The sequence below is a fragment of the Gilliamella sp. B2911 genome, from assembly GCF_026536965.1.
GTDB classification, from domain to species: domain Bacteria; phylum Pseudomonadota; class Gammaproteobacteria; order Enterobacterales; family Orbaceae; genus Gilliamella; species Gilliamella apicola_E.
On sequence record NZ_JAFNNA010000005.1, the window covers coordinates 115344 to 172717 of the forward strand.

Below are 57374 nucleotides of genomic sequence, written 5' to 3' on the forward strand. Positions count from 1 at the left end.
CATCTTCTGACTTAACGCGAGCAGAAGCAGGGACATAACCACGTCCTCGTTGTACACGAATACGCATACTAATTGAAGCATTGGCATCAGTAAGATGACAAATTACTAAATCAGGATTAACAATTTCAACATCACCATCGTGAGTGATATCTGATGCAGTTACCGCACCTACCCCTGATTTATTTAAAGTCAGCATAACATCATCTTTAGTATGTACACGTACTGCTAATTTTTTCAAATTAAGCAGAATATCAAGCACATCTTCTTGAACGCCTTCTTTAGTACTATACTCATGCAGAACACCGTCAATTTCAACTTCGGTCACTGCATATCCCGGCATAGATGATAATAAAATGCGGCGTAGTGCATTACCTAAAGTATGTCCAAAACCACGCTCAAGTGGCTCTAAAGTCACTTTTGCATGAGTTGGGCTGTATTGAACAACGTCAACTAGGTGAGGTTTTAAAAACTCTGTTACAGAACCCTGCATTATGTCCTCTCTTAAGTGCTAAACTTTACTTAGAGTAAAGTTCGACGATCAAATGTTCGTTGATGTCAGCAGATAAATCTGAACGTTCTGGTAAGCGTTTGAACACACCTTCCATTTTGCTAGCATCAACTTCTAACCATGTTGGTTTTTCACGTTGTTCAGCTAACTCTAAAGCGGCTTTAATACGTGCTTGTTTTTTAGATTTTTCACGAACACTAATCACATCTTCAGGTGAAACTTGATAAGATGCGATGTTAACAACGTGACCATTAACAAGAACAGCTTTATGACTAACTAATTGACGAGCTTCAGCACGAGTTGCACCGAATCCCATACGATAAACAACGTTATCTAAGCGACGTTCTAAAAGACCTAACAAGTTTTCACCTGTATTACCTTTAATACGTGCTGCATTTTTGTAGTAATTACGGAATTGACGTTCTAGAATTCCATAAATACGTCTAACTTTTTGTTTTTCGCGTAACTGAACACCATAATCTGATAAACGCGGTTTACGCGCACCATGTTGTCCAGGAGCTTGTTCTAACTTACATTTACTGTCAACCGCTCGGACGCCAGACTTAAGGAATAAATCTGTACCTTCACGACGACTTAATTTGAGCTTTGGTCCCAAATATCTTGCCATTTTTTTTCTCCAATAATCCTATAAACATTCAATGTTTAATAAAAAATTAAACACGACGTTTCTTTGGTGGACGACAACCGTTATGAGGAATCGGAGTAACATCAGTAATATTAGTGATGCGATAACCCGCTGCATTTAATGCACGAATTGTTGACTCACGACCAGGACCAGGTCCTTTTACCATAACTTCTAGATTCTTAATTCCGTAGTCTTTTACGGCTTCTGCACAACGCTCTGCTGCTACTTGAGCTGCGAACGGAGTTGACTTACGAGAGCCACGGAAACCAGAACCACCAGCGGTTGCCCAACCCAACGCATTACCTTGACGATCGGTAATTGTTACGATTGTATTGTTAAATGATGCATGAATATGAGCTATACCATCAGAAACTTGCTTTTTAACACGTTTACGTGTACGAACAGGTGTCTTTGCCATTTATTATCACCTCAATTATTTCTTGATTGGCTTACGCGGTCCCTTACGGGTACGAGCGTTAGTCTTAGTGCGTTGACCACGGACAGGAAGTCCACGACGATGACGCACACCACGATAACAACCAAGGTCTAATAAACGCTTGATACTCATAGTTACTTCACGACGTAAATCACCTTCAACAGTGAATTTAGCGACTTGTTCACGTAACTTTTCAATCTGATCTTCAGATAGTTCTCTGATCTTAACATGTTCAGGAATACCAGCTTCAGCACAAATTGTCTTAGCACGGGTATTACCGATACCATAAATTGCTTGTAATGCAATAACAGTATGTTGTTGATCAGGAATGTTAATGCCTGCTATACGGGCCACTATGCACTCCTTTATTGTTAATGTTCAGCAAATCCACCATACTGAAAAGCCCGTTTTCAGGATACTCAAACGGCGGATCTACAAAAAAATTTTAGGCTGGCTATTCTAGCCAGCTTTACTATACTTTGGCAAGTAAAATATGCAAAAGTTCAATTTCGCAGTTAAATAATATTAACCTTGACGTTGTTTGTGTTTACCTTCAATGCAAATAACACGAACGATGCCATTGCGTTTGATGATTTTACAATTTCTGCATAATTTCTTGACTGAAGCACGAACTTTCATGTTTTTCTCCGTAACTTCTGGCTAACTTATCGGCCGTAGCCTTTAAGGTTCGCTTTCTTTAACACTGACTCATAACGATTTGGCATCATTAAAGTCTGTACTTGTGCCATAAAATCCATGATTACAACAACTACAATTAATAAAGATGTTCCACCAAATTGAACTGGAACTTTCATCGCACTTGTCATAAACATTGGTACCAAACATACAAAAGTAATGTAGATAGCGCCAATTAGCGTTAAACGTGTCATTACTTTATCAATATACTTAGATGTTTGTTCACCTGGACGGATACCTGGAATAAATGCACCAGATTTTTTTAACTGATCTGCTGTTTCTCTCGGATTGAAAACCAATGCGGTATAGAAGAAACAGAAGAAAATAATCGCAGCTGCAAAAAAGATTATGTATAACGGTTGATCATGAGAGAAATATTGCCCAATAAGAACAAAGATATATCTCCATCCTTCACCATTTCCTTGGAACCAAGAAGCCATCATTGATGGTAACATAATAATTGTTGAAGCAAATATTGCTGGAATTACACCTGCCATATTAATTTTAAGAGGTAAATGCGTACTTTGTGCGGCATACACACGACGACCTTGTTGTCTTTGAGCGTAATTAACGACAATACGTCGTTGACCACGTTCAACAAAAACGACAAAGTAAGTCACACCAACCACTAATGCAGCGATTACTAATAATAAAATCGGATGCAAATCACCAGAACGAGCTTGTTCAATTGTTTCATATATCGCATGAGGAAGACTTGCCACAATACCAGCAAAGATAATGATAGAAATACCATTACCTACACCGCGCTCTGTGATCTGTTCACCCAACCACATAAGAAACATAGTGCCAGTAACTAAGCTAACCGATGCAATAAAATAGAAAGAAAATCCTGGATTAATCACAACTTGACTATAACCAGGAATATTCGGTAAACCAGTCGCAATACCGACTGCTTGTACAATCGCTAAAGCTAGTGTGCCATAACGAGTATATTGGCTAATTTTCTTACGACCTGATTCACCTTCTTTCTTCAATTCAGCTAATTTAGGATTAATTGATGTCAATAACTGCACAATGATTGATGCAGAAATATAAGGCATTATCCCTAAAGCAAATATTGAAGCACGGCTTAAAGCACCACCAGAGAACATATTGAACATACCAACAATACCATTAGATGATGCTTGTAGTAAGTCCGATAACGCTTTAGTATCAACACCAGGAACCGGAACGTAAGAACCAAGACGGAAAACAATAAGCGCTAAAAGCACAAATAATAAACGTCTTTTAAGCTCACTACTACCGCCTCGTGTGCTTTGAAAATCTAATCCTGGTTGCTTTGCCATCTTTCTAATTATTCCTCAATTTTTCCGCCAGCAGCTTCAATTGCAGCTTTAGCACCTTTAGTTACTCGAATACCACGAACTGTTACTGGTTTAGAAATTTCACCAGATAACATGATTTTTGCATATTCGATTTGTGAATTAATCACATTAGCAACTTTTAAGCTATTTAGGTCAACAATATCACCTTCAACTTTCATTAAATCTGAAAGACGAACTTGTGCTGTTACCATAGCTTTACGTGAGGTAAAACCAAATTTTGGTAAACGACGATATAAAGGCATTTGACCACCTTCAAAGCCACGACGAACGCCGCCACCTGAACGAGATTTTTGACCTTTGATACCACGAGTACCAGTTTTACCAAGCCCTGAACCGATTCCACGGCCTACGCGCTTAGGTGCATGCTTTGAACCTTCAGCAGGAGATAAAGTATTTAAACGCATTACTATTACTCCTCAACTTTAACCATGTAATAAACTTGGTTTACCATACCGCGAATTGCAGGTGTATCTTCACGTTCAACAGTATGACCAATACGACGTAATCCTAAACCAACTAACGTTGCTTTATGCTTCGGTAGACGACCAATAGAACTACGAGTTTGTGTAATTTTAATTGTCTTTGCCATGGCTAATTACCCCAAAATTTCTTCGACGGTTTTACCACGCTTAGCAGCAACCATTTCTGGAGATTTCATATTTTCTAAGCCATCAATCGTTGCACGAACCACGTTAATTGGGTTTGTAGAACCATATGCTTTAGCTAGAACGTTACGAACACCAGCAACTTCTAATACAGCACGCATCGCACCACCGGCGATAATACCAGTACCTTCTGATGCTGGTTGCATATAAACACGAGAACCTGTGTGAGCACCTTTAACTGGATGCTGTAAAGTATCGTTGTTTAACGCAACATTGATCATATTGCGACGTGCTTTTTCCATTGCTTTTTGGATTGCTGCTGGCACTTCACGTGCTTTACCATATCCAAAACCTACGCGGCCATTACCGTCACCAACAACAGTTAGTGCAGAAAAACTAAAAATACGACCACCTTTTACGGTTTTAGAGACTCGGTTAACTGCGATTAATTTTTCCTGCAGTTCACCAGCTTGTTTTTCGATGTTTGACATCTTTAACTCCTACCTTAGAACTGTAGGCCAGCTTCGCGAGCAGCATCTGCTAGCGCCTGAACTCGACCATGATATTGGAAACCTGAACGATCAAAAGAAACTTCTTTGATATCTTTCGCTAATGCACGCTCTGCAATTGCTTTACCAACTGCTGCTGCTGCATCTTTGTTTCCAGTGTATTTTAAACTTTCACTGATAGCTTTTTCTAATGTAGAAGCGGCTGCCAGTACTTCTGATCCGTTTGGTGCGATAATCTGCGCATAAATATGACGCGGAGTACGGTGAACTACTAAGCGAGTTGCAAGTAGTTCATGCATCTTACGACGCGCTTTAGTTGCACGACGGATACGAGCTGATTTCTTATCCATAGTGTTACCTTACTTTTTCTTAGCTTCTTTAGTACGCACAACTTCATCTGCGTAACGAACACCTTTACCTTTATAAGGTTCAGGACGACGATAAGCACGGATATCTGCTGCCACTTGTCCGATTAACTGTTTATCAGCACTTTTTAGTACGATTTCAGTTTGAGAAGGACACTCAGCTGTTACACCTTTAGGTAATTGATGTTCAATTGGATGTGAATATCCAAGAGATAAACCAATTGCATTACCTTTAACTTGTGCACGATAACCGACACCAACTAGCTGAAGTTTTTTAGTAAAACCTTCAGTAACACCAATTACCATTGCATTAATCAATGCACGAGCTGTACCTGCTTGAGCCCAAGCATCAGCAAAACCGTCACGAGGTGCAAATTTAATTTGACCTTCTTCTTGATTAATTACAACAGCATTATTTATTGTGCGAGATAACTCGCCATTTTTACCTTTAATCGTAATTACCTGACCATTGAGTTTTACCTCTACGCCAGCAGGAACAACGACAGGTGCTTTTGCAACACGAGACATTTTTTTCTCCCTTACGCTACGTAGCAGATAATTTCACCACCAAGACCAGCTTGGCGTGCTGCACGATCAGTCATAACACCTTTAGAAGTAGAAATAACTGCAATACCTAATCCAGCCATTACTTTTGGTAATTCATCTTTACGTTTATAAATACGTAAACCTGGACGGCTAACACGTTTAATACTTTCTACAACAGCCTTACCTTGGAAATATTTTAAAGTGATTTCCAATTCTGGTTTAGTGTCACCAACTACTTTATAGTCCCCGATATAACCTTCTTCTTTTAGCACATTGGCAATTGCCACTTTTAGCTTAGAGGAAGGCATGGTGACTGCAACTTTATTCGCAGCTTGACCGTTACGAATACGGGTCAACATATCTGCTATAGGATCTTGCATGCTCATCTATAACACTCCCCTGATTACCAACTTGCCTTTTTAAGACCAGGAATCTCACCACGCATGGCTGACTCACGAACCTTAATACGGCTTAAACCAAATTTACGAAGGACGCCATGAGGACGACCGGTTTGACGACAACGACGACGTTGACGTGATGGACTAGAATCACGAGGAAGCGTTTGCAATTTAAGCACTGCATTCCAACGATCTTCATCTGATGCATTAAGATCAGAGATAATCGCTTTTAATTCTTGACGCTTTGCAAAATATTTTTCTGCTAGCTTTACGCGTTTCTTATCGCGTTCAATCATTGATTGTTTAGCCATTATGCCCTACCTTACTTACGAAATGGGAAGTTAAAGGCAGATAATAAAGCTCGGCCTTCTTCATCAGATTGTGCAGTAGTTGTGATAGTAATATCTAAACCACGAACACGATCAACTTTATCATAATCGATTTCAGGGAAAACGATTTGTTCACGAACACCCATGCTATAGTTACCACGACCATCGAAAGATTTTGCGCTTAAGCCACGAAAATCTCGAGTACGAGGAAGAGCAATATAAACTAGACGTTCAAAAAATTCCCACATACGTTCGCCACGTAAAGTGACCTTACAACCAATAGGATACCCTTGACGGATTTTAAAACCAGCAACTGATTTGCGTGCTTTAGTGACAAGTGGTTTTTGACCACTGATTGCTGCTAAATCAGCAACCGCATTATCTAATAATTTCTTATCAGTAATTGCTTCACCCACACCCATATTCAAGGTGATCTTTTCGATCCGAGGGACTTGCATGACAGATTTGTAGCCAAACTGTTCTTGCAGTTTATTTACTACCTGTGCTTTGTAGTAATCATGCAGTTTCGCCATCGTACACTCCAAATTACTTAATTGATTAATTTATTAGTAGACTTATAAAAACGGACTTTTTTTCCATCTTCAAAACGAAAGCCTACGCGATCTGCTTTGCCTGTATCTTGGTTAAAAATTGCTACGTTAGAAACGTTAATTGGCGCTTCTTTCTCAACAATTCCACCTTCTTGATTTAATGCAGGTACTGGTTTTTGGTGTTTTTTCACCAAATTAATACCTTCAACAATCACTTTACCAGTAGACAAAACACTTTTTACTTTACCGCGTTTACCTTTATCTTTACCGGCTAACACGATAACTTCATCTTCTCGACGGATTTTAGCTGCCATTACCCGCTCCTTACAGTACTTCTGGTGCTAATGAAATGATCTTCATAAACTTCTCAGAACGAAGTTCACGAGTGACCGGTCCAAAAATACGCGTACCAATCGGTTGCTCACTGTTATTATTTAAAATAACACAAGCATTGCGATCGAAACGAATGACAGATCCATCAGGACGACGAACACCTTTTCTAGTGCGCACGACGACAGCTTTAAGTACATCACCTTTTTTCACTTTACCACGTGGAATTGCTTCTTTAATGGTAACTTTGATGATATCACCGACAGCTGCATAACGACGATGCGATCCACCGAGAACCTTGATACACATTACGCTACGTGCGCCAGAGTTATCAGCAACATCGAGCCTAGTCTGTTCTTGGATCATTTTAATGCTCCGTATAAATTAATTATTGTCTAATCTACCTTCATCCACCTCAACTACCATGGATAAGAATAGACAACCAAAAACCCACATATGTGAGGGCGCATAGTATAACACCACTCAAATAAAATGGATAGCATAAAATAAACGGCCGATGAGCCGTTTATTAAATTATGTACAGTTTTTAATCAAAAAAGATTAACTAACTGCTTTTTCAACGATTCGAACAAGAGTCCAAGATTTGGTTTTTGATAATGGACGACACTCTTTAATTTCAACAGTATCACCAATACCACACTCGTTGTTTTCATCATGTACATGCAATTTAGTCGTACGTTTAATGAACTTACCATATAACGGATGCTTCACTTTACGTTCAATAGCTACAGTAATAGATTTATCCATTTTGTCGCTAATAACACGACCTTGCTGAGTACGAATTTTTACTTCAGTAGTCATATTACGCACCCGCCTTCTCAGTTAATAACGTTTTAACTCGTGCAATATTACGACGCACTTGTTTTAACATATGAGTTTGTGTTAACTGACCCCCAGCTAATTGCATACGTAAGTTAAATTGCTCACGTAATAAATTAAGAAGTTCAGTATTTAACTCTTCAACGCTTTTTTCGCGTAGCTCTTTTGCTTTCATTTACATCACCGTCTTAATCACAAAGGTGGTTTTAATTGGCAGTTTTGCAGCTGCCAACGCAAATGCTTCACGAGCAACTTCTTCCGGTACACCGTCCATTTCATAAAGGACTTTACCTGGTTGAATCTGAGCAACCCAGTATTCAACGTTACCCTTACCTTTACCCATACGCACTTCAAGTGGTTTTTCAGTAATTGGTTTATCAGGGAAAACTCGAATCCAGATTTTACCTTGACGCTTAACTGCACGAGTCATTGCACGACGTGCCGCTTCGATCTGGCGCGCAGTCAAACGACCACGACCCACAGCCTTAAGACCGAATGTACCGAAACTAACGTCAGTACTTACAGCAAGACCACGATTGCGGCCCTTGTGCACTTTACGGAATTTTGTACGCTTTGGTTGTAACATCAGCGACGCTCCTTATTGTTTTCGGCCTTTGCGCTGCTTTTTCGGTTGAGCAGCAGGTTGTTTTTCTGCTTGTTCAACGGCAGCCATACCACCAAGGATCTCACCTTTGAAGATCCACACTTTAACACCAATAATACCATAGGTAGTTAATGCTTCAGATGTACCATAATCGATATCAGCACGTAGAGTATGTAGAGGCACACGACCTTCACGATACCATTCACTACGAGCGATTTCAGCGCCGCCTAAACGACCACTTACTTCAACTTTGATACCTTTAGCACCCGCTTTCATTGCGTTTTGAACCGCACGTTTCATAGCACGACGGAACATAACACGGCGTTCTAACTGAGAGGTAATACTGTCAGCAACTAATTTAGCGTCAAGTTCTGGTTTACGAACTTCAGCAATATTAATTTGTACTGCAACATCACGTTTCTCTCTTTTGTCTTTGTATTTATTGACAATAGAAGCTACGGCATTACGTAATTTTTCAACGTCCTCACCTTTTTTACCAATCACAATACCTGGACGAGCAGTGTGAATAGTAATGCGAACGTTAGTTTCTGCTGAACGGTCGATCACAATTTTAGAGATAGATGCTTGTGCTAATTCTTTATTTAAGAACTCACGCACTCTAAAATCACTTTCTAAATTATCAGCGAATGTCTTTGTACCCGAATACCATGTAGATGTCCAAGGCTTGACGATGCCTAGTCGGATACCATTTGGATTTACTTTTTGACCCATTGCTATTCTCCAGCCTAGCGATCAGAGACGATCACGGTGATGTGACTCGTACGCTTCAAAATTCGATCTGCACGACCTTTTGCACGAGGCATAATACGCTTCATGGTTGGGCCTTCGTCTACGAAAATTTTCGCGACTTTCAGATCATCAATATCAGCACCATCGTTATGCTCTGCATTAGCAATAGCAGACTCTAATACTTTTTTAACTAGTACAGCCGCTTTTTTATTGGTGTACGTTAAAATATCAAGTGCCTGAGACACTTTTTTACCGCGAACAAGATCTGCAACTAAGCGAACTTTTTGTGCAGAAGAACGAGCGTGGCGGTACTTTGCAATTGTTTCCATCTCTTTCTCCTACTTATTTCTTCTTAGCTTTCTTATCCGCAGCGTGGCCGCGATAAGTACGAGTCGGCGCGAATTCACCCAATTTATGACCAACCATTTCGTCGGAAACATAAACTGGAACGTGCTGACGACCATTATGGACAGCGATGGTCAAACCGATCATGTTAGGAAAGATCGTTGAACGACGGGACCAAGTACGAATTGGTTTCTTGTCCCCGCTTTCCACCGCTTTCTCTACCTTCTTCAGCAAGTGTAGGTCAATAAAAGGACCCTTCTTGAGAGAACGTGGCATAGCTAATCCTCTATATTAATTATTTCTTATTGCGACGGCGAACAATATACTTATCAGTACGTTTGTTGCTACGCGTTTTCAATCCTTTGGCTTTTTGACCCCATGGAGACACAGGATGTTTACCAAAGTTACGACCTTCACCACCACCATGTGGATGGTCTACCGGGTTCATTGCTGTACCACGAACAGTAGGACGAACACCACGCCAACGCGAAGCACCCGCTTTACCTAATACGCGAAGCATATGTTCTGAATTACCCACTTCACCAATAGTGGCGCGGCAATCAGATAATACTTTACGCATTTCACCTGAACGTAGACGTAATGTTACATAAGCACCATCACGAGCAACGATTTGAACATAACTACCAGCAGAGCGAGCAAGTTGTCCGCCTTTACCTGGTTTCATTTCAATATTATGCACGGTAGAACCGACTGGAATATTGCGCATCGGTAAACAGTTACCTGTTTTAATTGATGCATCAACACCAGATTGGATCTGATCACCTGCTTTTAAGCCTTTAGGCGCTAAAATATAACGACGTTCACCGTCTTTATATAGAACCAATGCAATATTTGCACTACGGTTCGGATCATATTCCAAACGTTCAACAACTGCTGGAATACCATCTTTATTACGCTTAAAGTCGACAATACGATAATGTTGTTTATGACCACCACCGATATGACGGGTAGTGATACGACCATTATTATTGCGACCACCAGTTTTGCTTTTTGAATCAAGCAACGGTGCATAAGGCTTACCTTTATGCAACTCTGGGTTAACCACTTTAACAACGTGGCGACGACCCGGAGATGTAGGTTTACACTTAACAACTGCCATTGTTCTTACTCCTCCGAATTACTCAGCGACGCCAGCAAGGTCTAAGTTTTGACCTTCTGCTAAAGTAACGTAAGCTTTTTTCCAGTCGCTGCGGCGACCGATTTGTTGACCACGACGTTTTACTTTGCCTTTAACAACAAGAGTATTTACGTCATCTACTTTAACTTCAAATAGTTGTTCAACTGCGGCTTTAATCTCTCTCTTAGTAGCATCTTTAGCAACTTTCAATACTAATGTATTTGTTTTTTCCATTGAAATAGATGCTTTTTCAGAAACATGTGGTGCTCGCAGGACTTTAAGCAGACGCTCTTCACGAATCATGCTAACATCTCCTCTACTTGTTTAACGGCATCAACAGTGATAACCACTTTGTCAAATGCAATCAAACTAACTGGATCAATACCTGCCACATCACGCACATCAACTTTATATAAGTTACGTGCTGCTAAGAAAAGATTTTCATCAACTTCAGAGGTAATGATTAGAACATCATTTAAGTTCATATCATTTAATTTCTGAGTTAATAATTTAGTCTTAGGTGCTTCAACAGTAAATGTTTCAACCACGATTAAACGTTCTTGACGCACTAATTCAGAGAAAATACTCTTTAATGCACCACGATACATTTTACGGTTAACTTTTTGGCTATGATCTTGTGGTTTTGCTGCAAATGTTACACCACCACTACGCCAGATTGGGCTCTTAATAGAACCTGAACGAGCACGACCAGTGCCTTTTTGACGCCATGGTTTTTTGCCTGAACCAGCGATTTCTGCACGAGTTTTCTGTGCGCGAGAGCCTTGACGAGCAGCAGATGCATAAGCAACAACTACTTGGTGAACTAACGCTTCATTAAACTCACGTCCGAAGGTAGTTTCGGAAACAGAAAGCGCTTGCGCGTCTTTTACTACTAATTCCATCTCTATCTCCTCGACGTTAAGCCTTGATTGCCGGTTTAACAATTACGTCACTATTGATTGCGCCTGGTACTGCACCTTTAATTAATAAAAGGTTACGTTCTGCATCAACACGCACAATATCTAAGTTTTGAACAGTTACACGTTCATTACCTAGGTGACCTGCCATTTTACGACCTTTGAACACTTTACCTGGAGTTTGGTTTTGACCGATAGAGCCATGACCACGGTGTGCCAAAGAGTTACCATGTGTTGCATCTTGAGTACGGAAATTCCAACGTTTAGTTACGCCAGCAAAACCTTTACCTTTAGATGTTCCAGTAACATCAACTTTTTTAACGTCTGTAAAAATATCAACGTTAATGCTTTGACCTACAGTATATTCGCCTTCTTCAAAACGGAATTCCCATAGACCACGACCAGCTTCAACGCCAGCCTTAGCGAAATGACCTGCTTCAGGTTTATTTACGCGGCTTGCTTTTTTGCTGCCAGTAGTAACCTGAATAGCTTGATAACCATCATTCTCAAGAGTTTTAACTTGAGTAACGCGGTTGCTTTGAACTTCAACTACGGTGACAGGAATAGAAACACCCTCTTCGGTGAAGATTCGTGTCATTCCTACTTTACGACCGATTAAACCAATCATTGTTTAGACCTCTCAATCATTCAGCTTAGGATTAACCTAAACTGATCTGCACATCAACACCGGCAGCAAGGTCTAGACGCATTAAAGCATCAACTGTTTTTTCAGTTGGCTCAACGATATCAACTAGACGTTTGTGAGTACGAATCTCATATTGATCACGCGCATCTTTATTTACGTGCGGAGAAATCAATACGGTGAAACGTTCTTTGCGTGTCGGTAATGGAATAGGACCACGAACTTGTGCGCCTGTGCGCTTCGCAGTTTCTACAATTTCAGCAGTTGATTGATCAATCAAACGATGATCAAACGCTTTTAACCGAATACGGATTCTTTGGTTCGACATGAGACCAGAGCTCCACTATTTAAAAGTTATAACAAAAGATTACTCCTCTTGCCCTGTTTCGATTGACAGGAGAGTGTAATCCGTTCTTTTTCGTAATTCCCAAATCGGGAATATTGTTGATATAATTCAATATTTTTACATAAAGATTATATCTTTTTACTCATTTGCTTACATAAAGACAATAAACAAAGTGGCGGGATTATACCCCGTTAGTTAATCAACATCAAGTATTAATTATCATACAGATAGAGAAAATATGATCATTAATAGCTATCAAAAAAGTTGAGGAACGGGGTTTTTTGACATATTTATGTCACTATCAGTCACTCAAGTCTGACTATCAAAATGCGCCTCAATACATCATTTTTATTTAATATTGCAATAACTCATCGCGATTTCAGATGCTAATTTTGTATTATTAAAAACAAGATTGATATTTGCTTCTAAGCTATCACCACCAGTTAACTCAACCACCTTCGCTAACAAGAATGGGGTAGTCTCTTTACCTTTAATTCCTTGCTCAACTGATTCTTTTAATGCTTTTTCAATTGCTGCCGTAATTAACGCTTCATCCATTGCATATTGTGTCGGGATAGGATTTGCAACCACAACTCCACCATTTAAACCTAAATCCCATTTTACTTTAATCATGTCAGCAATCTGTTTAGCGCTATCTAGTTTTACGCTAACATCAAACGGACTAGTTCGGCTAAAGAACGATGGCAGTTTTTCTGTTTGATAACCAACCACAGGCACACCAAATGTTTCAAGATATTCCATCGTTAAACCTAAATCTAAAATTGATTTCGCCCCAGCACAGACTACCGCAACATTGGTATTAGCGAGTTCTTGAAGGTCGGCTGAAATATCAAAGGTATGCTCAGCACCTCGATGAACACCACCAAGCCCGCCGGTTGCAAAAACTCGAATACCAGCTAATTCAGCAATAATCATTGTAGCTGCAACCGTTGTCGCACCATTTTGTTTATTGGCAACAACAACAGGTAAATCACGACGACTCACTTTTGTTACATTTAACCCTTCTTTACCAAGAATGGTGATCTCTTCTTTGGATAATCCCGCTTTTAAACGACCATTAATTACCGCAATCGTTGCAGGAATTGCGCCATTTTTTCTGACTATTTCTTCCACTTTTAATGCTGTTTCCACATTTTGTGGATAAGGCATACCATGTGAAATAATAGTAGATTCTAAAGCAACGACAGGTTGATTATTTTCAAGCGCTCGTTTGACTTCAGGCGAAATATCAAGATATTGATTATACTTAGACATATTGTTCATGAAAGGGACTCCAAAATATTTTGAACACAATTAATTGATAAATTAGGATTATTAGTAAATTCTGATGATAATGTTAATGATGAACAGGCTTGACCAAATTTCACACTTTGATAAAAACTCAGTCCATCCAAATAACCTTGTACAAGCCCAGCCAGCATCGCATCACCAGCACCAGTTACGCTAACAATGTCGGTAGGAATTGGCGCGGACCAACCACGTTCACCATCGATTTCACTATAGTAAACGCCATCAGCTCCAGCACTAATCGCAATTCGCTGTACACCTTGCTGATGGAACCAGTCAACTACTTTAGGAATATCATCATTGGTTTCGATTTTTATTCCACTTAAAATTTCCGCCTCTAAACGATTTGGTTTTAAGGTATGAATATATGATAACCAATCTTTGATTTTATGGGATTTAAATGCTGAAACAGTATCAACAAAAATCGGAATAGAGCCAGCATTACTAAACAGCCATGTCAGAGCTTCTTGTTGCAAATTACAGTCAATAACCAGTAATTTAGCATGTTGAATTAACTGTTTTGATTCATTTAATAAGCTTGGGTTTAACTTATTAATAATATCCATATCATTAATAGCTATCACCATTTCACCTGACTGATCAAGTAAAGAAAGATAGGTCGAAGTGCGATCCCCTTTTATCACATGGCAATGATCCATATTAACGCCTGACTTTCGAGTATGTTCGATAAGTTGCGCACCATAAAAATCATCACCTATCATTGAAACAAGGTAGGTATCAAGCCCTAATAGCGCTAAATTTTCAGCAATATTTCGCCCCACACCGCCAGGTGTACAACGAATTTTACCGGGATTGGAATCTTCATAAACTAATTGCTTATCTGAATAGCCGGTCACATCCATATTACATGAACCAACGACAACAACATGATTATTTTCCGATAAAAGATACCCTTTTCCTTTTATATAGCCTTTTTGAGTCAGCGTCATAATATAACCTGCCACACTAGAACGGGTAATGCCTAACATATCAGCAATAACATGCTGTTGGATGAAAGGATCGTTGCGAATAATCGTGAGGATCTGTTTTTCTCTTTTATTCATAAACACCTGTCTATTTTTAAGCACATGTTTAGTCTCTGACAATAACAGAATTATGAAAAGGTTAAAAGCAAACAAATAAACTAGATTGATAAAATGTGATAACTATCACAATTAAAAAAGTTGAGGTGCGGGGTTTTTGAGGAAATCATGTCGCCATAAAGGCGACTAATTAATGATCTTCTTTGGCGTGATTTAGGCTATATCTTGGAATTTCGACTTCAAGATCTTCGTCGGTCACTCGAGCTTGACAACTTAAACGACTATGAGGCTCAACGCCCCAAGCTTTATCGAGCATGTCATCTTCTTGTTCATCACTCTCTTCAAGTGAATCAAATCCTTTTCGAACTATACAGTGGCAAGTTGAACAAGCACAAGACATCTCACAAGCATGTTCAATTTCAATGTCATTGCGCAAAGCAACTTCTAAAATAGATTCGCCTTCTTCTGCCTCAACAGTTTTTCCTTCAGGACAAAGATCAGCATTTGGTAAAAAGGTAATTTTTGGCATAATAATCTCATTGGTTAAATATCATCAACGCTATGCCCGGTTAAGGCATGGCGTATTGATCTATTCATGCGTTTTGCTGCAAAAGTTTGCGTTGCATTATCAACATGTTTAATTTCTTGCTCAATCAAATAATAATCATCAGATCCAGTCGCTTGCTGTAATTGATTTTTAGCCTGTAATATGAGGTTAAGTTCCTCTTCATTTAATAAATCAGCATCTTTATCTAAAGCACTTTGCAAGGTTTCAAGAACTCGTGCTGCTTCCACTTTCTGCTCTGCAAGCATTCTTATTTGTTTATCTTGATTTGCATAATTGATTGAATCTTGAATCATGGTCGCAATTTCATTTTCTGTCAGTCCATAAGATGGTTTAACTTGAATTGCTGCCTCAACTCCTGTCGATTTTTCCATTGCAGTGACACTTAATAGGCCATCAGCGTCAACTTGAAAGGTAACTCGAATATGAGCTCCACCTGCTGGCATAGGAGGAATGCCCCTTAAAGTAAATTTTGCTAATGATCGACAATCATTAACACTTTCTCGTTCACCTTGTAAAACATGAATCATCATAGCCGTTTGGCCATCTTTAAATGTGGTAAATTCTTGTGCTCTCGCACACGGTATTGTGCTATTACGAGGGATGATTTTTTCCACTAAATCTCCCATCGTTTCAATGCCTAATGATAAAGGAATCACGTCAAGCAATAACATATCCGAATCAGGCTTATTGCCAACCAGTATATCCGCCTGTATTGCTGCACCAATGGCAACAACTTTATCTGGATCTATTGAAGTTAAAGGTTCGGTTTCAAAATAATGACCAACCAATTGTCTTACTAATGGCACTCGTGTTGAACCACCGACCATCACAACTTCACTAACTTCTTCAACATTAATTTGAGCATCTTTTAATGCTCGACGACAAACCGCCAACGTTCGTTTGACTAAAGGTTCAATTAGCGTTTTAAATTGCTCACGCGTTATAGTTAAAGATTGACCTTCTATGTTGACTAAAACAGAATCTTTCTGGCTTAGTGCAATTTTGACTTTAACCGCTTCATCAATAATTTTTTGGTTGATATGGGGATCAGTGTTATTTTCTAGACCGACTTGTCTTTTTAAATAATCTGCAAGTAGTCGGTCAAAATCATCACCGCCAAGCGCAGAATCGCCCCCCGTTGCTAAAACTTCAAATACCCCTTTATGTAAGCGCAAGATAGAAATATCAAACGTACCACCACCTAAATCATAAACAGCAATCACCCCTTCTTTGCCTGAATCTAAACCATAAGCAATCGCGGCAGCGGTTGGTTCATTCAATAATCTTAAAACATGCAGTCCAGCTAATTTAGCTGCATCTTTAGTTGCTTGTCTTTGCGCATCATCAAAATAAGCCGGTACGGTTATTACCGCCCCATCAATTTCACTTGCTAAACTCTGCTTAGCACGTTCAGCTAAAGCAATCAAAATTTCAGATGAAACTTGTACGGGATTAACTTGTTGATTAGGTAAATTTAATAAAGGAACACCATTATCAGTTTGGGAAAACGTATAAGGAAAACGCGAAATATCAATATCAGATAAGCTTCTGCCCATTAAACGTTTTATAGAACTAACAGTATTTAATGGATCACTTGCCGCATTAGTTTTAGCATTTTTTCCGACAGTTATAATAGTATTATCATCATGATCAACACCATAATGCACAACTGAAGGCAATAAGGCATCGCCTTCTAAATCAGGCAATACTTCGGATTGTCCGCTACGAACTGTTGCGACTAAGGAATTAGTTGTTCCAAGATCGATACCAATTGCTACACGACGCTGGTGAGGTTCTGGTGTTTGCCCTGGTTCACTAATCTGTAATAATACCATTTGATCTATCTCTAATTGATGTGTGACTTAATCTTAAATTATAAAGCAAATTGCTTTTCTTGTAACTTTTCGATTTGTTCAATCAACCTAGCCAGATAACGGATTTTATAGATTTGATTAAGTGCGGTTTGCCAATCTTGTTTCGAAATATAATCCAATAATTGCTGATAGACTTGTTTTTTTCGTTCTGAAATTTCCGAATAAAAATTATCTAAAAGATCAAGATTATTTTGGCTTTCAATATCATCCAATTTTTCTCGCAAACTGAATTGTTCCATTAAAAAATCAGCATCGTGAATAATATTCTGTTCTGTAGCAACATCAAATCCCTGCAAAGATAACAAATATTCAGCCGCTTTTATCGGATTTTTTAATGTTTGATAGCCATCATTAATCATTGCCGACTTCTGAATAATTGCCACTTTTTCATTATCAGCTACCTGAGCGAAATTATCAGGATGATATTGCCGTTGTAACTGTTGATAGTTGACCGTTAACTGGCCATTATCAATTGGCAATTTAATCGGTAATTGAAATAATTCAAAATAATTAGTCAAAATTCATGTCCCAACTAAACATTAAAGCTTTCGCCACAACCGCATTCATTCTTAGAATTAGGATTATTGAATTTAAAGCCTTCGTTTAGGCCTTCTTTGACAAAATCAAGCTCTGTTCCATCAATATAAACTAAGCTCTTTTTATCAACGATAACTTTGATATCTTTATCTTCAAATACACTATCATCGTCATTAATAGCATCAGCAAATTCTAGGACATAAGCCATGCCTGAGCAACCAGAGGTTCTCACTCCTAATCTGAGTCCAACCCCTTTACCTCTATTAGCTAAGAAAGCTTGAACTCGATTGGCTGCACTATTAGTTAATGTGATTGCCATCAACGTTGTCCTTTTTTGGATTTATAATCATCAATTGCCGCTTTAATTGCGTCTTCGGCTAAAATTGAACAGTGAATTTTAACTGGTGGCAAGGCAAGTTCTTTAGCGATATCTGTGTTTTTAATCGCTTCAGCTTCATCTAACGATTTACCTTTGATCCATTCAGTCACTAATGAACTTGAAGCAATGGCGCTACCACAACCATAAGTTTTGAATTTAGCATCTTCAATAATACCATCATCATTAACTTTGATTTGTAATCGCATTACATCGCCACACGCTGGGGCGCCAACCATTCCACTACCAACATTAGGATCATTTTGATCGAAAGAGCCAACATTGCGGGGATTTTCATAATGATCGACGACTTTATCACTGTATGCCATAATTTGCTCCTAATTTTAATGGGCTGACCACTTAATTTTTGTTAGATCAACACCATCTTTAAACATTTCCCAAAGTGGAGAAAGATCCCTTAATTTACCGATAGAATCTTTAATTAACTTAATAACATAATCCACTTCTTCTTCGGTACTAAATCGCCCAAGTGAGAATCGAATTGAGCTATGTGCAAGTTCATCGTTAAGTCCTAATGCTCGCAATACATAAGATGGTTCTAAACTTGCAGATGTACATGCAGAACCTGATGATACTGCTAAGTCTTTTAAAGCCATCATAAGTGATTCACCTTCAATATAAGCAAAGCTTACATTTAAGATATTAGGAACACTATGCTCTAATGAACCATTAAGGTAGACTTCTTCGATATCTTTTAGACCATTCCATAAACGGTTTTTTAATGCCAAAAGGCGGGGCATTTCTGTAGCCATTTCTTCTTTGGCTATGCGATAAGCTTCGCCCATACCAACAATTTGATGAACTGGTAATGTACCAGAGCGCATACCGCGTTCATGACCTCCACCATGCATTTGAGCTTCAATGCGCACACGAGGTTTACGTCTAACATAAAGTCCACCAATCCCTTTTGGTCCATAGATTTTATGTCCAGAAAATGACATAAGATCGACTTTTAATTTAGACAGATCAATTGGCAACTTACCAACACTTTGGGTTGCATCAACATGAAATACAATACCTCTTTCACGACACATCTCACCAATTTTTTCGATATCTTGAATAACGCCAGTTTCATTATTAACGTGCATAATAGATACCACTGTTGTATCACTACGCATTGCCGCAGCTAATTTATCAAGGTTAAGTATACCATCTGATTCTGGCGCTAAATAAGTAACTTCATAACCTTCTCGTTCTAATTGACGACAAGTATCAAGTACGGCTTTATGTTCAGTTTTACAGGTAATAATGTGTTTACCTTTAGCTTGATTGAAATGTGCTGCACCTTTAATGGCTAAGTTATCTGCTTCTGTCGCTCCTGATGTAAAAACAATTTCTCGTGAATCTGCACCAATTAAATCAGCAATTTGGTTACGTGCTATGTCAACAGCTTCTTCTGCTTGCCAACCAAATTTATGAGAACGTGAAGCGGGATTTCCAAAAACACCATCCGGTGTTAAATACTGCATCATTTTTTCAGCTACTCTTGGATCAACAGGCGTAGTGGCTGCATAATCCATATAAATAGGTAATTTCATTAATTACTCCCAATTACAAATTCTGTATTCTATTTCTTTAATTAATTCTGGCGTGATGGAGATGACTTTGTCGATTTGCGACAGCTCTTACTTCCTGATTATTCACTAGTTCGCTTAATGTGATGCTGGTCAAAAAATCGTTTATTCGTTCACTTAAATCATTCCATAAACTATGAGTAAGGCATCTTACACCTTTTTGACATCCAGTATGCCCATGGCATCTGGTTGCATGAACAGTTTCGTCTACTGCTTTAACAATCGAACTAATCGCAATTTGATCCATACTACGGCCAAGTACATAACCACCGCCAGGACCTCTTACACTTGAGACTAGACCATTTTTACGCAACCTAGAAAAAAGTTGTTCTAAATAAGATAGTGAAATTTCCTGACGTTCTGAAATATCAGCAAGTGATACAGGGCCGGAACCAGAATGCAGCGCTACATCTAACATAGCTGTAACCGCATAACGCCCTTTTGATGTCAATTTCATTAATCATTCCTCTATATTTAATAATAAATATTTTATATATCCTTTAATTTTAGTCAAGTATTTAGTTGACTATTTTAGTGGGAATTAAGTTATCAGTTCATCATCGACGAAATATAACCAAATATGCTAATCTAATAGGCTGATTTGATACTGGAGTTAAGGAATGAATTTAGTAATACGTTGGTGTTTAATATCAAGCACTTTATTGGCAAACAGTCTATTTGTAGAAGCATCACAACATGAGTTGCGCCAAAATTATCAAAGATGGCAAAACACCTATCAATCATTAAACTATGATGAGCAACAAGCATTACTAAAACAATTAAATAATTACTCACTTTATCCTTATGCGGCTGTGCAGTTTTTTCAAAAAAATATCAAAACGGTACCACCACAACTCGTCAGTAGTTTTGTAAAAAAATATGATGACTTTCCATTAACTTCATCATTAACTCAAGCTTATTTGAATGAACTATCAAATCGTAAAGATTGGAATGCCATAGTCACTTTTCCTAAAGACAATTCAATTAGCTCTAATTGTCGATATCAATATGCAAAATTACAAAAAAATAATGACAAATCGGTTTTAGATAGTGTCGAATCGCTATGGTTAACGGGTAAAGAATTACCTTCAGCCTGTGATCCATTGTTGGATGCATGGTCAAAAAGTGGAAAACGTACATCAAATCTTATTTTATCTCGTATTGAGCTTGCGTTTGAAAGCAATAATTTAAAACTTGCTCGTCATTTAACCAACTTATTAGATGACAATAATCAAACAAATTATTTATTGGCCGTGCTTGATAATCCAAGAAAACTTGACGAATTTTCCAAAAACATTAAAACCAGCACATTTACCAAAAAAATAGTCTTAGCATCTTACCCTCGTTTGGTCAAAGCCGACAAAAATCTTGCGGCAGCATTGTTACCACAACTGATAAAAAAACAGAATCTAACTGATGAGGAACAAAATAGATTACAAAGTAGCTTAGCAAATAGCTATTTTAGTGATTCAGTAACAACAGAACAGAGCAAATGGCGAGATAATTACCTAACTAAAAGCCATGATACTGCATTAGTTGAAAAACGTATTCGCATGGCTATTGATGCAAATAACTACAAAGATATTGCTCATTGGATAAAACAATTAAAGCCAGAAGACCAATTAAAAGAAGAATGGCAATACTGGCAAGCCAGAGTATTACTTAAAAATAAGAAAACCAATGAAGCCAAAAATATTTTAAAAACATTGAGCAACAACCGAGGTTTTTATGGAATGATAAGTGCTCAAGCACTTAATCAACCATATATAATCAACAATTTATCTAAAAAACTGCCAACAACAGAAGTAAATTCTTTGAAAGCCAAATATGATCAAAAACCATTTGCCATTCGAATCAAAGAGCTAAGGTTTTTAGGTATGCTAGCGGAATCAAAACAAGAATGGCGTTATATACTTAAAGCAAAAGAAAATGAATATCTCGATTTAGCTCAATATGCTTACCATAAGGGCTGGGGAGATCTTAGTATTCAAGCAACAATATCTGGAAAATTATGGGATAATTGGACAGAACGATTACCTATCATGTACAAAAAGCTATATAATGAAGCTTTAAAAGATAAAGCTATTCCGCTATCTTACGCTTTAGCCATCACGCGTCAAGAAAGTGCTTTTGATGCAGCAATACAGTCTCCTGTCGGAGCAAGTGGCTTAATGCAATTAATGCCAGCAACAGCAAAAGAAACGGCCAAAAAAGTCACCAACATTAGCTATAATTCACCAAACCAATTATTTGAGCCTATGACTAATGTACAATTAGGCACTTATTTTCTAAACAGCGTTTATTTACAAAATGATAACAACCGTATTTTATCTTCAGCAGCCTATAATGCAGGTCCAAGCCGAGTAAAAAAATGGTTGAATAATAGCAACGGAAAGCTTGATGCAGTCGAATTTATTGAAAGTATTCCTTTCAATGAAACACGAAATTATGTCAAAAGTGTATTAGTATATGATTATATTTATCAGCACATTTTAGGGGAACAAACCCCACATATACTGACAAAAAAAGAATTTAATAGACAATACTAATGGTGCATTACATGAAAACTAAAGAATGGAACCAAACGGTTGAAATATTACACCAAGCATTTAATAACGGTTATTCATTAGATATTTTAAAACTACTGATGACATCTGATGAACGTGATGCTTTAATTACACGAGTCAAAATTGTACGCTCATTACTTGATGGATCAATTAATCAGCGCCAGCTTAAAGATCAATTGAAAATCGGTATTGCAACAGTCACCCGAGGTTCAAACAGTTTAAAAGAAGCAACACCTGAATTTAAAGCATGGCTAGAAAAGATTTTATTGAACTCTAATGACTAAAAACTATCGTCAATATTCATGACGATAGCATGTTATAACGATAGGTTTGATTGAATATTGACTTCTTCATCCGCCACAACAGGGACACAATAATCACATTCCATGCTAAGGATATCTTCAAAACATTTTACAGAATCATCATGGTGATTATGATGGATTTCAATTAAACAGCTTGAACTACGCAATCGCACTTTTAAGGCTGGCATCGCCGCTAAATGGACTTGAGAAATAAAATCACTAAAATTTTCTGGTGGACCGATATATTTAAAACAAAGATATAAACCACCTTCACTAACAAAAGGCTCAATATGCTCCAAATTGTTATTGTGATCTAAAGCAATGGTATATAAAAGTTCTTGCTCATTAGCATTATCTTTACTTTTTAAAATACGACTAAAAGCAAAGATTTTGTCGGGTAAACATTCACTCTTGTTCTCATAATGAGACAGATAATTATGAAAAAACTGCGATCTTAATTTATTTTCTTCATCTAAAATTTGGCTCAAATTACAGTTATTCTTATATGAAATTCCCCAAAATGTTTGCTTTGGCATATTAACAAATTTAGGTTCAGGTAAAGAGAGTCGATTTTTATTTAATTCAATAGCCGGGGTTAAGCCAGTTGGATCCCAAAATTCACCTCGTCGATAGCTGGCTGGTGTTTCATTAAATTGCTTTTTAAAAGATCGGGTAAAAGTTTGTTGTGAATCAAAACGATATTGCATAGCAATATCTAAAATAGGTTTGCTTGTCATTCGCAAAGATAATGCCGCATAAGTTAATCTGCGGTGACGAATATAAGTACCGAGCACTTGACCGGTTACTTCTTTAAACATCCGTTGTAAATGCCACTTTGAATAACCTGATTTTTGGGCAACATTATCAATAGATAAGGGCTGCTCCAAATTTTTTTCAATCCAAACGATAAGATCTGAAATAATACTAACTTGATTCATAAAACCCCATCATAAAGTGAATTGGCAGACATCATGCGATTATGACTTAATCCCAGCAATAAGCAAGATTTAAATCGAAAAATTTTTAACAATAAGAATGGCTTCCCGCTTGATGTTCAGTAATATCTTTAACGCCTGCTAATTCAGGGAATTCCGCAAGCAATTGCTTCTCAATACCCTCTTTTAAAGTAAAATCAACCATTGAACAACCATTACAACCACCACCAAATTGCAATATAGCATAATTATCTTCAGTCAATTCCACTAAGCTAACATGGCCGCCATGACTAGCTAATTGAGGATTAACCTGAGCTTGAATAACATAATTAACGCGCTCAATTAATGGGGCATCATCCGCAACCTTTTTCATTTTTGAATTTGGCGCTTTTAAAGTTAACTGTGAACCTAATTCATCTGTCACATAATCAATCACGGTTTCTTCTAAAAAAGGTGCACTAATTTCATCGATATAAACAGAAAAACCTGCTTGTTGTTCTTCTTCGATATCACCATCTTCAACAGTATCTGCCGGACAATAGGAAACCCCACATTCAGCAGATGGCGTGCCAGGATTAATAACAAAAACCCGAATTTGAGTACCATCAGGCTGATTAGCAAGCAATTTTTTAAAATGTTGTTGAGCTGATTCAGAAATGGTAATAATAGACATAATCCCTCACTTTGACACGATTGACATTGATAATCCTCAACATCATCGATAATAGTTGACTTACTCTCTTGGTTATTATAGGGGGTGTTTTGGATTTTACAAGACGGTCCGACACAAACAAACTACCTGCACATAAGCGGCACCACTCTCTTTTAATTGCTGGCTAATAACATTTATCGTATTACCGGTAGTAACAATATCATCAATAAGCATTACCGATTGATTGGTTAAATCAGAGTGACATCGAAAAAGTGTTTCTACATTACTCATTCTTTGCTTAAGCGATAGGTTCTTCTGATCGCGAGTTGCAAATTTTCGCGACAATAGGTAAGGCTTAAATTCTCGATTTAACCATCTAGCTATTGGCTTAGCCAATAATGCCGCTTGATTAAAACCTCTAGACCAATAACGAAAATGGTGTAAAGGGACACAAGTCACAATGTCAGGTTTAGCAAGACCATCACTTAATCGACGTTGATACCAGGCTAAAAACATTAACCTAGCTAATGCGTTGGTTAATTCGATTTTATTATGAAATTTTAAATGTTGAATTAATTTTTTTAATGGATCGATATAGCCTGTTACAGCCACCATTTCATCCCAATAAGGTCTTTTCTCTCGGCATCGATAACATTCATTTGTTGATAATGAGTGAGGAAGGCAGCATTGATGGCAAACTTTATTAAGCTTCGGTAAGTTTTCTATACATTGACTGCAAATTCCATGGTGAGATAGCACCAAAGGCATATTACATAAAATACATCGCATCATCATTCATAAAAAAGTTGAGGAACGGGGTTTTTGAGCTAATTAATGGATTAAAAATAGTCATAAAGAAGAATATCAATTTAATAATATTCTGGATTATAGTGAATATAAGTCATTTTTTACTGGTTTAGAAAAATATTGCGATTTACCACACAAAATTTTAATTGATTTTGCATATTTATGATTTCAATTAAACCAATATTAGGTATAATTTGCCGGCAATATAATAATAAGGATTCATAAAATGAAAAAAATCAAAGTGTTATTTATAGGAATATTATTAACCCTCTTTTCAACCATTACTTTGGCTGATACTAAAGTATTAATTCAAACCAGCATGGGCGATATTGAAGTTGAGTTAGATAGCGAACATGCTCCAATCACTACGAAAAACTTTCTTGATTATGCTAATAGTGGTTATTACGAAAATCTAACATTCCATCGTGTCATTCCTGGATTTATGATTCAAGGTGGTGGTGCTGATGATCAATTAAAATTTAAAGAAACTAAACAACCCATCAAAAATGAAGCTAATAATGGCTTAAAAAATGATCGTGGAACTATCGCAATGGCAAGAACCAATGCTGTAGATAGCGCAACTAGCCAATTCTTCATTAATGTTGTGAATAACGATTTCCTCAACTACCAAGGACCAGAAAAATATGGCTATGCTGTTTTTGGAAAAGTCACCAAAGGAATGGATATTGTTGATAAAATTGTGAATGTACCAACTAAACGTATGGGACCACATCAAAATGTGCCTGTTGAGCCAGTTTATATTAAAAAAGTTACAGTTGTTGAAGATAAACAATAAGTTTATTTAAAACCAATAAATATTTCATGCAAACCATCTTAATGATTTAAGGTGGTTTTTCTCAAATCATCAAATAATAGTATTATTTTTCTAATTCGTCACAAGCCTTTTGAAAAGCTTGATCACAAGACTGCTTGAAATACTCTTTAGCTAACGATCTATTTTGCTCCACTCCGTTACCATTATAGTACATGATAGCGACATTGTACTGTGAAAAAGGATTACCTTGTGCTGCCGCTTTTTCAAACCAGAAAAATGCCTTTTGTTTATCCGCTTCGGTTCCTTCACCATTAAAATACATAGCTGCTAAATTGTTTTGAGCATTTAAGTAACCTTGTTCTGCAGCTTTAGTGTACCAAAAAAGAGTTTTTTGTTTATCCTGCTCAATTCCATCGCCTTGATAATACATCTGCGCTAAATTGAATTGGGCTTCAAGGTGACCTAGTTCTGCCGCTTTAGTATACCAATAAGCTGCTTTTTGTTTATCTTGCCCAACGCCTTTACCCTCATCATATACAAGTGCTAAATTGAATTGAGCATTAGGGTTATTTTGTTCTGCTTCTTGATGACATTGAGCGAAAAACTTTTCAAAATTTATTTTATGAAAATTTAGTTCGCACAGGCTAGCGTGAACGGCGGGAAAAAATAATAATATAATCCATAATATTTTTTTCATGGCTTTCCTTATTTCACTATAATCAACAATAGCTTAATTAGAAATTTAGTACCTATAAAATTATTGATAAATATTATAAATAATTCTTAAATTCACCTTTAATTATCAAGATTAAAGATAATCAAACGCTTTTCAATTAATTGAAATAAATGCTTTTGTGTAAAACTATCTTCATATTGAAGATAGTTTTTCTAATTTATTTAATTATTTCTACAAAGTATTATCACAAGCAATTTGTAGCCCCAATGAACAAGCTTGTTTTAGATACTTTTTGGCTAAAGCTTTATCTTTTTCAACACCTTCGCCCTCATAGTACATAACAGCTAAATTATTCATTGATTCAGCTTTGCCCTGATCTGCTGCTTTTTTATACCAAAATGCTGCCTTTTTCTTGTCTTGAGCTATACCATCACCTTCATCATACATAATAGCTAAATTATGCTGAGCATCGGCATCACCTTGTTCTGCCGATTTTGTATACCACAATACAGCTTTTTCTTTATCTTGCTCTACACCCTCGCCATCATCATACAGAACCGCTAAATTAAATTGCGCATCAGAGTCACCTTGTTCAGCACTTTTAGAGTACCAATTAAAAGCTTTTTGTTTATCTTCTTCAGTACCTTCGCCTTTATCATACATAACCCCTAAATAAAACTGTGCAACAGAATCACCATTCGGTGCTTCTTTTGTACATGCCTCAAAAGCTTTTTCAAAATTTTCTTTTTCAAATTCTGTTTTACAATCACTTGCATAGACAGAAACTGAAAATAAAAGGGGTATCAGTGTTAATAACTTTTTCATACTATTCCTCATTCCTTATATATTTATAAATAATTTAGCGATTCAATTTTATTACAATTTAATACAATTTGCTTAATAAATTAGCAAGTGTTCTTATACCAATACCTGTTGCACCTGTTGCCCATAATGCGGTTGCGCTTTTACGAAAGGTTGCTGAACAGTCAATGTGGAGCCAATTTTTTTTATAATTTTTAATAAAATAGGATAAAAATGCCGCTGCTGTACTTGCACCAGCGGTGTTCGGTAATCCAGAATTTGCCATATCTGCAAACGAAGATGGGAATTGGGCTCGATGAAAATCAGCTAATGGTAATCGCCAAAAGGCTTCATGTTCAGCTTGACTACTTGCTAATAACTGATTAGCAAATTTGTCATCAAATGAAAGTAATGATTGATAATCATTACCTACAGCAATCTTTGCTGCCCCAGTAAGGGTTGCACAATCAATGATATAATTGGGGTTATCATTATCAGCACTAATTAATCCATCAGCCAAAACCAAACGCCCTTCGGCATCGGTATTATCAACTTCCACTGTTTTACCATTACGATAACGAATGATATCGCCAAGTTTGAAAGCGTTACCACTTACCAAATTATCTGCACAGCATAAATAAAGTTTGATACGGTGTTTAACTCCACGTGCAATCGCAAGGGCTAGAGCCCCTGTCACCAATGCTGCTCCCCCCATATCCGATCGCATTGATTCCATAAAACTACTTGGTTTTAAGCTATATCCACCTGAATCAAAAGTAATTCCTTTGCCAACTAAGCAAGCAATGATTGGTGCTTTAGGATTTTTAGTAGGATTATAATCAAGCTCAAGCAAGGCAGCCGGTCGTTGAGACCCTTTGCCAACTGTGTAGATCCCCATATAATCTTGCTCTTTTAATGCTTCACCTGAAATAATGTTATAAGCTACATCAGAGGAATAATGGCTAATTAAGTTTGCACTTTGCGTTGCCAGTTCGAAAGGGCTTAATGTTTCCGCTTGTTGATTAACAATGTCTCGACACCAATCAATAATGGCTAAGCGATTTTTTAGTTCTTGTTTATCTTTATTACTTAGCTTTGGCCAACTGATTTTATTATTATTCTTGGCATTACGATAACCCATCCAAAAATGCCAACATGACTCTAAATCCCAATTGTCACCACTCAATTTAACCGATCTAATACCTTGATTATCTAGTTTTCGTGCAGCTCGTTGAATAGCACCATGCCGATGCTCAGGTCGATAATGAATAATAACAGCATCTTCTGAAAAACTGAGTAATGCATCTTTACCCCACTTTGATGGAGCAGGTTTTTCCGAAAGTAATATAGATAACATCGACATAATAAATTCCTCAAGCAATAATAATGCGAAAACAATGAATCAATTCTAATCAGAAACATGCTAATATAGCAAGCAAAGTTAAGCATAAATAAGGACCTATAATGACATCAGTTGTACCGATCAAAAATGGAATTAATTTTCGTGACTTAGGTGGAATTAAAACTAGTGACGGTCGCCAAATTCGAACTGGAATGTTGTATCGTTCAGGTGAGTTTTCACGCCTAAATGATGATGAAAAAGATTTTTTATCTGATGAGCTTAATTTACATTATGTCCTAGATTATCGCGATCAACATGAAATCGATCGTCATCCAGATAATCTTTGGAACAATAGCCAATATATTAATATCCCTGCCAATCCATTAAGTGATGAATTTACGGCAAGTTTAACGAGTGAACAAGGTAAGGATATTTTTGTGTTAAAAAAATACTCACCGTTTGATTTTATGGTTAAGCTTTATCAATTGTTACCTTTTAATAATCTCGCGTATAAAAAGTTAACATCACTATTACTTAATGCTAACGGAAGACCTTTAGTCCAACACTGTGCTGTAGGTAAAGATAGAACTGGTATCGGTGTCGCTTTAACCTTATTTGCATTAGGTGTGAGTGAAGAAATTGTTATGCAAGATTATTTGCTTACCGAACGCTATTTAAACGACTATCGTGAAGCCGTACTTAGCGAAAATAAAAGTAAATTATCGCCAGAAGAACTTGAAAAACATAAGATCATCTTTGCGGCTAAAAAAGAGTTTTTAACCGCAGCTATTGAGGAAATAAAAAAACGTTATGACACTATCGATAATTGGTTAGCAAAAGAATATCAATTGGACGATAAAAACAGAAAAATTCTTCAAGATATTTATTTGATTTAAATTAGCTTAATGTTTGGACAGCCACCTTACGTTTATCAAAAAGCTGTCAGTAAGTAATTGCTAATGCATTAAGATTGTAAGACAAAATTTGTGATAGGTTTATCATGATTTACAGCAAGATGAACTGGTGCCTGTTGTTGATAATGATAATAAAAATGCTGACCAAACGGCGCGCTAATTAATTGGTTTTCAATATCTACTTTTACCAATTTCATTTGCCAAACCCCTTTGGCATATAGTTTAAGTGCCGATTCTTTTAATGTCCAAAGTTGCCAAAACGCGTTTAAAGTATCACTCTGCGCTAACATCCATTGATATTCATCATTAGCAAAAAAACTTTTGGCAACATTCAGATAATTTTGACGTTGTCGAGAAACTTCAATATCGAGCCCAACTTTACCATTAAGCGAAATTGCAACTGCTACCCAATCTTGGCTATGGCTGATATTAAAATCAGGAAGATGACTATCTAAAAAGCCTGGGCGATTATTGTCGGCAATTATCATCGTCGGCAAAGTATCAATATGGCAATACTGTTTAAGCAAACTCGCTAATATTGAACGGCAAGCTAAAAACTGTTTTTTACGTGTTCCATTTAACGATTCCGCATCATTAATCACTTGTGGTGATAACAGAGAATAATTTAATTCCACCGAATCTAAATGGGCAAGTTTGACAATTACCATGTGTGTAAGCCAGTTTAAACAAAAATTATTTTTTACTATTTTAACAGCATGCTATGCTAACTGTTATCGAAATTTATCAGATCACTAAGGATGCATCATGTCATTACAAACAAAATTAGTTCATGCTGGTCGAAAAAAACGCTATACCCAAGGTGCAGTCAATTCCGTTATTCAGCGAGCTTCATCGCTAGTTTTTGATTCAATCAAAGCAAAAAAAGAAGCAATGGAAAATCGTACTAAAGGGGCTCTATTTTACGGTCGTCGTGGCACTTTAACTCATTTTGCTTTGCAAGATGCCATGGTAGAAATAGAGGGAGGAGCAGGCTGTTATCTATATCCTTGTGGAGCAGCAGCAATTGCAAATGCCATTTTAGCTTTTGTAAAAGCAGGAGATCATATTCTGGTATCAGAAGCCAGTTACGAACCAACCCAAGAATTTTGCGAGCATATACTTAAAGATTTTGGAGTGGAAACCGATTATTTCCCGCCACTCATTGGTCGATATATTACTAAATATATAAAACCGAATACTAAAGTGGTATTTCTTGAATCACCAAGTTCAATTACCATGGAATTGCATGATGTGCCTGCAATTGTTAAAGCAATCCGCAGCGTGAATCCAGAAATTGTGATTATGATGGATAATACATGGGGAGCAGGTGTTTTATTTAAAGCATTAGAGCATGATGTTGATATCTCAATTCAAGCCGGTACTAAGTATTTAATTGGTCACTCAGATGCCATGTTAGGAACGGCTGTTGCCAATCAACGCTGTTGGGATAAATTACGTGAACGTTCTTATTTAATGGGGCAAATGTGTGATGCAGATACCGCTTATATGGCAGCACGAGGATTGCGAACTTTAGCCGTTAGATTAAAACAACATCATGAAAGCAGTATAAAAGTGGCAAATTGGTTAGCTAATCACCCCAAAGTGGCAACCGTTAATCATCCAGCACTTGAGAGTTGTAAAGGACATGAGTTTTTTAAACGTGATTTTAGTGGCGCCAGTGGTCTATTTTCCTTTGTACTTAACGATCATTTAAGCGAAGTGCAATTATCTGATTTCTTAGATAATATGACTCACTTTTCAATGGCATATTCATGGGGTGGATTCGAATCACTGATATTGGCCAACCAGCCCGAAGATCTGGCAAAAATACGACCAATATCCGGCATTGATTTCACTGGTACGTTAATCCGATTACATATCGGTCTTGAAGATCCTGATGATTTAATTGCCGATTTGGCTGCTGGTTTGGATAGAATCAAACTACATAAAAACAAGGTTAATGCATTACAAAGTTTAGTATAAATGGATAGCAGATGGGTCATCAAACAAAGAGCGACAATGTGATTGAACAAACTATTTTACAACATCTAAACGGTCGGCAATCGCTACTAGTCGCTTTTAGTGGTGGGGTCGATTCAACCGTTTTAATGCAAGCATTAGTCAATTTAAAGCGACAGTTGCAAAATTTACAACTCAGAGCAATTTATATCCATCATGGTTTGAGTCAAAATGCCGATAATTGGGCTGAACATTGCAAACAACAATGCCTAGTTTGGCAAGTCCCTTTGATTATTGAAAAAGTCAAACTTGATAAAACAGCAGGCAATATTGAAGAACAAGCTAGAGAAGCCCGTTATCAAGCCATTTATCAACATTTAAAAAATAATGAATTTTTATGTACTGCTCAGCATCTTGATGATCAGAGTGAAACTTTTTTTCTAGCCTTAAAACGTGGCAGTGGTCCAGCGGGATTATCAAGTATGCCACTTGAAAATGGTCAACACCTTCGACCATTACTCACAATTTCACGTCAAGAAATTGAGCAATATGCCAATCAACACCAATTAAGTTGGATAGAGGACGAAAGTAATCAAGATGATCATTATGATCGCAACTTTTTACGTTTAAATGTTCTACCAACACTTAATCATCGTTGGCCTCATTTTTCACAAATGGTCGCTCGCAGTGCAGAGTTATGCCAACAGCAAGAAGCATTAATACATGAAATTTTATTTCCAGAATTTAAAAACATTATTGGTGATAAGAAGCAACTTAACCTTCAACCATTATATGATTATTCAGAATATAAACGTAATGCAATATTGCGAATGTGGTTCAAAGAGCAACATATTGGAATGCCAAGCCAAAAGCAACTTTCACTAATTTGGCAAACGGTTATTCAAGCTAAACAAGATGCTAATCCGCGATTTATTTTGCATAATTGGCAAATTCGCCGATATCAAAATCAGCTCTATTTGTTACCTTTGTATCAAGATACTGAGCAACAAATTTTACCTTGGGATTTAACCGCTTCGCTAACGTTGCCGGATAATTTAGGTATATTGCAGCCCAATTACCAAACCGATTTAATTTGTCGTTTACCACAAAATGATGAAACCGTATCAGTCCGATTTCATGCTCAAGGGCAATTTCAAATTGTTCAACGCCCGGGATCGCGCTCGATAAAAAAATTGTGGCAAGAGCATCATATTCCACCATGGATGCGCACGCGTATTCCCTTAATTTATTATAATGAACAACTCATTACCGCAGTTGGGGTATTTGTTACTGAGCAAGGTAAAGGATCACAAGTTGGGTTTAACCTTATAAATAAAAAATAAGGAGACAATCCGTCTCCTCAATTTACAAAATATCAAATTATTCAGAACGAGCTTTCCATCGTTTCAACAACAACGCATTTGTCACCACACTCACACTGCTCAGTGCCATTGCTGCACCGGCTATCATTGGATTTAAAAAGCCTAAAGCAGCGAGAGGGATGCCAATTAAATTGTAGAAAAACGCCCAAAATAGGTTTTGTTTAATTTTATTATAAGTTCTTCGAGAAATATCGATAGCATCGGCAATTAAAAATAGATTGCCACGCATTAAAGTGATACTGGCTGTATGCATTGCCACATCAGTTCCCGTCCCCATTGCAATACCAATATCAGCGGCAGCTAAAGCCGGTGCGTCATTGATACCATCACCAACCATGGCAACTTTACTATTACTTTGGCTATCTTTTTGTAATTGATAAATATAGTTTGCTTTATCTTGAGGCAAAACTTCAGCAATAACTTTATCTAAATTTAATTGCTGTCCTACATAATTAGCAGCTTGTTGATTGTCACCGGTTAACATAACCGTATTTACCTTTAATTGACGTAATGCATCAATAGCACTTTTCGCTTCAGGCTTAATAACATCAGAAAAACCGAATATGGCTAATATCACAATACTATTTTCTGATTGCTGTTTGGCTAAAAATGAGATTGTGTAACCTTTTTGCGTAAGCTCATTAACTTTATCCTGCATATCTACAAAATAGGCATTTAACGTTTTCATCCAACGCAGACTGCCTAAATAATATTCATGGCTATCAATCGTTGCCATCACTCCTGAACCCGCGATTGATGTAATATTTTGTGCATAACTGTAGGATTTAGCCTTAGCTAATATTGCTTTAGCTAGTGGGTGTTCACTACCTGCTTGCATAGATGCTGCAACAGAAAGAATTTGATCGGCTGTTTCCATGCCCAGCACATCTAGTTCAACTAACTCTGGTTTACCGATTGTTAATGTGCCAGTTTTATCAAATGCTACAGTATTAATATTGTGTAAGGTCTCAAGTGCTTCGGCATCTTTAATCAAAATACCATGACGAGCAGCAACCCCCGTACCAACCATTATAGCTGTTGGCGTTGCTAACCCTAGCGCGCATGGGCAAGCAATCACTAACACCGCAACCGCATGAAGTAAAGCTTGCTGCCAATCATGAGAAATAAAGCCCCAAGCAAGCAGTGTAATTAAAGCAATCAATAAAATGACGGGTACAAAAATAGCACTAATCCGATCCACAATACGCTGAATTGGTGCTTTTTTCGCTTGGGCTGACTCAACCATAGCAATAATCTTAGACAACATAGAATCAGCTTGAATAGCGGTTGTTTTTACAATTAATAGTCCTTCACCATTTATAGTTCCACCGGTTACGGTACTATTGAGTGTTTTAGTAACCGGAAAACTTTCCCCAGTCAACATAGACTCATCACAACTTGATGCGCCTTCAAGAACAATACCATCAACGGGTATTCGCTCACCGGGTTTAATGACCACCACATCATTAACCTTAACCTGACTTATTGGCAAACTCACCTCTTGTTCCCCTTGTCGAACTAATGCTACTTCAGGGCGAAGCGCAGAAAGTGCCTCAATCGCTTGGGTCGTTTGATGTTTGGCCCTTGACTCTAACCATTTACCAATCAAGATCAAGGTAATAATAACCACTGATGACTCAAAATAGAGGTGATCGGCATGACCAATAATAAGCTGATAAAGAGAAAGTCCATAAGCAGCGCTGGTACCAATTGCAACAAGTAAATCCATATTCCCAGACAATGCTTTAGCTGCATTAAAACCACTACGATAAAATTTAGCGCCAAGTCCAAATTGTACAATAGAAGCAATCACTAATTGCAGCCAAGCGGGCATCATCCAATGAATTCCAAATAATTCAAGTAACATCGGCAAAACAAAAGGAAGTGCAAATATAACCGAAATAATAATCGGCCAAACTGATGCTTGCTTACTCACGTCTTTAGCGTGAATTTCCGGCTCGGAAATCTTCACTGCATGGTAACCAGCTTTATCAACTGCTGCCATTAAAGTTTCTAATTTAACATCAGCATTAGCCTTAACGGTGGCCTTTTCAGTTGCAAGGTTTACACTAACATCAATCACACCATCAATCTTTCTTAATGCTTTTTCTACACGGCTAACACATGATGCGCAGCTCATCTCTTCAACAAAAAAATTATATTCGATAGTTTTCATTTGAGGCATTCCTTGATTTTAGGTATGGTAGATATTGTAGTATTAATTATCTTTTTAACAAGAATGCACCTTTTTGATATATACTACCCAAAAAGATACTGTAAAGATAACCAAGTGAAAAATAATTCGATTATCAACCCCCATTGTGAAAAACAAGACCAGACAATTACCTATTGCCCAGTTGATGTCACAATTAATATGATTGGTGGTAAATATAAATCGCTAATACTATGGAAATTGATGTCCAAAAGCGCCATGAGATTTTCTGAGTTACACAAAGAAATTCCAACGGCCACAGCTAAAATGCTAACCCAACAACTACGCGAACTTGAATCAAATGGCTTAATTCATCGACAGGTTTTTCCGGTGGTACCACCTAAAGTTGAATATTCTTTAACTAATTTTGGCAAAAGTATAAAACCAGTACTTGAATCAATGTATTTATGGGGCAGTGACTATTTAAATAATCAAGGCTTACAAGTTAATTGTTCAATGACCGTATTAGATCAATAAATTACTGTTTGTGGTTAATGACAAGTATAGATACAGGGACAATACATCCCTGCATTTAAAGAAAGAAATTAAAATTAATTACGCAATTTTTCTGGCCAATCGTTTTGAGTCGTCACCAGCAAATCTTTAACAATTTTCGGATTCCCTGCAACAATATTACCAGAAACCATATAATTATTACCGCCAGCAAAGTCGGTAACCACACCACCAGCTTCACGTAAAATCAATTCACCAGCAGCAATATCCCATGGTTTTAAACCAATTTCAAAAAAACCATCTAAACGCCCTGATGCAACATAAGCTAAATCTAACGCAGCTGAGCCAGTACGACGGAAATCACCACATTTAGTAAATAACTTTTGTAAAACCGCAAAATAACTATCACTATGTTGTTTCGCTTTAAAAGGGAAAGCTGTTGCAAGCACACTACCTTCTAAATCTTTAGCATTACTTACACGAATACGATAACCATTTAGTTGAGCACCTTTACCACGTGCAGCAGTAAACAACTCATTACTCATTGGATTATAAACGACCGCCACTTCGGTTTTACCTTTGACACGAGCAGCTATAGACACAGCGAAATGTGGAATATTTTTAATAAAATTTGTAGTACCATCAATTGGGTCAATTATCCATTGCGTATCAGCATCACTACCTTTAGCAAGGCCACTTTCTTCGGCAATAATAGTATGATCTGGATAAGCTTTTTTGATTGTTTCGATAATCAAAGCTTCAGCGGCACGATCTGCATTAGTCGCAAAATCATTAGCACCTTTAGTATCAATTTCGATTGAACTAGGATTTTCATAGGCCTTAATGGCAACATTACCTGCTTTACGAGCAGCACGAATAGCAATATTAAGCATCGGATGCATAATTTTCTTCCAATTGATGATGTTAAAGAACGGGTTAATTTAGCAAACTTACAAAGTTATACTAAAATTTAGGGCATAGTATAAAGGTTTTATCGATTTATTGCCAGATTATGTTGGGATCTAGATTTGAAATCGCAAAAGTAAAAATCTAAGCAATAAATAAGCTGATGCGTAATATAAAAACAAAATTTAATGATAAAAGTTATAATTATACTATTTAATGAATTTAACATACTTACTTGAATTTAATAGATTTAATATAAAACTATAAATTTTGTGTAATACCTGTGTAAATATCAAATTGTGAAGTTTTCGAATGAAAATGCATATTTTAAGTTTAGACTTTCTCATCTTGTAAACTAAGCCCCTCCCCATTTAAAGAAGCACATTATTTGCATAAAACCTAAATGTTTTAAAGCTAGACGAAAAGCTTATCTAGCTTGGGTAAAATGAAACTGGAAAGATAAAGAATTAACGGAATATGGAAAAAAGATTAGCGCTCTTTGAAAAATAAAACCCCTCACAAATTAAATTGCTTTAGCTAGCACACTAATATGTTCTTCAGAAATATAATGAACAAAATCTAGACAAATGTCATATTCAATACAATAATAAAGATGCTTCAAATATTAACTTATTATTTATGGAGATAAAAAATAATTTGATGAAATAAAAATATACAAAAGGAAACATAAAATTATGAAAATTTTTAAATACGCTTTATTAAGTTGTAGTTTGTTCATATTATTTGGATGTTCTGGAAATAGAGAATCATTACCAAGAACAAAGATTGTAGAAACAGAAGTAATTACCTTAAATAATGGCACGAATATTAATGTAATAACTGAAAATGCCATTAATGGGCAGGTAATTAATGATACTAATAATTATTTAAACGTTGTTACCCGAGGTGATACAGCACAAGCTGTTGGAGTAAAAATGGTTCAATTTGCCACTGCATTTTTTGGTAACCTTGGTGGAAATGTAAATACTTTTTCAAAAACAGATTTAAAAGGTAGTTATGTAAATTCAGTACCAAATAAAACCATGGAGCTTTTAAAACCTCAGTTATATACAATATTAAAAAAAATAAAAGCCAACAAACAAAAAGAACACACCATAACTATTCAACCTTATAAATTTAAACTAATTTATGATGGTATAACTGATAATAAATACAATTTTATTTACCAAACATTCATTAAAACCAATGGATTTACTTTTACTTGTTCTAGCGATAGTTTACCGCTAGATGATAAAACCAAAACTTTTGATGCATGGGAAAGTAATAACTATCAGTTGGTCCAAAATATTACTTCAAAATTAATTAATAATTGTATAACTCAATTAAATTCAGAAAAAAATTTCATACAACTTGAAGATGCTTTTAAATAAGAATTAATTATTAGCAATATAGTATGCTAACCATATAAAAGATTGATTTTAATTAATCGGTTATAAAATTCTTTTTTGATTATAAAAACCAGAAATTTAAATTATAAATATCTGGTTTTTTATTCATCACATCGTAAATTATCATATATTAACTATTACCGTTTGAATTCAATATGATTATTAATCATAATCATTTGCTTTAGTAAAAATATCATTTAATACATACACTTAAATTAAAAATAAAGTTACATGTTTTTTTGTCTGGGAATTCGCTTATTAGTCGCATTAAATTAGGAATTATTGCATAATATATGACGTATAAAATACCGAACTTAAGTTAGGAATAATTATGGAACTTCTTTGCCCCGCTGGCTCATTACCATCCCTAAAAGTGGCGATTGATAATGGAGCTGATGCTGTCTATATTGGTTTAAAAGATGATACCAATGCTCGCCATTTTGCTGGTTTAAATTTTAATGAAAAGCGACTTGTTGAAGCATCAGATTATGTTCACAAGCGCGGTAAAAAATTACATATAGCTATTAATACCTTTGCTCATCCTGAAAACTTTGAGCGATGGCAATATGCTGTTGATACTGCGGCTAACATTGGTGCTGATGCTTTAATCATTGCTGATTTAGCGATGCTTGATTATGCTGCTGAGAAGTATCCGAACCTTGAACGTCATGTCTCGGTGCAAGCGTCATCAACCAATGAAGAGTCAATTAAGTTTTATTATAATAACTTTCAGGTGCATCGTATTGTTTTACCTCGTGTGTTATCTATGCATCAAGTTAAACAGTTATCACAAGTATCACCCGTGCCTTTAGAGGTTTTTGCGTTTGGTAGTTTATGTATTATGGCGGAAGGTCGCTGTTATTTATCTTCATACCTAACAGGTGAATCGCCAAATACTGTTGGCGCTTGCTCTCCTGCAAAATTTGTCCGTTGGGAAGAGACGGATAAAGGGCTTGAATCAAGACTCAACAATGTTTTAATTGATTGTCATAAACAAGGTGAAAATGCTGGGTATCCTACACTTTGTAAGGGACGTTATTTTGTTGGAAATACACTTTATCATCCAATTGAAGAGCCAACTAGTTTAAATACAATTGAACTATTACCGGAGCTTTTTGCTGCAAATATCGCTTCCGTTAAAATTGAAGGAAGGCAACGCAGTCCAGCTTATGTAGAACAAGTCACAAAAGTATGGAGACAAGCTATTGATCGCTATAAAGCGAATCCACAAGCATTCCAAGCTGAAAAGAATTGGATGGATACCTTGGGCTCTGTTTCAGAAGGAACACAAACAACTTTAGGTGCTTATCACCGTAAATGGCAATAATTGGCCAGCATTGATATTGAAATTTTAAAATAAAATAAACATATAATAATCTTAGTAGTTTTCAATATTAATGTGCTAGCCAATTGACTATTCAAGAATTTAAATATAGTGAGCAAAACTATGAAATATGCATTAGGACCAGTGCTTTATTATTGGCCTAAAATTAAAACTGAATCTTTTTATCAAGCCGCTAAAGATAGCGAAGCTGATATTATTTATATGGGCGAAACGGTATGCACCAAACGCCGTGAAATGAAAGTACCTAATTGGTTAGATTTAGCCAAAGAAATTGCTAAGTCTGGTAAACAAGTAGTACTCTCTACCCTTGCATTACTGGAAGCGCCATCAGAACTGAACGATTTAAGACAATTAGTAAATAATGGTGACTTTTTAGTTGAAGCTAATGATTTGGCTGCCATTAATATTGCCCACGATAATAAAGTACCTTTCGTCGCTGGCCCAGCGATTAACTGTTACAACGCATTTACGCTAAAATTATTACAAAAACAAGGTATGGTACGGTGGTGTATGCCCGTAGAACTATCTCGTGATTGGTTAAATAATGTTCTCAACCAATTTGATTCTTTAAAAATTGATCGTAAATTTGAGGTTGAAGTGTTTAGTTATGGTTATTTACCATTAGCTTATTCTGCTCGTTGTTTTACAGCCAGATCAGAAGATAGACCAAAAGATAAATGTGAAACCTGTTGTATAAAATATCCTGTAGGACGAGAAGTGTTTTCTCAAGAACAACAAAAGGTGTTTGTACTAAATGGCATTCAAACCCAAAGTGGTTATTGTTACAATTTAGGTAATAATCTGAAAGATATGAAAGGGTTAGTCGATATTGTGCGTATTTCACCACTTGGTATTGAAACGCTTGATGTAGTTAAACAATTTAAAGCCAATGAAGACGGTACAAACCCATTACATATTGAACATAAACGAGACTGTAATGGTTATTGGAATGGGATTGCTGGACTTGAACTTACACAATAAACTACCTGAAAAATTTAGAGCAGATTTCCCTGCTCTAAATCACTCTGTTTATCTTGATTCGGCTGCTACTGCGTTAAAACCGCAAACTATGATTGATACAACGGTTGAATATTATGCACATAATACCGCAACCGCACAGCGCAGTTTACACCAAGATGCACTAAAAGTTACCACAGCGATTAGTGAAGCTCGGCAAAGTGTGGCTAAGTTTATTCATAGTCAATCAAGCCATCAAATTGTTTGGACTCGTGGAACCACCGAATCTATAAATATAATTGCGCAAAGTTATGCGAGACCTTTACTACAGGCCGATGATGAAATAATTGTCAGCGAATTAGAGCACCATAGCAACCTATTACCTTGGCTAATCGTAGCCAAACAAACTGGTGCAAAGGTAATTAAGTGGACTGCCGATGTTAATGAACTTTCATCATTACTATCACCCAAAACTAAAATTGTGGCCATAACCCAGATGTCTAATGTTACTGGCTTTTGCCCAGATTTAGTTAAAATTAGTCAATTAGTCCATCAGCATAATGCCATTTTAGTGGTAGATGGTGCACAAGGTGTTGTTCATCAGCCAATTGATGTTGAAAAGCTAGATATCGATTTTTACGCTTTTTCTGCCCATAAGTTATATGGCCCAACGGGGCTTGGCGTTCTATATGGAAAACAACATTTATTAGAACAAATGGACGTTTGGCAAGGTGGCGGTAAAATGTTGAAAAATACAACATTTTCAGATTTTGAAGTCGAAGATTTGCCTTATAAATTCGAAGCTGGTACCCAAAATATTGCAGGAATACTTGGTTTTAAAGCAACATTAGATTGGCTAAAAAAATGGGATGAAGCACAATTAAATTGTTATATAACACAATTGGCAAATTACGCTGAATCAAAATTAAGTGAATTGAACCATATCCAATTCTACAGTGTTAAGAATAGTCCAATAATTAGCTTTAATATGCATAACATTCATCATAATGATATCGCTATTTTATTAAGTGAACAAAACATAGCAATTCGAACAGGTGGATTATGTGCAAAGCCGTTGATGGATAAACTTGGCTGTCATGGGGTTATTCGCATTTCAATAATGCCATATAATAATCAGCAAGACATTGATAGTTTTGTTACAGCACTGAAAAATGCTATTGAGGTATTAACTTAGGATTTTACGCTAATCGCTTATCTTTTATCTCTAATTACTAACTGGTTTTATTATGTTATCACCACTATTTGAACTATTTTCTAAGCAACATAACTGGCAAGATCGTTATCGGCAATTAATTGCTTTATCAAAGCAATTACCAGCGTTTCCTGATGACCAAAAAACTGAAGCTAATCAGATTGATGGCTGTGAAAATCGAGTATGGTTAACAGTCAAAAAACAACCTGATGATTCATTTATTTTTCAAGGTGACAGCGAAGGTCGAATTGTTAAAGGATTACTCGCCGTTTTAATTACGATTGCCAATAATAAAAATGCAGAACAAATTAAGGCTCTTGATTTTCACGCGATATTAAATCAGTTAAAAATTATTGATGAATTGAGTCAATCCAGGCAGCAAGGACTAGATAAAATAATTGAACGAATTAAATTGTTAACTAATGATGTAAAAAAAGGAGAATAAATTCTCCTTTTTTTAACTATTTATGATTAGCGTTGGGTGAATAATGTAACGACTTTCTTCACGCCAGCAACTTTACTTGCAACATTAGCGGCTTCTTGCCCTTCTTCACTGGTAACAATGCCAATTAAAAACACTTCGCTATTTTCAGTTACCACTTTGATATTACGTGCTTTTGTTTTGGAATTCATGACAAGTTGTGATTTAACTTTTGTTGTTATCCACATATCATTACTGATAGTTCCAGCACCGACAGGCTCACCTGAACGAATTTGGTTGTAAACTTTCTTCACACCTTCAACTTGATATGCAAGACGTTCAGCCTTTTCAATTTGTTCTGCATTCGCTTGGCCAGTTAAAATAATATTGCCATCATAGGTACTTGAAGAAATACGAGAGCCTATAAAGAAAGGACCATTTTCGCTTAGCTTATTATTCATTCTGGTATTGAGCGTTGTATCATCAACTTGCGTTCCAGTAGTACGTGGATCGGTTGCAACTTTTGCTGTAGCGCCAGCGCCGACACCAATAACAGCCGCGACACAACCTTGTAGCATTAAAGCACCCGATACTAATACAGCAACTAAGACAATTTTTTTCATTATTACTCCTTTTATTTACAGCTCAGTAAAATTCAAATACTGATAAATTCTTTTTATTATGCCTTGTAGATAATGATTTGCAAAATAATTTTATTATTCTGAAATGTAAAAGTTATTTGATTATTTTTAATTAACATATCTCAAGAAAGCAATTACTCTACTTGTTAAAACAAACATTTATTTTTCTATAAAATCTGCTATCTTTTTACACAGATTAATAATAAACATTAACAGAGTTAAGCTATGCATCAAGATTGTATCGATTGGTTATTTGGATTATCTGCACCAATGGTTGCATTAAATAAAGAAGAAGGCGCAAGTTATACCTCACCTTATTTTTATCCAGAACGAAATTATACTGATATGAAAAAAGACTGGGGCATTGACTCTCGAGAAAGCCTATTATCAATGATTTTTGATATGGTTGATGATGGTCATGCGCCGGCTTTATCTAAACACTATTTTATGTACCCAAGATTAACCGCTCCTCATTGGCTTAAATATATTGAAAAACACTGCGATTACGATAAAGTCTTAATTGAATATGTAGAAAAAACCTATTCCGAGTGTGGTGTTGGTGGCATACGTAGCTTTGATTATGCAAGAATGGGCTATCTATTACGCAATGGCACCAGCAATATGTTCATTACTGAAGATGAAGCACTATGGATTTTTTATAGAATAGCGCTACGAGCTCAGCACTATTATTCATCTTGGCAAAGCTATTTTTCAGGATGGTTTATTGGGTATCAATATTGGGAATCATTATCCAATAAAGAAGATTTAGAGCAGCTACGTTGCGAATTATGTCGCTCATCGCGTAATTGGACTATGTCCAAGTTATATTCCAATGAAGACTCCCCCTATCATCACTTACCTTGGTATATCGAACTTGAAGAAATAGAAAAACCACAATCTTTAATGGAGTATGCTTGGTCATGAATAATAATTTTTGGCAATTATTGGGTATTGATAAAACCATTGATATAACAGAAATTCGTAATGCTTATCGGGCAAAACTTCCGCAATATCACCCCGAAACAGATCCAGTAGGCTTTAAAGCTTTACGGGAAGCTTATGAATTGGCGATGCAATACGCAAAGTCACCAGAAGAAACAGATGAACAGTCCAATCAAGAGCAAGAGGAAGTAAGCATTACCGAAGAAGAACGCCAAGTCAAAGAGATCTGCGATAATTATCAAGCTTTACTAGATGATCCTGCTCGCTGCAATGATGTTGATGAATGGCAAAAGTTTATTGCCTCCTTTTTTGATTACCCAATGTCTGTATTAGATATTGCCAAATGGAAAATGTTAGATATCAGTTATGATACATTAACCATATCACTTAATTGCGTAAAAATATTGGCAGAAAATTTACGTTGGCGCCAACAAGTGATGGATCACTATCCTGATAAAATTGAAATGTACGAGAATTTTTTCGATCACATTGAACGAGGTGATTTGTTTGACTATAACTGCCTACCTAAAAATAATAAAGCAGTACAAAATGAAACTATCAATTATGTGCGTAATGCGCAATGGATTTTTTGGGATAAACCTTATAAGGAATTAAATAAGTATTTTTCTATTCATACTGTGATTTACTTACCCAATAACCAGGAATTGATGGAAGATTTAGCTAATTGGCATAGCTTTGCTAAAGTGAAAAATAAAAGTTTATTAGAGTATGCTTTAACTCGCATCGCTAATTCCAATCAAGATGAAGCTAATCAATGGAAAGTTGTTGCAGCAATACAATATTCTTTACTTGAAGATGAAGAAAATGCCTTTCAATTTTGGTTAGAGTTATATCATTTACCACAATATCAAGAGCAAGCTACTATTTGGTTAATTGAGTGGTGTACCAAAAACCATCAAAATTATTTACCTTTACTGCTCCTTGCACTTAATCAATCACATTGTCTACCCGCTGAAACTGATAATAAATATTTATATGCGATACCCCAGCTTACTACATCTACAAACTCGCGATTATTTAAATTAAAAATAGAAGATTACCCAGAAGAAATTGCTAATGTTATTAGATGGGCAACTGATATTAATTGGAATTATCGCCAAGTGTTATATACATTATTACATGATGATGGAACCAGTAGCTTTTATCGCTTATATCGTCATGCAATTATGTTACGACACGGTAATGAAACATTATTACATGCAATCTTAAATGATCACTTTGAAGATCAATTTGAACAATTTATCTTACAAAATCTACAACGCCAGGCTAAACAGCACCTTGAATGGCTAACAAAACTTTCACCAGTCCAAGAATTTAAAGCTTGGTTATATTATGATGATACTATTATTCCAACTAAGTTTGACCCAGATGAAAATGGTGAATATGTTTTATTTGGTCGTTTATGGCTAGATAGATTCGATGATATTCCAGACACAGCTAAACTAAATTTATATAGAAATATTAACTATCGCAATATGGAGATGTTTGACTGGCCAATATATTTTCATTTCAGAGGGCGAGATAATTTACCCAAATTACCAGTCGAGTTAATTACTGAGAATAAAGATGCATATTGGCAATGGTATCGTCATTGTCTATTGGTCGTGACTATTGGTAATTCGCCGTTTAGGGCTGCAAATTTCATTAGGAAAAATAATCAGTTATTTCATTTGCCTGATGATGATCAACTCACACCACTACTAAATACTTTTAAGTCTAATGAATGGCAAAATGAAGTTGAGTTATATAATCTGATCGATTGTAATAACAAGCTAACTAGTAGTATGTTATGTAATTACCCTAATGCCATTGAATATTTTATTGATATACCTGAGGATGTTAATTTTACCGATATCAAACAAAATATAGATCAATTATGGCAAGCTAAATTAGCTAACCACTCACCAGCATATTTAATGCTACTCCATACAATAATCTTAAATAAACTGAATCAAAAAGAGGAGTTACATCAGATCTTACAAAAATTAGCTGGTGATGATGAAGCATTGCAACAATTAGCTAAAGCATTTGAGAGCAAACAATCAATCTCCTCCTCATTTAGGAAAAAAAATCGTGATATTTATCAATTATTAAACCAATTGAAAACCCTTAATGAAAATTTATCTGAAGATAATATGATTTTTAATGATGATAAAAGTAATAAATTGGAGAATATTAGAAGTGATACGGATAATGATCTAATATTACGTTTATGCTCTACACTGCTTCTAGCAAAAAATATTGAAAATCAAAAAAATCTTGAAGCAAAATCACTGCCTAAAAATAAATCGCATCAAATATGGCGTTGGAATGGTCGAACCAATGGCAAAGGTTTTTATAATCAAATATGTTGCGTCACCACGATATTAAGTTTTTTGATAATAAAGTTAAGTGGGGTGAAATCATCTCATCATATGATTTACTATATATTATTTGCATTAATTATAATTAATATTATTTTTGCAATTAGGCGACGTTCAAATGATGCATATAGTAGCGGAAAATATCGTCTTTCTATTTTCTCACCCTCAATTAATCAAACTAATCGCTATGGACCACCATTAGATAGCTAAGCAAAGATACGGCTTATACTATTTCCGTTGTGTACTATCCCCTTTGAAAAGATATTTAATTATGACCAAAGGGGATTTTTTAAATCTATCTGATTATCGATTAAGATCGTTAAGATTCGATTCAATTTCGCTTCTAACCTGTTCTATCTCTTCAGGATTTTGCTGATTTAAGACTTCCATAAAAGCTTCGATATAAGAGCCAATGAGTAGTCGTTCATCACCCAATGATTGTGCCCATGCTCGCTCTAATCTTGCTAATAAAGTACGATTTAACATTTCATCACGAGGATGAATTTTAAGTGCCGCTAATCGGTCATGGCTTTCTTGTTTTTGTTTATCGGTTAATCCAATCGGACTGTGATCAATCACTTTACCATGCAATGCCCCTGTTTCAAGTAATACCACATCGACTTCAAGCAAACCATTTAAATCATAACTAAAGCGAACATCAATACCTTGTATTTTTTCCATAGGTGTGACTGGCACTTCAAATTCATCAATTAAAACGTTATTTTCAACCTTTGGATTCTCACCTTGATAAACAGAAAGCATAATACTTTTTTGTTGAGGGTATGAAGTGTAAAACGTTTTGACCTTTGAAGTTGGAACTATCGTATTACGCTCAATAATTGGCGAAAATAACCCTTTAATATTACCCGAAGAAATTTCAATACCAAGTGTATATGGGCAAACATCGGTTAGAATAACCTCTTCAACATCGGCATTTCGCAAACGACATGCCGCCTGAACAGCTGCACCTTGTGCAACAATAGTAGTTGGATTGATATGACGATAAGGCAGTTTACCAAATAACTTTGTCACTAACTCACGAACCACACCTAATTGCGATGAACCACCAACTAAAACAATATGTTCGAGTTCATTAGCCTTTAAGCGAGCATCACTTAATGCTTGTTCAACTGGCGCTCGTAATCGATTGAGTAATGGCAACCAAATTGACTTAGCTCTTACTTCATTTAATGAAAATTGCCATTGCTTATCTTGCCAAAACCATGTCAAATTATGCATTTGCTCACCACTTAGCTTACATTTTAATTGTTCAGCTAAATCCAATAAACGCGCATAATCATCGACAGGAATATCTTCTTGCTTAAGTTCCCATTCACTCAAACATGCTTTAACTATTTCATGGGTAAAATCTTCACCGCCTAAGTAGTTATCGCCAGCTGATGCATGAACCTCAATGATAGGCATTGCATATTCCAATACTGTCACATCAAATGTGCCACCACCTAAGTCAAAAACCAGCGTATTTCCTGATTGTTCTTCATGTAATCCATACGCCATTGAAGCAGCGGTGGGCTCATTGATTAGACGGACTGCGTTTAATCCTGCAAGCTCAGCAGCAAAGCGAGTTTGTTTACGCTGTTCGTCATTGAAATAAGCGGGAACGGAAATCACGACATCACGAATTTCTTGTTTCAAGAAAGCTTCAGCATCCGCTTTTAATGATTTTAAAACTAATGCTGAAAGTTCTGTTGGGGTAAATTTTTGATCGCCCAACTCAAAAACTTTACTTGAACCTAAAAAACGTTTGAATGCTGCTGCACTACGACTAGGATGAGTAGTTAAACGAGATAAAGCCGCATGACCAACCAAAATGGTATTATCTTCATCAATGCTGACAGCTGAAGGAGTAACAACTTCACCTATTGAATTGGGAATTAGTGTCGGCTGGCCGTTTTGCCAAACACAAATTAAACTATTGGTAGTACCTAAATCAATACCTATTGGAGGATGTATAACCACTTTATTCTCTTAGTATTTTCCAACATGTCAGATATTATATCCTTAATACTATTTGAGGTGCAATTTTATCCAATGTGTTGAGTTAAACATTATTGAAAAAAGAGCAGTTTTACTTATTTTTTTTATCTATCTCAACAATTTGGCTGATTAATTTACCTGTCTTAAGCTGGGTTAAAATAAAGTCACCAATAGACACTTGTTCAACCGTTCTTATCACTTGTTGTTGCTGGTTAGTCGTTACTGAATAACCACGATCTAAAGTAGCAAGTGGACTAACACTATTAAGCTGAGATGCTTTTAATACAAATTCATGCTTAGCGTCCGTTAACCTTTTTTGAACCAGATTAATCAGTTGCTGCTGTTTTCTCTCTAGGTTTTGACCATAATAGAGCACTTTATGTTGTGGTGAAACACGTAACAAATATTTATCCAGCACATTATGACGATAGGATTGTTTAGATAAATAGTGCTGCATATTTTCAAATAAAGCATGACGACTGGTTAATAAACGATTTAATTGCTTAGATAATTTAGTTTGAGGATGTTGTGATTGCAATCGTTGATAACGCTTATTTAATAATTCTCGTCGACGTACTAAATAGTAATCAATCGCCATACATAAGTATTGTTCTTGAACTTGTAAACTTTTTATCTGCTCTAGCTTATCCCGGCTAACCAACTCAGCTGCTGCCGATGGGGTAGCTGCGCGCACATCAGCAACAAAGTCAGCAATGGTGAAATCAACTTCATGACCAACAGCACTAATAATAGGTAATTGACTAGCAAAAATAGCTCTGGCTAAAAGCTCCTCATTAAATGACCAAAGATCTTCAAGCGATCCCCCTCCTCGCCCAACAATTAAAACATCACATTCTTGGCGAATATTTGCGATTTGAATCATTCTGGCAATTTGTGCCGCAGCTTCGGTACCTTGTACCGACGTTGGGTAAATAATCAAATTCAGACTTGGATCGCGCCGGTTTAATATCTGACAAATATCATGTAGTGCTGCACCTGTTGACGAAGTAATAATCCCAACCGTACGAATATTATCAGGTAACGATTTTTTATAAATCGGATCAAACAATCCTTCTTCTGACAGTTTTTGCTTTAGTTGCTCAAATTTTTGTTGTAACAAACCAGCACCAGCCGGTTGCAATTGATTAATAACCAATTGATAATCACCACGTGCTTCATAAAGAGTTACCGAGGCATTAACTAAAACTTGTTGACCATTTTGAGGGGTAAATCCCGTACGATAATTATTATTACGAAACATGGCACAGCGCACTTGCGCAATATCATCTTTCAAAGTGAAATACCAATGACCTGAAGCTGGGCGAGAAAAATTGGAAATTTCACCAACTAACCAAACTTGCCCAATAGCATCAGAAAGCAGACCTTTAACTAATTGATTAAGATCTTTTACCGATAAAATCGAACTATTGTGCATACTATTATCCTAACAAGTTTAATCTAAATCAAAGTCGGCCCAAATTGGCGCATGATCGGAAGGTTTTTCCATACCACGAATATCGTAATCAATACCGGTTTCACCACAATACTGCATAAGTTTTTCACTAGCTAAAATAAGATCGATTCTTAATCCGGTTTTTACACTAAAACCTCTGGAACGATAATCAAACCAAGAAAATCTCTGTGTATCTGGATTGGCATGACGGTAAGTATCAGTATAACCTGCTGCCATTAAATTATTTATCCATTCACGCTCTTCAGGTAAAAAAGAGCATTTACCCGCACTTAACCACCGTTTGCGGTTATTTTCATTAATCCCAATATCTAAATCAGTTGGACAAATATTCATATCACCCATAATGAGTGATAATTGGCTATTCAGCTGTCGATCCTGTATATATTCAATTAAATCTTGATAAAATTTACGCTTAGCTGGATATTTAATTTCATTATGCAAACTTTCACCTTGCGGGAAATAACCATTAATGACGGTCAAATTACCTTTGCTAGTAGGAAATTCAGCTACCATTAATCGACATTGAGCACCATCTTCATCGGTCGGAAACCCACACTCGACCGACAACGGTTTTTGCTTAGTCAATAAGGCTACACCATAATAACCTTTTTGACCGTGATAATATAAATGATAGCCAAATTGCTTAAGTTCTTCGATTGGAAATTGGTCATTATGAACTTTAGTCTCTTGTAAACCAATGATATCGGGCTGATGTCTTTCAATAATCGCAGCTAATTGATGGATTCTAATACGAATACTATTAATATTAAAAGATAAAACTTTAATCATAAATTTATTGTATTTGATTTAATTTTGCAATTGACCCATGCTACCAAAAATACGTTATACTGTTAAGCAATTACAGCGAAAGCTATAACTAGTGATTAAAGGATCAACAATATGTCTAAGGAATTACTTTCATTGCGTCATAAAATTGATGAAGTCGACAAATCAATTTTAGCTTTAATTAGTCAACGACTAGCATTAGTTGCTGAAGTTGGTGAGGTAAAAAGCGAGCATGGAATTCCGATTTATGATCCTAAACGTGAAGCCGATATGTTAGCTAAACGTAAGCAAGAAGCCGAAAATTTAGGTATATCACCCGCCTTAATTGAAGATATTTTACGCCGATTAATGCGTGAGTCCTATATAAGTGAAAACGACAAAGGTTTTAAAAAAGTTTACAACGGCAAAGGCTCAATTGTCATCATTGGTGGTAATGGACAAATGGGTAGATTATTTGCCAAACTATTTACCCTATCAGGTTATGAAGTTAAAACCTTAGGTTCAAAAACCATGCATCAAGCAGCCGAAGTTGTCGCTGATGCCGCTGCCGTTATTGTTACAGTGCCTATCAACAAAACATGCGAAATCATTGAACAATTACCACCGTTACCTAAAGATTGCATTTTAACCGATTTTACATCAATCAAAGTCAAACCTTTACAAGCCATGCTAGCCAAACACGCGGGGCCTGTGGTTGGATTGCATCCAATGTTTGGTCCGGACGTACCAAATTTAGCCAAACAAGTCATTGTCTACTGCCAAGGTCGATATCCTGAGCAATATCAATGGTTAATTGAACAGATGCGAATTTGGGGAGCCAATTTGTGCGCGATTGATGCCAAAGAGCATGACAAATGTATGTCGTTTATTCAAGCATTACGCCATTTTACTTCGTTCTCATATGGTGTAAATTTACAACGAGAACATGCTGATTTAGAACAATTAATTACCTTATCATCACCTATTTATCGCTTGGAGTTAATGATGGTTGGTCGCTTATTTGCTCAAGATCCCGTTCTTTATGCCGATATCATCATGGCGTCAGATGAAAATATTGAGTTAATCAAACGCTATTATGAATGTTTTGGGCAAATGGTTAAATTAATTGAACAACGAGATAAAGCTAAATTCATTGAAAATTTTAACGAAGTAACTAAATGGTTTGGCAGTTATGCTGAACGTTTTATAAAAGAGAGCCAAGTATTATTAAAATTTGCTAATGACAATCGAGAATAATTTTACTTCGCTTCCTTTTATAGGATAAAAAACGATTTATAAGAAAGGCAATTGGTCAAATAAAAAACTTTAGTATGAGGAAATAACATGTCTAATCGGAAATATTTTGGGACAGATGGTATTCGTGGAAAAGTTGGAGAATATCCTATCACGCCTGATTTCGCCCTCAAGTTAGGCTGGGCAGCAGGACGAGTACTGGCTAAAGATGGTGTTAAAAAAGTCCTCATCGGTAAAGATACTCGTATTTCAGGTTATATGCTTGAATCGGCTTTAGAAGCAGGATTTGCCTCCGCGGGCGTCGCTGCTGCTTTTACTGGACCAATGCCAACACCTGCCATTGCTTATCTAACTCGCACATTTCGGGCTGATGCGGGTGTAGTCATATCGGCCTCCCATAACCCATTTTATGATAACGGTATTAAATTTTTCTCAACTGAAGGGCGAAAACTCGATGACGCCATTGAATTAGAAATCGAAGCCGAGCTTGAAAAACAGATCGACTGTGTTGAATCAAAACAACTTGGCCGAGCAAGCCGAATAACCGATGCAGCTGGACGATATATCGAATTTTGTAAAAGCACCTTTGATCACGACTTAAGTCTATCAGGACTAAAAGTTGTTGTGGATTGTGCCAACGGAGCCACTTACCACATTGCCCCAAAAGTACTTCGAGAACTTGGTGCTAAAGTAATAAAAATTGGTTGCGAACCGGATGGAGTCAATATTAATGAAAACTGTGGTGCTACTGATGTAAAAGCATTAACTAAAACTGTCCTTGAAGAAAAAGCTGACTTGGGCTTTGCTCTTGATGGTGATGGTGACCGCATCATTATGGTCGATCATAAAGGCAATAGAATTGATGGTGATTTAATTATTTACATTATTGCTCGTGAAGCCTTAAGGCAAGGTCAACTTAAAGGTGGCGTTGTCGGGACCTTGATGAGCAACATGGGACTTGAAATCGCCCTTAAAAATCTTGGCATCCCATTTGTACGAGCAAAAGTGGGGGACCGTTATGTGCTTGAAATGCTGGTTGAAAAAAATTGGCGATTAGGCGCAGAAAATTCAGGCCATGTCCTTTTACTTGATAAAACCACAACAGGCGATGGTATTGTTGCAGGCTTACAAGTTCTAGCTGCAATGATAAGAAATAACATGTCACTCGCTGAATTATGTCAAGGCATGACCATGCTACCACAAATATTAATTAACGTTCGTTATACAGGAAACCCATTAGCCAATGCTGCGGTCAAATCTGCAATTGAACAGGCAGAAACGCAACTTGGCAATGAAGGTCGGGTATTGATACGCAAATCAGGCACCGAACCGCTTATCCGCGTAATGGTAGAAGGTAGTAATCACTCTCAAGTACAAAAATTAGCGGAACAAATTGCCAATGCAGTTAAAGCATCAAATTAGCCTGTTTTTTCATCATTAATTAAGCTATTGATGAACAATATTTCTAATAAAGTGAGCGGTAAAGCTGTTATTCTTTACACAAAATTAGTAAAAAGTGTCTAAATTCTTTATTTTTTTAATCAGTTGTTGACTTATTATAGGGAATTAGGTTTAAAATAATAGCTTCGGTTATTGCAGTGATTGTTTATACCTTTTAAGGCAAAAACAAACTGTAGTTTTTATTTTTAAAATAGGTAAGAGGGTTATATGGCAGTTTCCTCTCCAGCTTCACCGCAAGCTTATATAAAACACCATCTGGAGAACTTACAAGTTGGTTCTGGTTTTTGGACCTTTAATCTTGATTCCTTGTTCTTCTCAATTGTACTTGGTGTGCTTTTCTTATGGATTTTCCATCGTGTAGCAAGGAAAGCGACGAGTGGCGTACCAGGTAAACTTCAATGTGCGGTAGAGATGATCTTTGAATTTGTAAATAATACGGTCAAAGACATGTTCACAGGTCAAAATAAACTCATTGCCCCTTTAGCACTTACTGTGTTTATCTGGGTATTTTTAATGAACTTAATGGATCTAATTCCTGTTGATTTCCTACCTTATGCGGGACAATATTTAGGTCTATCTCATTTAAGAGTCGTACCGACAGCTGACGTGAGTATCACAATGTCAATGTCACTCGGTGTCTTTGCACTTATCATCATTTATTCAATCAAATATAAAGGGATTTCAGGGTTTATTAAAGAATACACCTTGCATCCATTTAATCATTGGGCATTTGCACCAATCAATTTAGTCCTTGAACTTGTTAGCTTATTGGCTAAACCTGTTTCTTTAGGATTACGACTCTTCGGTAACATGTATGCTGGTGAACTTATCTTCATCTTAATAGCAGCATTATTACCTTGGTGGTCACAATGGGTATTATCACTACCATGGGCTATCTTCCATATTTTGATAATCACCTTACAAGCATTTATTTTTATGGTGTTGACTATCGTCTATTTAGCGATGGCCTCAACAACAGAAGATCATTAATTTTAACTTTTTTTAGATAATAAACTGGAGTATATAATGGATAGTATGAGTATGTTATTTGTAGCCGCTGGCATAATGATGGGATTAGCTGCAATCGGTGGTGCAGTTGGTATCGGTCTATTAGGTGGTAAATTCTTAGAAGGTGCTGCTCGTCAACCAGAATTAATGCCTATGTTACGTACACAATTCTTTATCGTTATGGGCTTAGTTGATGCGATTCCTATGATTTGTGTGGGTATTGCGCTATATGTTATTTTTGCTGTTGCTGGTTAATAATAATTTAAGAGGAATTGTCTCATGAATATGAACGCAACTCTCCTCGGCCAAGCAATTACATTTGTATTGTTTGTTTGGTTCTGTATGAAGTTTGTTTGGCCTCCGGTTATCCGAGCGATTGAAAAACGCCAAAAAGAGATAGCGGAAGGATTAGCTTCAGCAGAAACAGCAAAAAAAGATTTGGAATTAGCCAAAGCAAATACATCTGACATAATGCAACAGGCTAAGGTTGAGGCTAATGCAATTATTGAGCAAGCGAATAAACGCAAAGCAGCCATTCTAGAAGAAGCTAAACAAGAAGCTACTCGTGAAAAAGAAAGGATTGTTGCTCAAGGACTTGCTGAAGTTGAGGCTGAGCGTAAACGCGCTCGTGAAGAGCTTAAACAACAAGTCGCTACACTCGCTATTGCCGGTGCAGAAAAAATTATTGAACGTTCTGTTAATGAAGCCGCTAACAGCGACATCATTGATAAACTCGTAGCTGAACTATAAGGAGAATAGAGCAATGGCTGACTTAATTACGATTGCTCGCCCTTATGCTAAAGCCGCTTTCGACTTTGCTGTTGAAAAAAATAGCATCGAATCATGGCACAAAATGTTAGTGTTAACTGCTGAAGTGAGCAAAGATGCTCAAATAAAAAGCATTTTAACATCTGACATGAAAACCGATTCAGTGGCTAACTTACTCATCAACATCTGTAAAGATGTGCTTGATGAGTTTAGCACTAATTTTATTAAAGTGATGGCTGAAAACAAACGCTTATCCCTTCTTCCTGAAGTGTTAACATTGTTTGAGCAATACTGTTTAGAAAGAGAAGCCCAAGCAGACGTTGATGTAATTTCTGCCAATGAGCTTACTAGTGAACAACTTGATAAAATTTCTGTCGCTGTCGAAAAACGTTTATCACGAAAAGTAAAACTAAAATGTCATATTGATAAATCGCTCATTTCTGGTTTTATTATTCGTACGGGCGATATGGTTATTGATAGTAGTATCAGAGGACGTCTAAATCGACTAAATGACGTTCTACAGTCTTAAGGGGACTGATAATGCAGCTAAATTCAACTGAAATAAGTGAACTAATTAAAGAGCGGATAGCTCAGTTCAATATTGTGAGTGATGCTCACAATGAAGGAACGATCATCTCAGTAAGTGATGGTATCCTTCGAATCCACGGATTAACTGATGTCATGCAAGGCGAAATGATTGCATTGCCAGGTAACCGATATGCAATGGCATTAAACCTTGAAAGAGATTCTGTTGGTGCGGTGGTCATGGGACCATACGAAGACTTATCTGAAGGGATGAAAGTACAATGTACTGGCCGTATTTTACAGGTACCAGTAGGTGATGGTTTATTAGGCCGTGTTATTAATACACTTGGTGAACCAATTGATGGTAAAGGTTCGATTCAACATGACGGCTTCTCACCTGTAGAAGTTGTTGCGCCAGGCGTTATCGATCGTCAATCTGTTGACCAAGCGTTACAAACTGGTTATAAAGCAGTTGACTCAATGATTCCAATTGGTCGTGGTCAACGTGAACTTATCATCGGTGACCGTCAAACCGGTAAAACCGCATTAGCCATCGACGCCATTATTAATCAACGTGATTCTGGTGTTAAATGTATTTACGTCGCAATCGGTCAAAAACAATCAACTATTGCTAACGTAGTGCGTAAACTTGAAGAGCACGGTGCACTTAAAAATACCATTGTGGTTGTTGCATCAGCATCTGAATCAGCAGCATTACAATACTTAGCACCTTACGCGGGTTGTGCTATGGGAGAATACTTCCGTGACCGCGGACAAGATGCACTAATTGTTTATGATGATTTATCGAAACAAGCCGTTGCTTATCGTCAAATTTCATTACTACTTCGTCGTCCACCTGGACGTGAAGCTTACCCTGGTGACGTGTTCTATCTTCACTCACGTTTACTTGAACGTGCAGCTCGTGTTAACGAAGCTTATGTTGAAGAGTTCACTAAAGGCGAAGTAAAAGGTAAAACCGGTTCATTAACTGCGTTACCAATTATCGAAACTCAAGCGGGTGACGTTTCTGCATTCGTACCAACTAACGTAATTTCGATTACAGATGGTCAGATCTTCCTTGAAACCAGCTTATTCAACTCGGGTATCCGTCCTGCGGTAAACCCAGGTATTTCGGTTTCTCGTGTGGGTGGTGCTGCTCAAACTAAGATAATGAAAAAATTATCAGGCGGTATTCGTACAGCACTTGCACAATATCGTGAATTAGCCGCTTTCTCACAATTTGCATCTGACTTAGACGAAGCAACAAGAAACCAATTAAGCCACGGTGAAAAAGTAACTGAATTACTCAAACAAAAGCAATATTCACCAATGACTGTTGCAGAGCAATCAATTGTACTTTATGCCGCTGAGCGTGGTTATCTAGAAGATGTTGAACTTGCTAAAGTATTATCATTTGAAACAGCACTTCTATCTTATGCCCATAGTCAATATGCCGATTTTGTAAAACAGATCGACGAGACAGGCAATTACAACGATGAGATTGAAAGTAAGTTAAAAGCATTGCTTGAAAGCTTTAAATCAACTCAAACTTGGTAAGGGTGAGGTAACAAATGGCTAATGCAAAAGAGATTAGAACGAAAATTGCCAGTATCCAAAGTACGCAAAAGATCACCAAAGCGATGGAAATGGTAGCCAACTCTAAAATGCGTAAAACGCAGGACAGAATGGCTGCTAGTCGTCCATATGCTGAAATGATTCGCGAAGTAATTGGACATTTAGCGTTAGCTCAAATAGGCGCCAAACATCCCTATTTAGAAGAAAGAGATGTAAAGCGAGTTGGCTATCTTATCATATCAACCGATCGTGGTTTATGTGGTGGATTAAATATCAATCTTTTCAAAACTGTTATCGCTGATATGTCAGCATGGCAAGAGAAAGGTGTTGAAGCAGATGTGGCTTTAATTGGTTCACGTGGGGTATCGTTTTTCTCTTCAGTAAAAACGAATATTTTAACCC

At 36.6% G+C, this 57374-nt stretch carries 71 protein-coding genes (2 of these 71 cut by a window edge); 22 read left to right on the forward strand and 49 right to left on the reverse strand.

Annotated features, from left to right (window positions below; genetic code table 11):
* From J3U27_RS06230 to iscR, 36 genes are all read right to left on the reverse strand, one after another.
* Positions 1-490 carry the beginning of a DNA-directed RNA polymerase subunit alpha gene (locus tag J3U27_RS06230; protein ID WP_065562938.1) on the reverse strand. It extends 500 nt beyond the left edge of the window, so the window shows 490 of its 990 coding nt (coding positions 1-490); its start codon is at positions 488-490; its stop codon lies off the left edge, out of view.
* Positions 491-515: 25 nt separating this feature from the next.
* Positions 516-1136: a 30S ribosomal protein S4 gene (gene rpsD / locus J3U27_RS06235; RefSeq protein WP_065558591.1), complete on the reverse strand. Its 621-nt coding sequence runs from the start codon at positions 1134-1136 to the stop codon at positions 516-518.
* A gap of 46 nt (positions 1137-1182) precedes the next feature.
* Positions 1183-1572 (reverse strand): 30S ribosomal protein S11, encoded by a 390-nt coding sequence (gene rpsK / locus J3U27_RS06240; protein WP_025314405.1) that lies wholly within the window; start codon positions 1570-1572, stop codon positions 1183-1185.
* A gap of 15 nt (positions 1573-1587) precedes the next feature.
* Entirely contained in the window at positions 1588-1944 is a 357-nt protein-coding gene (gene rpsM, locus J3U27_RS06245) for a 30S ribosomal protein S13 (RefSeq protein ID WP_034884217.1), read from the reverse strand.
* Between the two features lie 171 nt (positions 1945-2115).
* The gene (gene rpmJ, locus J3U27_RS06250; protein ID WP_034884218.1) at positions 2116-2229 is read right to left on the reverse strand and encodes a 50S ribosomal protein L36; all 114 of its coding nucleotides are present in this window, start codon (positions 2227-2229) and stop codon (positions 2116-2118) included.
* Between the two features lie 26 nt (positions 2230-2255).
* The gene (secY, locus tag J3U27_RS06255) at positions 2256-3593 is read right to left on the reverse strand and encodes a preprotein translocase subunit SecY (RefSeq protein WP_065562939.1); all 1338 of its coding nucleotides are present in this window, start codon (positions 3591-3593) and stop codon (positions 2256-2258) included.
* A gap of 8 nt (positions 3594-3601) precedes the next feature.
* Entirely contained in the window at positions 3602-4036 is a 435-nt protein-coding gene (gene rplO, locus J3U27_RS06260; protein ID WP_065562940.1) for a 50S ribosomal protein L15, read from the reverse strand.
* 5 nt (positions 4037-4041) lie between these two features.
* Positions 4042-4221 carry a 50S ribosomal protein L30 gene (gene rpmD / locus J3U27_RS06265; protein WP_025314400.1) on the reverse strand — a complete coding sequence of 60 codons (180 nt, stop codon included), beginning with the start codon at positions 4219-4221 and terminating at the stop codon, positions 4042-4044.
* Between the two features lie 6 nt (positions 4222-4227).
* Complete coding sequence (gene rpsE, locus J3U27_RS06270; RefSeq protein WP_025314399.1) at positions 4228-4728, reverse strand: 30S ribosomal protein S5; 501 nt, start codon at positions 4726-4728, stop codon at positions 4228-4230.
* Positions 4729-4742: 14 nt separating this feature from the next.
* Positions 4743-5096, reverse strand: a complete 354-nt coding sequence (gene rplR / locus J3U27_RS06275; RefSeq protein WP_025314398.1) for a 50S ribosomal protein L18 — start codon at positions 5094-5096, stop codon at positions 4743-4745.
* Between the two features lie 9 nt (positions 5097-5105).
* Positions 5106-5639 (reverse strand): 50S ribosomal protein L6, encoded by a 534-nt coding sequence (gene rplF, locus J3U27_RS06280; RefSeq protein ID WP_065562941.1) that lies wholly within the window; start codon positions 5637-5639, stop codon positions 5106-5108.
* Between the two features lie 11 nt (positions 5640-5650).
* Positions 5651-6043, reverse strand: coding sequence for a 30S ribosomal protein S8 (rpsH, locus tag J3U27_RS06285; RefSeq protein WP_034884228.1), 393 nt, complete (start codon positions 6041-6043; stop codon positions 5651-5653).
* A gap of 17 nt (positions 6044-6060) precedes the next feature.
* Positions 6061-6366: a 30S ribosomal protein S14 gene (gene rpsN, locus J3U27_RS06290; protein ID WP_025314395.1), complete on the reverse strand. Its 306-nt coding sequence runs from the start codon at positions 6364-6366 to the stop codon at positions 6061-6063.
* Between the two features lie 11 nt (positions 6367-6377).
* Positions 6378-6917: a 50S ribosomal protein L5 gene (rplE, locus tag J3U27_RS06295; protein WP_025314394.1), complete on the reverse strand. Its 540-nt coding sequence runs from the start codon at positions 6915-6917 to the stop codon at positions 6378-6380.
* Between the two features lie 17 nt (positions 6918-6934).
* Positions 6935-7249: a 50S ribosomal protein L24 gene (rplX, locus tag J3U27_RS06300; protein ID WP_034884230.1), complete on the reverse strand. Its 315-nt coding sequence runs from the start codon at positions 7247-7249 to the stop codon at positions 6935-6937.
* Between the two features lie 10 nt (positions 7250-7259).
* Positions 7260-7631, reverse strand: a complete 372-nt coding sequence (gene rplN, locus J3U27_RS06305; protein ID WP_025314392.1) for a 50S ribosomal protein L14 — start codon at positions 7629-7631, stop codon at positions 7260-7262.
* 195 nt (positions 7632-7826) lie between these two features.
* Positions 7827-8087 (reverse strand): 30S ribosomal protein S17, encoded by a 261-nt coding sequence (gene rpsQ / locus J3U27_RS06310; RefSeq protein ID WP_025314391.1) that lies wholly within the window; start codon positions 8085-8087, stop codon positions 7827-7829.
* Between the two features lies 1 nt (position 8088).
* Positions 8089-8280: a 50S ribosomal protein L29 gene (gene rpmC, locus J3U27_RS06315; protein ID WP_034902373.1), complete on the reverse strand. Its 192-nt coding sequence runs from the start codon at positions 8278-8280 to the stop codon at positions 8089-8091.
* Entirely contained in the window at positions 8281-8691 is a 411-nt protein-coding gene (gene rplP / locus J3U27_RS06320) for a 50S ribosomal protein L16 (RefSeq protein ID WP_025314389.1), read from the reverse strand.
* Positions 8692-8703: 12 nt separating this feature from the next.
* Positions 8704-9441, reverse strand: coding sequence for a 30S ribosomal protein S3 (gene rpsC / locus J3U27_RS06325; protein WP_065562942.1), 738 nt, complete (start codon positions 9439-9441; stop codon positions 8704-8706).
* Between the two features lie 14 nt (positions 9442-9455).
* A complete protein-coding gene (gene rplV / locus J3U27_RS06330; RefSeq protein ID WP_034884235.1) occupies positions 9456-9788 on the reverse strand; it encodes a 50S ribosomal protein L22 in 333 nt (110 codons plus the stop codon).
* A 13-nt stretch (positions 9789-9801) separates the two neighbouring features.
* Entirely contained in the window at positions 9802-10080 is a 279-nt protein-coding gene (gene rpsS / locus J3U27_RS06335) for a 30S ribosomal protein S19 (protein WP_024496505.1), read from the reverse strand.
* A gap of 19 nt (positions 10081-10099) precedes the next feature.
* Complete coding sequence (rplB, locus tag J3U27_RS06340; RefSeq protein ID WP_065562943.1) at positions 10100-10924, reverse strand: 50S ribosomal protein L2; 825 nt, start codon at positions 10922-10924, stop codon at positions 10100-10102.
* Between the two features lie 18 nt (positions 10925-10942).
* A complete protein-coding gene (gene rplW, locus J3U27_RS06345; RefSeq protein ID WP_034885052.1) occupies positions 10943-11245 on the reverse strand; it encodes a 50S ribosomal protein L23 in 303 nt (100 codons plus the stop codon).
* Positions 11242-11844: a 50S ribosomal protein L4 gene (gene rplD, locus J3U27_RS06350; RefSeq protein WP_065562944.1), complete on the reverse strand. Its 603-nt coding sequence runs from the start codon at positions 11842-11844 to the stop codon at positions 11242-11244. The genes rplW and rplD overlap by 4 nt, the downstream gene beginning before the upstream one ends.
* A 16-nt stretch (positions 11845-11860) precedes the next feature.
* The gene (rplC, locus tag J3U27_RS06355) at positions 11861-12487 is read right to left on the reverse strand and encodes a 50S ribosomal protein L3 (RefSeq protein WP_034902384.1); all 627 of its coding nucleotides are present in this window, start codon (positions 12485-12487) and stop codon (positions 11861-11863) included.
* 31 nt (positions 12488-12518) lie between these two features.
* Positions 12519-12830, reverse strand: a complete 312-nt coding sequence (gene rpsJ, locus J3U27_RS06360; protein ID WP_006120582.1) for a 30S ribosomal protein S10 — start codon at positions 12828-12830, stop codon at positions 12519-12521.
* 366 nt (positions 12831-13196) lie between these two features.
* Positions 13197-14132: a pseudouridine-5'-phosphate glycosidase gene (locus J3U27_RS06365; RefSeq protein ID WP_267377075.1), complete on the reverse strand. Its 936-nt coding sequence runs from the start codon at positions 14130-14132 to the stop codon at positions 13197-13199.
* Positions 14129-15220: a PfkB family carbohydrate kinase gene (locus J3U27_RS06370; protein ID WP_267377076.1), complete on the reverse strand. Its 1092-nt coding sequence runs from the start codon at positions 15218-15220 to the stop codon at positions 14129-14131. The genes J3U27_RS06365 and J3U27_RS06370 overlap by 4 nt, the downstream gene beginning before the upstream one ends.
* 169 nt (positions 15221-15389) lie before the next feature.
* Positions 15390-15728 (reverse strand): ISC system 2Fe-2S type ferredoxin, encoded by a 339-nt coding sequence (gene fdx, locus J3U27_RS06375; RefSeq protein ID WP_065562946.1) that lies wholly within the window; start codon positions 15726-15728, stop codon positions 15390-15392.
* Between the two features lie 14 nt (positions 15729-15742).
* Positions 15743-17602, reverse strand: coding sequence for a Fe-S protein assembly chaperone HscA (hscA, locus tag J3U27_RS06380; protein ID WP_267377077.1), 1860 nt, complete (start codon positions 17600-17602; stop codon positions 15743-15745).
* A 38-nt stretch (positions 17603-17640) separates the two neighbouring features.
* A complete protein-coding gene (gene hscB, locus J3U27_RS06385; protein ID WP_065562948.1) occupies positions 17641-18159 on the reverse strand; it encodes a Fe-S protein assembly co-chaperone HscB in 519 nt (172 codons plus the stop codon).
* Positions 18160-18173: 14 nt separating this feature from the next.
* Entirely contained in the window at positions 18174-18497 is a 324-nt protein-coding gene (gene iscA / locus J3U27_RS06390; protein ID WP_065562949.1) for an iron-sulfur cluster assembly protein IscA, read from the reverse strand.
* A complete protein-coding gene (gene iscU / locus J3U27_RS06395; RefSeq protein WP_065562950.1) occupies positions 18497-18883 on the reverse strand; it encodes a Fe-S cluster assembly scaffold IscU in 387 nt (128 codons plus the stop codon). The genes iscA and iscU overlap by 1 nt, the downstream gene beginning before the upstream one ends.
* 15 nt (positions 18884-18898) lie before the next feature.
* A complete protein-coding gene (locus tag J3U27_RS06400; protein WP_065734977.1) occupies positions 18899-20113 on the reverse strand; it encodes an IscS subfamily cysteine desulfurase in 1215 nt (404 codons plus the stop codon).
* 37 nt (positions 20114-20150) lie between these two features.
* On the reverse strand, positions 20151-20606 hold the full coding sequence (gene iscR, locus J3U27_RS06405) for a Fe-S cluster assembly transcriptional regulator IscR (RefSeq protein WP_267330548.1): 456 nt from the start codon (positions 20604-20606) through the stop codon (positions 20151-20153).
* A 163-nt stretch (positions 20607-20769) separates the two neighbouring features.
* On the opposite strand from iscR, the gene sltY reads away from it, so the two are divergent.
* Together sltY and trpR are read left to right on the forward strand one after the other, a co-directional pair.
* On the forward strand, positions 20770-22698 hold the full coding sequence (sltY, locus tag J3U27_RS06410) for a murein transglycosylase (protein ID WP_267377078.1): 1929 nt from the start codon (positions 20770-20772) through the stop codon (positions 22696-22698).
* An 11-nt stretch (positions 22699-22709) separates the two neighbouring features.
* Positions 22710-23000, forward strand: coding sequence for a trp operon repressor (trpR, locus tag J3U27_RS06415; protein WP_218058433.1), 291 nt, complete (start codon positions 22710-22712; stop codon positions 22998-23000).
* A gap of 32 nt (positions 23001-23032) precedes the next feature.
* Here the strand turns inward: trpR and robA are convergent, their stop codons facing one another.
* From robA to J3U27_RS06430, 3 genes are all read right to left on the reverse strand, one after another.
* A complete protein-coding gene (robA, locus tag J3U27_RS06420; RefSeq protein WP_065562955.1) occupies positions 23033-23956 on the reverse strand; it encodes an MDR efflux pump AcrAB transcriptional activator RobA in 924 nt (307 codons plus the stop codon).
* 85 nt (positions 23957-24041) lie between these two features.
* Positions 24042-24620, reverse strand: coding sequence for a Fe-S biogenesis protein NfuA (gene nfuA / locus J3U27_RS06425; RefSeq protein ID WP_065562971.1), 579 nt, complete (start codon positions 24618-24620; stop codon positions 24042-24044).
* A 102-nt stretch (positions 24621-24722) separates the two neighbouring features.
* Positions 24723-25394, reverse strand: a complete 672-nt coding sequence (locus tag J3U27_RS06430) for a phosphoribosyltransferase family protein (protein WP_267377079.1) — start codon at positions 25392-25394, stop codon at positions 24723-24725.
* A 244-nt stretch (positions 25395-25638) separates the two neighbouring features.
* Here J3U27_RS06430 and J3U27_RS06435 point away from each other — a divergent pair, with 244 nt between their 5' ends.
* A complete protein-coding gene (locus J3U27_RS06435) occupies positions 25639-26208 on the forward strand; it encodes a peptidylprolyl isomerase (protein WP_220225316.1) in 570 nt (189 codons plus the stop codon).
* An 82-nt stretch (positions 26209-26290) separates the two neighbouring features.
* Here J3U27_RS06435 and J3U27_RS06440 read toward each other — a convergent pair whose 3' ends face one another.
* From J3U27_RS06440 to pepB, 3 genes are all read right to left on the reverse strand, one after another.
* On the reverse strand, positions 26291-26884 hold the full coding sequence (locus J3U27_RS06440; protein WP_065734982.1) for a tetratricopeptide repeat protein: 594 nt from the start codon (positions 26882-26884) through the stop codon (positions 26291-26293).
* 210 nt (positions 26885-27094) lie between these two features.
* The gene (locus J3U27_RS06445; protein WP_065734983.1) at positions 27095-27688 is read right to left on the reverse strand and encodes a tetratricopeptide repeat protein; all 594 of its coding nucleotides are present in this window, start codon (positions 27686-27688) and stop codon (positions 27095-27097) included.
* Positions 27689-27746: 58 nt separating this feature from the next.
* Positions 27747-29027, reverse strand: coding sequence for an aminopeptidase PepB (gene pepB, locus J3U27_RS06450; RefSeq protein ID WP_267377080.1), 1281 nt, complete (start codon positions 29025-29027; stop codon positions 27747-27749).
* A gap of 101 nt (positions 29028-29128) precedes the next feature.
* On the opposite strand from pepB, the gene J3U27_RS06455 reads away from it, so the two are divergent.
* Positions 29129-29902, forward strand: coding sequence for a tyrosine-protein phosphatase (locus J3U27_RS06455; RefSeq protein ID WP_267377081.1), 774 nt, complete (start codon positions 29129-29131; stop codon positions 29900-29902).
* 68 nt (positions 29903-29970) lie between these two features.
* Here the strand turns inward: J3U27_RS06455 and J3U27_RS06460 are convergent, their stop codons facing one another.
* A complete protein-coding gene (locus tag J3U27_RS06460) occupies positions 29971-30588 on the reverse strand; it encodes a 4'-phosphopantetheinyl transferase family protein (protein ID WP_267377082.1) in 618 nt (205 codons plus the stop codon).
* A 97-nt stretch (positions 30589-30685) separates the two neighbouring features.
* Between J3U27_RS06460 and metC the strand changes: the two genes are divergently transcribed.
* Positions 30686-31903 (forward strand): cystathionine beta-lyase, encoded by a 1218-nt coding sequence (metC, locus tag J3U27_RS06465; RefSeq protein ID WP_065734987.1) that lies wholly within the window; start codon positions 30686-30688, stop codon positions 31901-31903.
* Between the two features lie 11 nt (positions 31904-31914).
* Entirely contained in the window at positions 31915-33222 is a 1308-nt protein-coding gene (gene tilS / locus J3U27_RS06470; RefSeq protein ID WP_267377083.1) for a tRNA lysidine(34) synthetase TilS, read from the forward strand.
* A gap of 37 nt (positions 33223-33259) precedes the next feature.
* On the opposite strand, the gene J3U27_RS06475 is transcribed toward tilS, so the two are convergent.
* Positions 33260-35437 carry a heavy metal translocating P-type ATPase gene (locus tag J3U27_RS06475; protein ID WP_267377084.1) on the reverse strand — a complete coding sequence of 726 codons (2178 nt, stop codon included), beginning with the start codon at positions 35435-35437 and terminating at the stop codon, positions 33260-33262.
* 198 nt (positions 35438-35635) lie between these two features.
* Between J3U27_RS06475 and J3U27_RS06480 the strand changes: the two genes are divergently transcribed.
* Complete coding sequence (locus J3U27_RS06480; protein WP_416380545.1) at positions 35636-35950, forward strand: winged helix-turn-helix transcriptional regulator; 315 nt, start codon at positions 35636-35638, stop codon at positions 35948-35950.
* Between the two features lie 74 nt (positions 35951-36024).
* Here J3U27_RS06480 and suhB read toward each other — a convergent pair whose 3' ends face one another.
* Entirely contained in the window at positions 36025-36828 is an 804-nt protein-coding gene (gene suhB / locus J3U27_RS06485; RefSeq protein ID WP_065734990.1) for an inositol-1-monophosphatase, read from the reverse strand.
* A gap of 699 nt (positions 36829-37527) precedes the next feature.
* Between suhB and J3U27_RS06490 the strand changes: the two genes are divergently transcribed.
* The 5 genes from J3U27_RS06490 (at position 37528) to csdE (ending at position 42201) form a co-directional block, all read left to right on the forward strand.
* Entirely contained in the window at positions 37528-38223 is a 696-nt protein-coding gene (locus J3U27_RS06490; RefSeq protein WP_065563760.1) for a hypothetical protein, read from the forward strand.
* A gap of 349 nt (positions 38224-38572) precedes the next feature.
* Entirely contained in the window at positions 38573-39568 is a 996-nt protein-coding gene (gene ubiU, locus J3U27_RS06495; RefSeq protein ID WP_065563761.1) for a ubiquinone anaerobic biosynthesis protein UbiU, read from the forward strand.
* Positions 39569-39688: 120 nt separating this feature from the next.
* Entirely contained in the window at positions 39689-40567 is an 879-nt protein-coding gene (locus tag J3U27_RS06500) for a U32 family peptidase (protein WP_267377086.1), read from the forward strand.
* Entirely contained in the window at positions 40524-41738 is a 1215-nt protein-coding gene (gene csdA / locus J3U27_RS06505; RefSeq protein ID WP_267377087.1) for a cysteine desulfurase CsdA, read from the forward strand. The genes J3U27_RS06500 and csdA overlap by 44 nt, the downstream gene beginning before the upstream one ends.
* A gap of 52 nt (positions 41739-41790) precedes the next feature.
* Complete coding sequence (gene csdE / locus J3U27_RS06510) at positions 41791-42201, forward strand: cysteine desulfurase sulfur acceptor subunit CsdE (RefSeq protein WP_267377088.1); 411 nt, start codon at positions 41791-41793, stop codon at positions 42199-42201.
* A 26-nt stretch (positions 42202-42227) separates the two neighbouring features.
* Here csdE and dolP read toward each other — a convergent pair whose 3' ends face one another.
* Positions 42228-42800, reverse strand: a complete 573-nt coding sequence (gene dolP / locus J3U27_RS06515) for a division/outer membrane stress-associated lipid-binding lipoprotein (RefSeq protein WP_065734991.1) — start codon at positions 42798-42800, stop codon at positions 42228-42230.
* Between the two features lie 243 nt (positions 42801-43043).
* On the opposite strand from dolP, the gene J3U27_RS06520 reads away from it, so the two are divergent.
* Entirely contained in the window at positions 43044-43742 is a 699-nt protein-coding gene (locus tag J3U27_RS06520) for a DUF1266 domain-containing protein (protein WP_065563765.1), read from the forward strand.
* The gene (locus tag J3U27_RS06525; RefSeq protein ID WP_267377089.1) at positions 43739-46354 is read left to right on the forward strand and encodes a J domain-containing protein; all 2616 of its coding nucleotides are present in this window, start codon (positions 43739-43741) and stop codon (positions 46352-46354) included. Before J3U27_RS06520 ends, J3U27_RS06525 begins: the two co-directional genes overlap by 4 nt.
* Before the next feature lie 93 nt (positions 46355-46447).
* On the opposite strand, the gene J3U27_RS06530 is transcribed toward J3U27_RS06525, so the two are convergent.
* From J3U27_RS06530 to xthA, 3 genes are all read right to left on the reverse strand, one after another.
* Positions 46448-48124 carry a molecular chaperone HscC gene (locus J3U27_RS06530; protein WP_267377090.1) on the reverse strand — a complete coding sequence of 559 codons (1677 nt, stop codon included), beginning with the start codon at positions 48122-48124 and terminating at the stop codon, positions 46448-46450.
* Positions 48125-48233: 109 nt separating this feature from the next.
* A complete protein-coding gene (xseA, locus tag J3U27_RS06535; RefSeq protein ID WP_267377091.1) occupies positions 48234-49577 on the reverse strand; it encodes an exodeoxyribonuclease VII large subunit in 1344 nt (447 codons plus the stop codon).
* Positions 49578-49595: 18 nt separating this feature from the next.
* On the reverse strand, positions 49596-50402 hold the full coding sequence (gene xthA / locus J3U27_RS06540) for an exodeoxyribonuclease III (protein WP_065563846.1): 807 nt from the start codon (positions 50400-50402) through the stop codon (positions 49596-49598).
* A 114-nt stretch (positions 50403-50516) separates the two neighbouring features.
* Here xthA and tyrA point away from each other — a divergent pair, with 114 nt between their 5' ends.
* The 8 genes from tyrA to atpG form a co-directional block, all read left to right on the forward strand.
* Positions 50517-51638: a bifunctional chorismate mutase/prephenate dehydrogenase gene (tyrA, locus tag J3U27_RS06545; protein ID WP_267337257.1), complete on the forward strand. Its 1122-nt coding sequence runs from the start codon at positions 50517-50519 to the stop codon at positions 51636-51638.
* Between the two features lie 87 nt (positions 51639-51725).
* Complete coding sequence (glmM, locus tag J3U27_RS06550; RefSeq protein ID WP_065563770.1) at positions 51726-53057, forward strand: phosphoglucosamine mutase; 1332 nt, start codon at positions 51726-51728, stop codon at positions 53055-53057.
* Between the two features lie 246 nt (positions 53058-53303).
* The gene (gene atpB, locus J3U27_RS06555) at positions 53304-54086 is read left to right on the forward strand and encodes a F0F1 ATP synthase subunit A (RefSeq protein WP_065734997.1); all 783 of its coding nucleotides are present in this window, start codon (positions 53304-53306) and stop codon (positions 54084-54086) included.
* Between the two features lie 36 nt (positions 54087-54122).
* Complete coding sequence (gene atpE, locus J3U27_RS06560) at positions 54123-54359, forward strand: F0F1 ATP synthase subunit C (RefSeq protein WP_065563772.1); 237 nt, start codon at positions 54123-54125, stop codon at positions 54357-54359.
* Positions 54360-54383: 24 nt separating this feature from the next.
* A complete protein-coding gene (gene atpF / locus J3U27_RS06565) occupies positions 54384-54854 on the forward strand; it encodes a F0F1 ATP synthase subunit B (RefSeq protein WP_065563773.1) in 471 nt (156 codons plus the stop codon).
* Between the two features lie 13 nt (positions 54855-54867).
* Positions 54868-55401 (forward strand): F0F1 ATP synthase subunit delta, encoded by a 534-nt coding sequence (atpH, locus tag J3U27_RS06570; RefSeq protein WP_065563774.1) that lies wholly within the window; start codon positions 54868-54870, stop codon positions 55399-55401.
* An 11-nt stretch (positions 55402-55412) separates the two neighbouring features.
* The gene (gene atpA, locus J3U27_RS06575; protein WP_065563775.1) at positions 55413-56954 is read left to right on the forward strand and encodes a F0F1 ATP synthase subunit alpha; all 1542 of its coding nucleotides are present in this window, start codon (positions 55413-55415) and stop codon (positions 56952-56954) included.
* Positions 56955-56968: 14 nt separating this feature from the next.
* On the forward strand, positions 56969-57374 hold the start of the coding sequence (atpG, locus tag J3U27_RS06580) for a F0F1 ATP synthase subunit gamma (protein WP_065563776.1). 464 nt of this gene lie beyond the right edge of the window; the window shows 406 of its 870 coding nt (coding positions 1-406); the start codon lies at positions 56969-56971; the stop codon falls past the right edge of the window.

Coding starts and splice junctions, on each gene's coding strand:
- rpsD (WP_065558591.1), bottom strand. CDS start 1,136: ATGGCAAGATATTTGGGACCAAAGCTCAAATTAAGTCGTCGTGAAGGT.
- rpsK (WP_025314405.1), bottom strand. CDS start 1,572: ATGGCAAAGACACCTGTTCGTACACGTAAACGTGTTAAAAAGCAAGTT.
- rpmJ (WP_034884218.1), bottom strand. CDS start 2,229: ATGAAAGTTCGTGCTTCAGTCAAGAAATTATGCAGAAATTGTAAAATC.
- secY (WP_065562939.1), bottom strand. CDS start 3,593: ATGGCAAAGCAACCAGGATTAGATTTTCAAAGCACACGAGGCGGTAGT.
- rplO (WP_065562940.1), bottom strand. CDS start 4,036: ATGCGTTTAAATACTTTATCTCCTGCTGAAGGTTCAAAGCATGCACCT.
- rpmD (WP_025314400.1), bottom strand. CDS start 4,221: ATGGCAAAGACAATTAAAATTACACAAACTCGTAGTTCTATTGGTCGT.
- rpsE (WP_025314399.1), bottom strand. CDS start 4,728: ATGTCAAACATCGAAAAACAAGCTGGTGAACTGCAGGAAAAATTAATC.
- rplR (WP_025314398.1), bottom strand. CDS start 5,096: ATGGATAAGAAATCAGCTCGTATCCGTCGTGCAACTAAAGCGCGTCGT.
- rplF (WP_065562941.1), bottom strand. CDS start 5,639: ATGTCTCGTGTTGCAAAAGCACCTGTCGTTGTTCCTGCTGGCGTAGAG.
- rpsH (WP_034884228.1), bottom strand. CDS start 6,043: ATGAGCATGCAAGATCCTATAGCAGATATGTTGACCCGTATTCGTAAC.
- rpsN (WP_025314395.1), bottom strand. CDS start 6,366: ATGGCTAAACAATCAATGATTGAACGCGATAAGAAACGCGTAAAGCTA.
- rplE (WP_025314394.1), bottom strand. CDS start 6,917: ATGGCGAAACTGCATGATTACTACAAAGCACAGGTAGTAAATAAACTG.
- rplX (WP_034884230.1), bottom strand. CDS start 7,249: ATGGCAGCTAAAATCCGTCGAGAAGATGAAGTTATCGTGTTAGCCGGT.
- rplN (WP_025314392.1), bottom strand. CDS start 7,631: ATGATCCAAGAACAGACTAGGCTCGATGTTGCTGATAACTCTGGCGCA.
- rpsQ (WP_025314391.1), bottom strand. CDS start 8,087: ATGACTACTGAAGTAAAAATTCGTACTCAGCAAGGTCGTGTTATTAGC.
- rpmC (WP_034902373.1), bottom strand. CDS start 8,280: ATGAAAGCAAAAGAGCTACGCGAAAAAAGCGTTGAAGAGTTAAATACT.
- rplP (WP_025314389.1), bottom strand. CDS start 8,691: ATGTTACAACCAAAGCGTACAAAATTCCGTAAAGTGCACAAGGGCCGC.
- rpsC (WP_065562942.1), bottom strand. CDS start 9,441: ATGGGTCAAAAAGTAAATCCAAATGGTATCCGACTAGGCATCGTCAAG.
- rplV (WP_034884235.1), bottom strand. CDS start 9,788: ATGGAAACAATTGCAAAGTACCGCCACGCTCGTTCTTCTGCACAAAAA.
- rpsS (WP_024496505.1), bottom strand. CDS start 10,080: ATGCCACGTTCTCTCAAGAAGGGTCCTTTTATTGACCTACACTTGCTG.
- rplB (WP_065562943.1), bottom strand. CDS start 10,924: ATGGCAGTTGTTAAGTGTAAACCTACATCTCCGGGTCGTCGCCACGTT.
- rplW (WP_034885052.1), bottom strand. CDS start 11,245: ATGATTCGTGAAGAGCGTCTGCTTAAAGTCCTGCGAGCACCACATGTT.
- rplD (WP_065562944.1), bottom strand. CDS start 11,844: ATGGAATTAGTAGTAAAAGACGCGCAAGCGCTTTCTGTTTCCGAAACT.
- rplC (WP_034902384.1), bottom strand. CDS start 12,487: ATGATTGGTTTAATCGGTCGTAAAGTAGGAATGACACGAATCTTCACC.
- rpsJ (WP_006120582.1), bottom strand. CDS start 12,830: ATGTCGAACCAAAGAATCCGTATTCGGTTAAAAGCGTTTGATCATCGT.
- J3U27_RS06365 (WP_267377075.1), bottom strand. CDS start 14,132: ATGAACAATATGTCTAAGTATAATCAATATCTTGATATTTCGCCTGAA.
- J3U27_RS06370 (WP_267377076.1), bottom strand. CDS start 15,220: ATGAATAAAAGAGAAAAACAGATCCTCACGATTATTCGCAACGATCCT.
- fdx (WP_065562946.1), bottom strand. CDS start 15,728: ATGCCAAAAATTACCTTTTTACCAAATGCTGATCTTTGTCCTGAAGGA.
- hscA (WP_267377077.1), bottom strand. CDS start 17,602: ATGGTATTATTACAGATTAGTGAACCAGGGCAAACACCAGAACCTCAC.
- iscA (WP_065562949.1), bottom strand. CDS start 18,497: ATGGCAATCACATTAACTAATAGTGCAGCCAATCGAGTTCAAGCTTTC.
- iscU (WP_065562950.1), bottom strand. CDS start 18,883: ATGGCATACAGTGATAAAGTCGTCGATCATTATGAAAATCCCCGCAAT.
- J3U27_RS06400 (WP_065734977.1), bottom strand. CDS start 20,113: ATGAAATTACCTATTTATATGGATTATGCAGCCACTACGCCTGTTGAT.
- iscR (WP_267330548.1), bottom strand. CDS start 20,606: ATGAAATTGACATCAAAAGGGCGTTATGCGGTTACAGCTATGTTAGAT.
- sltY (WP_267377078.1), top strand. CDS start 20,770: ATGAATTTAGTAATACGTTGGTGTTTAATATCAAGCACTTTATTGGCA.
- trpR (WP_218058433.1), top strand. CDS start 22,710: ATGAAAACTAAAGAATGGAACCAAACGGTTGAAATATTACACCAAGCA.
- robA (WP_065562955.1), bottom strand. CDS start 23,956: ATGAATCAAGTTAGTATTATTTCAGATCTTATCGTTTGGATTGAAAAA.
- J3U27_RS06430 (WP_267377079.1), bottom strand. CDS start 25,394: ATGCGATGTATTTTATGTAATATGCCTTTGGTGCTATCTCACCATGGA.
- J3U27_RS06435 (WP_220225316.1), top strand. CDS start 25,639: ATGAAAAAAATCAAAGTGTTATTTATAGGAATATTATTAACCCTCTTT.
- J3U27_RS06440 (WP_065734982.1), bottom strand. CDS start 26,884: ATGAAAAAAATATTATGGATTATATTATTATTTTTTCCCGCCGTTCAC.
- J3U27_RS06445 (WP_065734983.1), bottom strand. CDS start 27,688: ATGAAAAAGTTATTAACACTGATACCCCTTTTATTTTCAGTTTCTGTC.
- pepB (WP_267377080.1), bottom strand. CDS start 29,027: ATGTCGATGTTATCTATATTACTTTCGGAAAAACCTGCTCCATCAAAG.
- J3U27_RS06455 (WP_267377081.1), top strand. CDS start 29,129: ATGACATCAGTTGTACCGATCAAAAATGGAATTAATTTTCGTGACTTA.
- J3U27_RS06460 (WP_267377082.1), bottom strand. CDS start 30,588: ATGGTAATTGTCAAACTTGCCCATTTAGATTCGGTGGAATTAAATTAT.
- metC (WP_065734987.1), top strand. CDS start 30,686: ATGTCATTACAAACAAAATTAGTTCATGCTGGTCGAAAAAAACGCTAT.
- tilS (WP_267377083.1), top strand. CDS start 31,915: ATGGGTCATCAAACAAAGAGCGACAATGTGATTGAACAAACTATTTTA.
- J3U27_RS06475 (WP_267377084.1), bottom strand. CDS start 35,437: ATGAAAACTATCGAATATAATTTTTTTGTTGAAGAGATGAGCTGCGCA.
- J3U27_RS06480 (WP_416380545.1), top strand. CDS start 35,636: ATGATTGGTGGTAAATATAAATCGCTAATACTATGGAAATTGATGTCC.
- suhB (WP_065734990.1), bottom strand. CDS start 36,828: ATGCATCCGATGCTTAATATTGCTATTCGTGCTGCTCGTAAAGCAGGT.
- J3U27_RS06490 (WP_065563760.1), top strand. CDS start 37,528: ATGAAAATTTTTAAATACGCTTTATTAAGTTGTAGTTTGTTCATATTA.
- ubiU (WP_065563761.1), top strand. CDS start 38,573: ATGGAACTTCTTTGCCCCGCTGGCTCATTACCATCCCTAAAAGTGGCG.
- J3U27_RS06500 (WP_267377086.1), top strand. CDS start 39,689: ATGAAATATGCATTAGGACCAGTGCTTTATTATTGGCCTAAAATTAAA.
- csdA (WP_267377087.1), top strand. CDS start 40,524: ATGGTTATTGGAATGGGATTGCTGGACTTGAACTTACACAATAAACTA.
- csdE (WP_267377088.1), top strand. CDS start 41,791: ATGTTATCACCACTATTTGAACTATTTTCTAAGCAACATAACTGGCAA.
- dolP (WP_065734991.1), bottom strand. CDS start 42,800: ATGAAAAAAATTGTCTTAGTTGCTGTATTAGTATCGGGTGCTTTAATG.
- J3U27_RS06520 (WP_065563765.1), top strand. CDS start 43,044: ATGCATCAAGATTGTATCGATTGGTTATTTGGATTATCTGCACCAATG.
- J3U27_RS06525 (WP_267377089.1), top strand. CDS start 43,739: ATGAATAATAATTTTTGGCAATTATTGGGTATTGATAAAACCATTGAT.
- xseA (WP_267377091.1), bottom strand. CDS start 49,577: ATGCACAATAGTTCGATTTTATCGGTAAAAGATCTTAATCAATTAGTT.
- tyrA (WP_267337257.1), top strand. CDS start 50,517: ATGTCTAAGGAATTACTTTCATTGCGTCATAAAATTGATGAAGTCGAC.
- glmM (WP_065563770.1), top strand. CDS start 51,726: ATGTCTAATCGGAAATATTTTGGGACAGATGGTATTCGTGGAAAAGTT.
- atpB (WP_065734997.1), top strand. CDS start 53,304: ATGGCAGTTTCCTCTCCAGCTTCACCGCAAGCTTATATAAAACACCAT.
- atpE (WP_065563772.1), top strand. CDS start 54,123: ATGGATAGTATGAGTATGTTATTTGTAGCCGCTGGCATAATGATGGGA.
- atpF (WP_065563773.1), top strand. CDS start 54,384: ATGAATATGAACGCAACTCTCCTCGGCCAAGCAATTACATTTGTATTG.
- atpH (WP_065563774.1), top strand. CDS start 54,868: ATGGCTGACTTAATTACGATTGCTCGCCCTTATGCTAAAGCCGCTTTC.
- atpA (WP_065563775.1), top strand. CDS start 55,413: ATGCAGCTAAATTCAACTGAAATAAGTGAACTAATTAAAGAGCGGATA.